Below are 57,671 nucleotides of genomic sequence, written 5' to 3' on the forward strand. Positions count from 1 at the left end.
CGTCCTGCATCATCAGGCCATGGCTGACGTCAATGCCTTCCTGCTGCAGACGATACAGACCACGTCCGGCCACCTGCGGATTCGGGTCCTGCATCGATGCAACCACGCGCGACACCCCCGCGGCAATCAGCGCGTCGCAGCACGGTGGCGTACGCCCGTGATGGCTGCAGGGCTCCAGCGTAACGTAGGCCGTCGCACCGCGCGCCTTCTCGCCGGCCATGCGCAGCGCATGAACCTCAGCATGCGGTTCGCCTGCGCGATAGTGAAAGCCCTCCCCCACGATCTCGCCATCTTTAACGATAACGCACCCGACGTTCGGGTTGGGATGGGTCGTAAAACGACCGCGCTGCGCCAGCTTCATGGCTCGCGCCATGTACATCTCATCTTGCATGAGCTTAATCCTGTAAGCGGGCGATCTCTTCGCCAAACTCTTTGATGTCTTCGAAACTGCGGTAGACCGAGGCAAAGCGGATATAGGCGACCTTATCGAGCTTTTTCAGCTGCTCCATTACCAGGTTGCCGATCATCTTGCTGGGCACTTCACGCTCACCCAAACCACGAAGGTAAGATTTTATGTGGTTTAGCGCCATCTCCACGTCGTCCGCGCTGACGGGACGTTTTTCAAGGGCTTTCAGCATTCCGCTGCGCAGTTTCTCTTCGTTAAACGGCTCACGCACGTCGTTACTTTTAACCACGCGCGGCATGACCAGCTCTGCCACCTCAAAGGTCGTGAAACGCTCGTTACACACCAGACACTGCCGACGACGGCGCACTGAAGACCCTTCGCCCACAAGGCGAGAGTCGATGACTTTGGTATCCACAGCGGAGCAGAATGGGCAATGCATACGGTATCCCTGTTATCTGGTTAACTGATTTTCATTTTACCCTGAACTGGCCTGACAACAAAGGAAGAGCTTTTTGAGAAAAAGGATCTATGTCTGACACAATGATGCTGGCTACCATTAGGACGATCCGTTATTTCAAGGAAATAAACGCAATGACAAGACGTTACCTGAAAATATTGCTGGTGGGGAGCCTCTTCACCCTTAGCGCCTGTGCACAGCAAACCGAAGTCCGTCAGATGAAACAGAGCGTCAATACGCTCAATACGGCGATGGACAAGCTAAACAAAGAAACGGTGAAGATCACCCAGCAAAACGCGCTGAACGCGAAATCTACCAGCGGGGTGTACCTGCTGCCGGGGGCGAATACGCCTGCCCTGCTGAACAGCCAGATTGGCACGCTAAAAATGTCTCTGGTGAATGTGGCGGCGAATGCCGATGGTACTCGCGCAACATTACGCATCAAGGGAGAGTCCAACGATCCGCTTTCGGCCTTCAGCGGCACCGTCGAGTGGGGCCAGATCCAGGGCACCACGGAGAACTACCAGGAGGTGAACGTGAAGAATCAGCTCTTCACCGCCCCGGCCAGTGTTTTAGCACCCAGTGATGTGGATATTCCGCTTCAGTTAAGCGGCCTTACGCCGGAACAGTTAGGCTTTATCCGCATTCACGACATTCAACCCGCCGCGCAGTAATCCTCTCTTTTTTAGCGGAGTGAAATGTCACTCCGCTAACATTTACATTTCGTATGGATTGGCAACATAAATGATTGCCGCTACAATCCCGGCCGTTTAAAGTACGCAAACGTGAACGCAATCGATTACGCGCATGAGAGATATGTGAAACAACACATATTTTTGTGAGCAGGGATTCCTATAATAGGCACCGCAGAAACACGAAATATTTAGAAACGCAATTCGCGCATTTTTCACTCCCGGAAGGGAATTTCAATCAGTGGCATGATTATGAAAAAAACATTACTCGCAGCTGGCGCCGTGCTGGCACTGTCCTCTTCTTTCACTGTTAACGCAGCGGAAAACGACAAACCAGAATACCTCTCCGACTGGTGGCACCAGAGCGTTAACGTGGTCGGCAGCTACCACACGCGTTTCGGACCTCAGATTCGTAACGATACCTACCTGGAATATGAAGCGTTCGCCAAGAAAGACTGGTTTGATTTCTACGGCTACATGGATGCACCGGTCTTCTTCGGTGGTAACTCTCAGGCTAAAGGTATCTGGAACCACGGCTCCCCTCTGTTCATGGAAATCGAACCACGCTTCTCCATCGACAAGCTGACCGGCACCGATCTGAGCTTCGGCCCGTTCAAAGAGTGGTACTTCGCGAACAACTACATTTACGACATGGGCCGCAACGAGTCCGGTCGTCAGAGCACCTGGTATATGGGTCTGGGTACGGACATCGACACCGGCCTGCCAATGAGCCTGTCTCTGAACGTCTATGCCAAATATCAGTGGCAGAACTATGGCGCTGAAAACCAGAACGAATGGGATGGCTATCGTTTCAAAGTGAAATACTTTGTGCCAATCACCCAGCTGTGGGGCGGTAATCTGAGCTATATCGGCTTCACCAACTTCGACTGGGGTTCAGATCTGGGCGATAAGAGCGGTTACGCAGAGAACGGTATTAAGCAGCGTACCAATGACTCCATCGCCTCCAGCCACATCCTGGCGCTGAACTACGATCACTGGCATTACTCTGTTGTGGCACGTTACTGGCACAACGGCGGCCAGTGGAACGACGACGCTAAACTGGTATGGATGAACGAACACGTCCGTTCTACCGGTTGGGGTGGTTACCTGGTTGTAGGTTACAACTTCTAATCAGTGCGGGTTTCGCCCGGTCGCGCTACGCTTACCGGGCCTACGACCCAAATGTAGGCCGGGTAAGGCGTAGCCGCCACCCGGCTTTTTACTGCCTCACCTTGCGCAAAAAATCCGCCAAAGACCTGTCCGCACTTTCGCTAAACCGCCTTTCCGTAGCCACAATATTGAGGCATCTGTCGAGCCGGAAACAGCGATAGTCATCGCGCCGTTCACACCACGCGGCCAGCAGCCAGCGCTCTCCCCAGAAGAACAGCCCCAGCGGCTGAACCTCACGTTTAGACAGCTGTCCTGCTTCATCACGGTAATGCAGCGCCAGCACCTGCTGGGCGGAAATTGCCTGATGGATCCTGTCAAAATCGCTGCGGGAGTGGCTTTGCATGCAAAAATCCGGGGCGTAGATCCGCGTCTGCTCCGCCTTTCGACGGCTCTCCTCAGGCAGAATCGCCAGCACCTTTTCCTGAGCCGACTCCAGCTCGCGCGACAACGATTCTCCGCCCCAGGTTTTGAGCAGGCGAATCGCGACGATCAGCGCCTCGGACTCCTTATTTGTCAGCATCAGCGGCGGCAGGTCAAAGCCCGACATGAGCCGATATCCGCTCCCCGCCTCACCTTCCACCGGCACGCCGGAAAGCGACAGGTCGCGGATATCGCGGTAGACCGTGCGCTCGGACACGCCAAGCCGGTCCGCCAGATGCGCTGCCGTTGTCAGACGCCTGCCCCGCAGGATCTGCACAATCTGAAACAAACGGTCAGCGCGTCGGGTCATTTCTTAGTTCGCTCTCAGGCAGGTTGATGGAGGCCGACGCGGTTACCCTCGCTGTCGGTAAACAAGGCGATAGTGCCAATGCCATGCGGCAGTTCCAGCGGGCCAAACACGCACTCGCCGCCCGCAGAGGCGATGCGATCGAGCGTTGCCGCCAGATTGTCAGTATGCAGGTAAATAATAGCGCCCTGCAAAGACGGTGTAACGCCGTCAAATTTTGCCAGTGCGCCTCCGGTGGCGGGATCCTCATGCGGGAAAACCGCCAGCTCCGCACAGTCCATTTTCTCGCGACGCAGCGCAAGCTGCATCACCGGCTCATAAAATTTGATGGCGCGATCCATATCCGAGACCGGAATTTCAAACCAGTTAATGACGCTTTTCATACATCCTCCTGCCTGTTGTTTGGGTTCAGAAGGAGTCTACGACAGGGCTCCTGACAGCATACTGTCAGGAGTGTTTGTCAGGAGCAGATAAAAAAAATCCCGGTCAACCGACCGGGATTTTGATACGCAGTAAACGTCGCCTTACGGCAGAATGGACGGCTGATCCGCGCCTTCTTTTTCGACTTTCTGCTGGAGCAGGTGCTCACGCTTCATGCCGAGTTTCAGCGCCAGGGCGGACGCAACGTAGATAGACGACGCCGTACCGATGGTGACACCAATCAACATGGTCAAGGAGAAGCCTTCCAGAACCGGGCCACCGAACAGGAACAGCATCAGGATCACCATCAGGGTGGTACCGGATGTGATCAAGGTACGGTGCAGCGTCTGGGTCAACGACACGTTAAAGATTTCGTACGGCGTACCGCGACGGATCTTACGGAAGTTTTCACGGATACGGTCAGATACCACGATACTGTCGTTCAGTGAGTAACCGATGACGGACATCAGGGATGCCACAATCGTCAGGTCAATCTCAATGTGGAACAGCGACAGTATGCCCATGGTGATCACCACGTCGTGCGCCAGAGCGATAACCACACCGGCCGCCAGTCGCCACTCAAAGCGGAAACCGACGTACACCAGGATGGAGATCAGCGCCACCAGCAGCGCCATCGCACCGGTCTGCGCCAGGTCAGCACCCACGCTTGGGCCGACGAACTCAATACGCTTAACCGCCGCGTTCTGGCTGGTTGTTTCGTTAATCACGCTAACAACCTTACTGCCCAGCTCCTGGCTGCCGTTGGCATCGTGCACCGGCGGCATACGCACCATGATGTCGCGGCTGCTGCCGAAGTTCTGCAGCAGCGGCTCTTCAAAGCCCGCTTTCTGCAGCGATTCGCGCATCTGGTCCATATCGACCGGTTTTTCCAGGGAGATTTCAATTACCGTACCACCGGTAAAATCGAGACCCCAGTTAAAGCCTTTCACGCCCATAATGACGATGGACAGAATCAGCAGGAAACCTGAAATGCCGAAGGCCCAGTAGTCCCAGCGCATAAAGTCCCAGACTTTACGGCCGTGGTTCAATTGTTCAACAGTATATTCCTGTGCCACAACGCACTCCTCAGATAGACAGCTTTTTGACGCGCTTGCCGCCGTACAGCAGGTTCACGATGGCACGGGTGCCGACAATAGCGGTAAACATTGACGTTGCGACACCGATACCGGTTGTAATCGCAAAGCCTTTGATCGCGCCAGTACCCACTGCATACAGGATAAGAACCTTAATCAGTGTTGTTACGTTCGCATCGAAGATAGAGCTGAACGCGCCTTTATAACCTTCATCAATCGCCTGCTGAACAGAGCGACCGTTGCTCAACTCTTCTTTGATACGTTCGTTAATCAGTACGTTGGCGTCGACCGCCACCGCAAGGGTCAGAACGATACCCGCAATCCCCGGCATGGTCAGCGTCGCTCCCGGCAGCAGGGACATGATGCCGATAATCAGCACCAGGTTCGCGATCAGCGCGGAGGTCGCAATCAGACCAAACTTCTTATAGAAGAAGATCATGAACAGGATAGAGACCACCAGACCGGCCAGACACGCTTCCAGGCCCTGCTGGATGTTTTGCATACCCAGAGTTGGACCAATGGTACGTTCTTCAACAATCTGAATTGGCGCTATCAGCGCACCGGCACGCAGCAGCAGGGAGAGCTGACGCGCTTCGTTCGGGTTGTTAATACCGGTAATACGGAAGCTGTTACCCAGACGAGACTGGATATTGGCGATGTTAATCACCTCTTCCTCTTTCACCAGCACAGCACGGCCGTTTGCATCTTTCTTACCGCTGTCTTTGTACTCCACGAACAGGGTCGCCATCGGTTTACCGATGTTGTCCTTGGTGAAGTTAGACATGATGTTACCACCCGCGCTATCCAGCGAGATGTTAACCTGCGGCTGGTTGTATTCATCCTGGCTCGACGTGGAGTCGGTGATGTGGTCACCGGTCAGAATCACACGTTTGTACAGCACAACCGGCTGACCTTCGCGGGTCTGTTTCACTTCGGAGTCACCCGGAATACGGCCAGAAGCGGCAGCAGACTGGTCAACGTTGGTATTCACCAGACGGAATTCCAGCGTTGCGGTCGCACCGAGAATCTCTTTCGCACGCGCGGTGTCCTGGATACCCGGCAGTTCAACCACGATACGGTCAGCACCCTGACGCTGTACCAGCGGCTCGGCCACGCCCAGTTGGTTTACACGGTTACGCAGAATGTTGATGTTCTGCTGAACGGCATATTCACGCGCTTCTTTCAGGCGCGCATCGGTCATCACCGCGCGCAGCTGGTTGCTGCCCTGCGAGGAGATCACCAGGTCACGATGACGTTGGGTCAGGTAATCTACAGCCTGATCGCGCGCCGCGCTGTCGCGGAACGTGATGCTCATGCCGTAGTTATCTTCTTTACGCACGGTGGTGTAAGCGATGCCTTTATCACGCAGATCGCTGCGCAGGCTGTCGATATTCTGTTCCTGCAGCTTGCCGAGCGCGGTATCCATATCCACTTCCATCAGGAAGTGAACGCCACCACGCAGGTCAAGACCGAGTTTCATTGGCTCTGCATTCATTGCAGCCAGCCAACGCGGGGTTGCAGGGGCAAGGTTAAGCGCCACGACGTATTTATCACCCAGCACGCCCATCAGCGCTTCACGTGCGCGGAGCTGCGTGTCGGTGGTGTCGAAGCGAGCAAGAATTGCGCCCTCTTCCAGTGCCACAGACTTAGCGGTAATTTTTTCTTCTTGTAACGTTTTCTGGACCTGGATCAGCGTTTGCTCACTGGCGGCGACACCGCGCGCGCCAGTGATTTGAACAGCCGGATCCTCACCATACAGGTTGGGAAGCGCGTACAGCAGGCCGACGAGAATCACGACGACCAGCATGATGTACTTCCACAAAGGATAACGGTTTAACACGGCAGTTCCCTTTGGGAAAAGTTGGGATTACAGCGCCTTCATGGTGCCTTTCGGCAGAACGGCAGCTACGAAGTCACGTTTGATGACCACTTCAGTGGTGTCGTTCAGGGCGATTGCAATGTAGCCACTTTCAGCCACTTTGGTTACGCGACCGACCAGACCACCGTTGGTCAGCACTTCATCGCCTTTCGCGATGGAGTCCATCAGCTTTTTGTGCTCTTTGGTGCGCTTCTGCTGTGGGCGCAGGATCATGAAATAGAAGATCAGACCGAACACAACCAGCATCAGAATCAGAGACATTGGGCTGCCCTGCGCTGGAGCGCCTGTTGCTGCTACCGCATCAGAAATAAAAAAGCTCATTCAAATTCCCTCATTATTAAAATTAATCAACGTTCAACGGTGGAACATCCCGCCCCTGACGTTGGTAGAAATCGGTCACGAAGCTCTCTAATTTACCCTCTTCGATAGCCTTACGTAAACCAGCCATTAAGCGCTGATAATAACGAAGATTATGAATGGTATTGAGACGCGCGCCCAAAATCTCGTTGCAGCGATCGAGATGATGCAGGTACGCGCGAGAATAATTGCGACAGGTATAGCAATCGCACTCGGAATCGAGCGGGCTGGTGTCACTCTTATGCTTCGCGTTACGGATTTTCACCACGCCATCGGTAACGAACAGATGGCCGTTACGCGCGTTGCGGGTTGGCATGACGCAGTCGAACATATCAATGCCGCGGCGTACGCCTTCAACCAGATCTTCCGGTTTGCCCACGCCCATCAGGTATCGTGGTTTATCCGCCGGGATTTGCGGGCAGACGTGCTCCAGAATGCGGTGCATGTCTTCCTTCGGCTCACCCACAGCCAAACCGCCGACAGCGTAGCCATCAAAACCTATCTCTACCAGACCTTTAACAGAGATATCGCGTAAATCTTCGTAAACGCTGCCCTGGATAATGCCGAACAGCGCATTTTTGTTCTGCAGGGAGTCAAAACGGTCACGGCTACGCTTCGCCCAGCGCAGAGACATCTCCATGGAACGCTTGGCGTAGTCCCAGTCGGCCGGATACGGCGTGCATTCGTCGAAGATCATCACGATGTCAGAACCGAGATCGTACTGAATCTCCATTGATTTTTCGGGATCGAGGAAAATCGGATCGCCGTTGATCGGGTTACGGAAGTGAACGCCCTGCTCGGTGATCTTGCGGATATCGCCCAGGCTGAAGACCTGGAAACCGCCGGAGTCGGTCAGGATAGGGCCTTTCCACTGCATGAAGTCGTGCAGGTCGCCGTGGAGCTTCATGATCTCCTGACCCGGACGCAGCCACAGGTGGAAGGTATTGCCGAGGATAATCTGCGCGCCAGTGGCTTCAACTTCTTCCGGCGTCATCCCTTTTACGGTGCCGTAAGTGCCCACAGGCATAAACGCGGGGGTTTCCACCACACCGCGATCAAACACCAGGCGACCGCGGCGCGCGCGACCGTCGGTGGTATCGAGTTCAAATTTCATTTTTTCTCCGACGTCAGAAAAACAGTCCAACGTTGTAAAACGGTGCCGCGGACTTATTCCCCGACACGCTCATTCAAAGCCTGCGGATTGTACGTGATAAACATCGCGTCCCCGTAGCTAAAAAAGCGATATTTTTGTTCTACCGCAGACTTGTAGGCATTCATCGTATGCTGATACCCCGCGAACGCGGAGACCAGCATAATCAGCGTCGATTCAGGCAGATGGAAGTTGGTCACCAGCGCGTCAATCACTTTGTACTGGTAACCCGGGTAGATAAAGATCTGCGTATCGCCAAAGAACGGCTCAATCAACTCGCTTTTCGCGGCCTGCGCGGCGCTCTCCAGCGAGCGCACAGACGTCGTACCGACCGCCACGACGCGGCTACCGCGCGCTTTCGCCGCCAGCACCGCGTCCACGACATCCTGCGGCACTTCAGCATACTCAGAGTGCATGATGTGGTCTTCAATGCTGTCCACGCGCACCGGCTGGAAGGTTCCCGCCCCGACGTGCAGCGTTACAAACGCCATCTCAATGCCTTTCGCGCGCAGTTTTTCCAGCAGCGGTTCATCAAAGTGCAGGCCTGCCGTCGGGGCCGCGACCGCGCCAGGCTTCTGGCTGTAGACGGTCTGGTACAGCTCGCGGTCAGCCTCTTCGTCAGGACGCTCAATGTACGGCGGCAGCGGCATGTGGCCGATGGCGTTCAGAATATCGAGCACCGTGCGCTCGTCGTTGAACTCCACCTCGAACAGCGCGTCGTGGCGCGCGGTCATGGTCGCCTTGATGCTCTCGTCATCGCCCAGCAGCAGCTCCGCGCCCGGCTTTGGCGCTTTGGATGCGCGAATATGTGCCAGAATACGTTTATCATCGAGCATACGTTCGACCAGCACTTCAATCTTGCCGCCGCTGGCCTTACGGCCGAACAGGCGCGCCGGGATCACGCGGGTATTGTTAAAGACCAGCAGATCGCCAGGGTTGAGCTTGTCGAGCAAATCGGTGAAAGTACCGTGCGTCAGCTCGCCCGTTGGCCCATCCAGTGACAGTAAACGACAGCTGCTGCGCTCAGGCATGGGATAGTGAGCAATCAGGGATTCAGGTAGTTCAAAGGAGAAATCGGCGACGCGCATGACGTATACTCGTGACTTAAAAACAGGCGGCATAGTCTAGTGCTCACACCCTTTTGCTGCAACAACTAGCCGCCCCCGGACAAATAAAACGCATGAATTTTCTCGCTCACCTGCATCTCGCTCACCTCGCTGACAGCTCCCTGTCCGGCAATTTGCTGGCCGATTTCGTACGCGGCAACCCCGCGGAAGCGTACGCCCCTGAGGTTGTCGACGGGATTTTTATGCACCGCCGCATCGACGTGCTAACGGATAAGCTGCCGGAAGTGACGGAAGCCAAAGCGTGGTTTCGGCCGGAAACGCGCCGCGTCGCACCGATCACGCTTGATGTGATGTGGGACCATTTCCTGTCGCGCCACTGGGCACAGCTCTCGCCGGAGCTACCCCTGCCGGAATTTGTGCGTTATGCCCATCAGCAGGTGTCGATCATTCTGCCCGACTCGCCGCCGCGCTTTGTGAATCTGAATAACTACCTGTGGTCAGAGCGCTGGCTGGAGCGCTATCGCGAGATGGATTTCATTCAGAACGTGCTGAATGGGATGGCGAGCCGTCGCCCGCGCCTGGATGCGCTGCGGGATTCCTGGTATGACCTGGATGAACATTACGATGCGCTGGAGACCCGCTTCTGGCAGTTTTACCCGCGCATGATGGCGCAGGCGAAAAACAAACAGCTCTGACAGAATTCGTATTGATAGGTAAAAGCTGGCGGAACGATTGTCACCACCTCTTTGTCTTATCCATGAACACTCTCTATACTGGCTCGCGTTGCGTTCCAAATAACCTTAGTATCTACAGGAGAATCATATGGTTCTGGTAACTCGTCCGGCTCCGGATTTTACAGCTGCAGCAGTTCTGGGCAACGGTGAAATCGTTGAAAACTTCAACTTCAAACAGCACACCAACGGTAAAGCGACCGTTCTGTTCTTCTGGCCAATGGACTTCACTTTCGTTTGCCCGTCTGAGCTGATCGCGTTCGACAAACGTTATGAAGAATTCCAGAAGCGTGGCGTGGAAGTGGTTGGCGTCTCCTTCGACTCTGAGTTTGTACACAACGCATGGCGTAACACCCCTGTCGACAAAGGCGGCATCGGTGCGGTGAAATACGCAATGGTTGCGGACATCAAACGCGAAATCCAGCAGGCTTACGGTATCGAACATCCGGACGCTGGCGTTGCGCTGCGTGGTTCCTTCCTGATCGACGCGAACGGCATCGTTCGTCACCAGGTTGTGAACGATCTGCCGCTGGGTCGTAACATCGACGAAATGCTGCGCATGGTTGACGCGCTGCAGTTCCACGAAGAGCACGGCGAAGTGTGCCCGGCTCAGTGGGAAAAAGGTAAAGAAGGTATGGCGGCTTCCCCAGACGGCGTAGCTAAATACCTGTCTGAGAACGTATCCAGCCTGTAATCGGCACGGTTTACGAGAAAGGCCCGCTTATGCGGGCCTTTTTTTATGCCTTGCGCTGCGTTTCCCGCCAGATGCGCCAGGCCATGCCCGCCAGCAGGAGCACGCCCGCGATCAGCACGCCCCACACCAGCAGGGCGTTCATCCAGTTCGCCCGCTCGCCTGCAGAGGTGGCGTTTAGCCGCCCCTCACCGCCCAACGCGACATCATCCAGAATATCGGCCTGCGGCAGGTTCGCCATATCATAGGTCTTGCGCAGATCGGCTGGGATCAGCATGTCAGGTTCCACCTGTGCAGGCTTTGCGGCGCCGTTGCCCCAGGCGAGCACGTACGGCGCTTTACCCTGCGCGTTGAACACCAGGTCATAGCGGTCGCGATGCCCCGTGACGCTCGGCAGGTATTCTGGCAGACGCGCATTCAGCGTCGTGATTTTCACTGCCTGCACCAGGTCCCCGTTAAGCGAAACCGGTCCGGATGTTTTCCCCTCCAGGCGGTAAATCACCTCTTTTTTCAGGGGATGCCATGTGTCTTTTTCCGTACGCCGCCAGGCGATCTCCACGGGAAGGACGCCATCGCCGTTCAGCGAGATGCTGACAGCACTCAGCGGCTGCGGACGCGTCCAACGCCACTGCGCTTCGGTTGTCGATAGCTGCTCCCCTTCCCCCTCAAGATTGATCTCTTCCGGGGCCGCCTGCGCAGGTGCGCTGATTGCGTTTACGCCGGTCAACGTTACCCCCTGGCTCTGCGTATTCAGCACCACCATGAGATAGCGATTCGCCTCGGGAGATAAAACCGTATCGGTATCGATCCGATCGAGCTTAAGGCGATCCTGGCCGCTGGCGACGTCCAGCAGCGGCATATCTTCGCGCAGGGTATACCAGCGCTTAAGATCCTCGCTGTAATAGACCGACGCCGTTCCCTGCCACGGCGTCTGCGGGGTATTCCAGAGCAGCTGCAGCTGGGATATGGCCAGCTCACCCGTCGTCTGCTCCGGCAAGCTCAGCAGGTAATGTTGCCCGGCTGCGGCGGCTTTTTGCCCCTCCAGCACAATCTCAACGCCGTTTCGGGAACGGAGCCGGATCTTATCGCTGTCACCGGCATCTGAGGCAGCCGCGAGCGGCGAGGCATCCAGCGGAAAGAGGCGCAGCGCCGTGGACTGCGCTGTGGCCTGCGGGCGCGTCGCGGCCATCAGGCTAAAGGGAACCGGCTCACCCGACTGGTTAAAGACGCGAACATCATGCAGATCCGCGGATGTGCTCTGCTCATAGACGGCAAGCGGCAGCATCACTCGATACCACCGGGAAGGAACGGACGTGTCGAGTGAACGACCAAAGGCGTAGTCCCGTGGCGATTCCGTTGGTACTTCGTCGCAGAACGCCGGGCCGGAAAGCGCCAGCAGCGCGGTACACGCTACCGCTTTCATCCATTTCATTTTTCATCTCCTGTTTTTGGCGGTAGCGGCGAGAAATAGCCCACTATCAGCACCAGTATCGCCACGCCGATAAACGCCACCGCGCGCGCCAGACCGCCTCCGCCCGCGCTGTCCACCAGCATCAGCTTAACCATCACCACACCCAGCAGCGCGGCCCCGCAGAGCCACTCCTGCCGGGAAGCCCGACGGGTGGCATGGATCATGACCACCAGCGCACTCAGCATCCAGAACAGGGCAAAGCTGGTCTGGATAAGCCGCGAATCCCACAGCGATGCCATATTCCAGGCCACGTCGCCGTACCAGGCCAGGGCGCGCATCAGCGCACCGTTCAGCCACCAGAAGCCAAACGCCATGAGCGCGACGGCAGGCCACGGACGCGCTTGCGCAAGCAATGCCGGGTAGTAGCGATCCACCGCCCGATAAAATACCACCAGCCCCAGCAACGCGAACGCTGCGCCTTCCTCAAGCGGGTTTACCAGCGGGAGCCAGGTTTGACGATAGACCACGCCGTCCTGGAAATTGGTCACCACCAGCAGTACCAGCAGCGCCACGACGGCAGGGATCGGTGCCAGACACGCATAGAGCGCAGGCCATTCCCGGAACGGCCACGCGCGACGCCGTACCGCAGCAGAGAGCGCCATAATCACCCCGCCGCCTGCGGCCATCGCTAATCCGCTGCCCCAGGCCGCCATGCCCCACGGCAGAGACCGGGCAAACCAGTAAAGCTCGGCGGCCAGCGCCAGTAAAATCATCCAGCACAGCGACAGGTGTAGCCCCATCGCGATACGCGGCAGAACCCTTTCACCATCGCGCCGCAGCAGCATCAGCGCGGCAGGAAGCGAAATGCACCAGGCCAGGTTTGACCAGCCGGCGGCAACGATCTGCTGATGCCAGATCTGATATCCCACCATCAGCAGCATTACCGGCCACAGCAGCCATTTGCTGGCGTCCAGCTCTCGCCACGCCAGACGAGCGGCCACCTGCCGCCAGCCCCAGGCTGACGCCGCCGTCAGCGCCAGCACGCCCGCCAGAACCGGTAATTCTTTCGTGAGTACAAGCTGCGACGCACCCAGCTGCGCTACCAGCCAGAACAGCAGCCCGCCAGCCAGCAGCGCCCAGCTGACCGGCAGAAAAAGAGTCCGCCACAGCCAGGCCGCAGCCAGCCAGCAAAGGCTGAGGATGGCGAAGATAAGGAGCAGGCTCAGCGACGTAACGCCGTCCGTTTGCGCCCACAGCGCGCTGCCGAGGGCCAGCACCAGCAGCGCCGTCCCGCTATAGCTCATACGCCGCTGGTGCTGCTGCACGCCCAGCCAGAGAATACCCAGCCCCTCCAGCGCCCAGGCCATTGCCGTCCAGCGCGCCGACAGCGCCAGCGGAATGGCGAGCGTGGCGAACCCGCCGCCGATCGCCAGCGCTGCCATGACAAGCGGCCGTCCGAGGGAGGGATAGCGCCGCAGCGCGAGGTACGCGAGGGTGAGATAAAATGCGCCGTATCCCAGCGCGCTCAGCGCCGGACCATAGTCCCAGTGCTGCGTCATACCGTACTGCATCCCAAAACCGATCAGCGGCGGGGCAAACAGCAGCACACCGTCAACGATCTGCTTCCCTTTTTCCTGCGCCCGCAGCGACAGCGCCACGCTCAGCACGCCGAAAATCAGCGTATTGGCAATCAGGAACAGCTGGCAGATCCAATAGTCTTCAGGCTGGTAGTCATTCAGCCCCCACAGGCCGCCCACGCCGAACGTGAACAGCAGCCCGAGCAGGTTCAGCTCGCGCCAGTGCTGCCAGATGCTGATAGCAAGAATGCCGATGGACAGCAGGAGATAGAAAGAGAACAGCGCGACAAAGCTGCCGCCCCCGGTAGACAACAGCAGTGGCGCAAGATACCCGCCGAGGCTCGCCAGCATGGCCAGGCTCAGGGCCTTCTGCAGCACCGCCAGCCCGACGCTCGCCGCGCAGATCACCACCAGCAGCGCAAAAGCCAGCGTCATCGGCAGCATTTGCCAGAGCCGGAAGGCACCAAACACCGTCAGGTAGAGCACGCCGGTCGCCCCGCCCTGGAGGATCAGCGCATAGACCCGCTGCCTGTGCCGCAGTCGCCACCCAATCGCCAGCAGAACAACGGCAAACAGCGCCGCTGCCACGAGGCGCAGCTCAAGCGGGAACAGGGAATGTTCGACGGTATAGCGCAGCAGGAAAGAGAGGCCGAGGAAGAGCAGCAAAATGCCCAGCTTCGCCAGTGGATTCCCCTGCATGAACCAGCGCGCCAGCGACGTCAGGATGCCGCCAAAGGCTGAAGGCTGTTTTGCCGCAGGGGTCGGGGCCTGGGAAGAAGCGGGTTCTGCCACCGCTGCGGGAATATCGGGTCGCCAGGGGTCGACAGGCGCGAGAGCGTCCTCCACCACTGGCGCGGTAATTGCCTCCGGCGCGGCGGTCTGCACCGGTTCCGACGCGTTCTCAGGCACGCCGCGCTGCTCAAGCGCCTCTATGCGCTGGCGTAGCCGGGCGATCTCCTGCTGCGCCGCCGTACTGCGATTAAACCCGATAACCGCAAGCACGGGCGCAACCAGCAGCGCAAAAACCAGGAATAAACAGCCAAGGATGTAAAGCTCGTCCATGTTTCCACCTTCACCGTAAACGATCTGTTAAGATTGACACAAATCGTTGCATTTGCGCCATCTTAAAAGGTGGAAACAATAGCGTATTAGCTGCCGAACCAGATCGTCGCGGATATTGCAGGCAGCGCCAGCACGCCGTCCTGTATTGTCGCCTTGCCCTCTTTGCTCTTCCACGCAGCGACATTCAGCAGCGGTGAATCATCCAGCACCACTTCGCAGGCCTCGCCCCGGTTGATCGCCACCAGCACGCGCTGCTGGTTATAAACGCGGGCAAAGACCACGACGTTATCATGAGCGTATACCGCCTGGCAGCCGCCGTAGCGCAGGGCAAGACTCTGCTTACGCAGCTTCGCCAGCCGCTGATACAGGCTGAACAGCACTTTGTCCTGTTTCTCTGGTGCCCACGGAAAGGTTTTGCGGCAGAACGGATCGTTGTTGCCGTCCAGCCCCACCTCGTCTCCGTAGTAGATGCACGGCACGCCCGGCCAGGTGAAGAGCCAGGTCACCGCCAGCGGCAGACGCGCGACGTCCTTGCCCAGCAGGGATTTAAAACGCGCGGTATCGTGGCTATCGAGCTGGTTAAACATCCGCAGCTGCTGCTGATGCGACAGCCCGGCGCGGTAGTTCTCCATCCACGCCATGCAGGTTTCCGCGTCGATATGATTTGGATCGTAGGAGATATCGGTGTTGGCGAGGAATCCCCACAGCGGGAAGGTAAAGCCGCGATAGTTCATCGCCGCATCTTCCGCATCATTCTGCAGCCACTGGCGCGCGTCACCAAAGTGCTCGCCAAAAACGAACGCTTCCGGCTGTGCGGCTTTTGCCGAGCGCGTTATGCCGGCGACGTGCTGAAGATTGTTCCGCGCCCCGCCCGCTTCGCCGAGCATATGCACCACGTCCAGACGCCAGCCGTCCATATTCCACGGCGCCTTCAGCCAGTGTCGGACGATGCTGTCTTCGCCGCCGTAGATTTCATTAACGAGCGTTGGCGACTGGAAATCCAGCTTCGGCAGGCTCGGGTAGCCCAGCCAGTCCAGCGCGCGGCCCTCCTCGTTAAAGCTGTACCAGTCGCGCTGAGGCGAATCCGGGTTATGACATGCCCCGCCCATCGACTGGTTATGCCGATCAAACCACGCATGCGAATCGCCGCTGTGGTTGAACACGCCGTCCAGGATCAGGCGCATCCCCTCTTTTTGCGTATTCTTACGCAAGCGCAGCAGCGCCTCGTCGCCGCCAAACTGCTCATCAACGTGGCGATAATCTTCGGTATCGTATTTGTGTACGCTCGGGGCTTTAAACACCGGGTTGAGGTACAGCGCCGTCACGCCCAGTTTTTTCAGGTACGGCAGCTTTTCGCTGATACCGTCGAGATCGCCGCCGTAGAAGGTCGAGCCGCCCGCCTGCGCGGTTAACGGCTCATCCCACGCATTCAGGATAATGTCGTGGCCCGCTGCATGGTGGTAATAGATCTTATCCTGGTCGGCAGTGCGCTTTTCGCTGCGCGCAAAACGGTCCGGGAAAATCTGGTAAAAGACCTGATCGTTAACCCACTGCGGGCCGTTATCCGGATAATCGACCGCAAACTGCTCCAGCCGTGCAGGCGGGAAACGGCTAAACCCCTGCGGGGTAAACCACAGCTGACGGTTGTTCCACAAAAGCTTAAAGCTGTAGCGGCGGCGCGGCTGTCCGCTGTTCAGATCGATATTCGCCCGCCAGGCGGTAATACCCGGCTGCGGCTGGCTGCGCAGCTTGTGCATTTTCAACCCGGTCTCTTCGTTATCGATTTCGGCGCGGAGCGTCACGCGATCGGGCTGGTTTTCCCCCGCCAGCCAGAGCGTAATCACAAGGTTGTCTTTGTTTTGCTTAACAAATGGGGCAACCGGAAGGTGCCAGGCGTTTAACATCACGAATCCCCTCTGATGAAATTGACGTCACCTTGCCACAGGGTGGTTAAGGATAGCTCACCATGATGGGATTTATTGGGGGAGGAGGACGGGGGAGGAGTTTTTTGGGGGGTAAAAGGGAGTGTAGGCCGGGTAAGCGCAGCGCCACCCGGCATTTTTACCTTACTGCGCTTCCGCCAGCTGACGGTCGCGGCGGCATTTAAACACCCAGCCCACCAGCAGCAGCACGATCCACGCGCAGCCCACGTAGAGCGAAATGCGGGTGTCCGGATGGTAGCCAATCAGGCCAATGATAAACACCAGGAAGATCAGCCCGACGATGGTCGTCGCAACGCCGCCCGGTACTTTGAACTTCAGCGCTTTCGCCTCATCCGGCGACAGGCGACGGCGGAAGGCAATCTGCGACAGCAGGATCATGATCCACACCCACACCGTCGCGAAGGTCGCCAGAGATGCAATCACCAGGAAGACGTTCTCCGGCATGATGTAGTTCAGATAAACCGAGAACAGCAGCGCCACGGTCATCACCACAACGGTCACCCACGGCGTGCCGCGGCGCGAGGTTTTGGCGAACACCTTCGGCGCGCTGCCCTGCTCTGCCATGCCGTGCAGCATACGCCCCACGCCAAAGACGTCACTGTTGATCGCCGAAAGCGACGCGGTCAGCACCACAAAGTTGAGAATGCTGGCGGCAAACGCAATACCCATATGCTGGAAAGTCAGGACAAACGGGCTACCGTTGGTACCCACCTGATTCCACGGGTAGATGGACATGATCACAAACAGCGTACCCACATAAAACACCAGAATACGCATCGGCACCGAGTTGATGGCGCGCGGAATGGATTTCTCCGGGTCTTTCGCTTCCCCGGCAGTAATACCGATAATCTCGATACCGCCGTAGGCGAACATCACCATCTGCAGCGACATCACCATGCCGAGCCAGCCGTTGCTGAAGAAGCCACCGTTGCTCCAGAGGTTATGGATCCCGGTCGGCTGCCCGCCGTTGCCAATCCCCCAGATGATGATCCCGAAACCGGCCACAATCATGATGATAATGGTGGCGACCTTGAAGAAGGAGAACCAGAACTCCAGCTCGCCGAACACCTTCACGCTCATCAGGTTGACGGCGCAAATGATCAGCACCACGCTCAGCACCCAAATCCAGTGCGGCACCGCCGGGAACCAGACGCCCATATAGATGCCAAACGCCGTCACGTCGGCTATTGCCACGATCAGGATTTCGAAGCAGTAGGTCCAGCCGGTGATAAACCCGGCCAGCGGGCCGAGGTTTTCCTGCGCGTAGCGCGAGAAGGAGCTGGCGGAGGGGTTATGAACCGACATTTCGCCGAGGGCGCGCATGATGATATACGCCGCCACGCCGCCGATGATGTACGCCAGCAGCACGCTTGGACCGGCCATTTTGATGGCATCTGCCGAGCCATAAAAAAGACCGGTGCCAATAGCAGAGCCCAGCGCCATAAAGCGGATGTGGCGCGTGCTCAATCCACGTTTAAGTTTGTTAGTGCTTTCCATTTAAATCTTGCCATTCAACACGAAAAAAACAAAAAACCACGGGGCCTTAAGCCCCGTGGTTAAACAGTTTGTTGCCGTTGATTAATGGGCGTTCGATGCGACCTGACGCCCTGCAGCACGGTCCCAGATAACCGCCAGAACCAGTGCAACAACGGTAGGCATCAGCCAGGCCAGGCCCTGCTCGGACAGCGGCAGACGCTGTGTCCAGGCTGGCAGAATTTCAGCGAACGCTGATGCTTTAATCCCGTCAAGGATACCAAAAATCAGGCTGATAAACATGGCTGGCGCAATAATTCGTGAGGAGTTGTTCCACCACGGGCGGGTGAAGCTCAGCACCACCAGCACGATGCACGGCGGATAGATCGCCGTCAGTACCGGAATAGAGACCTGAATCAGGTGGCTCAGACCGAGGTTGGATACCGCCATGGAGAAGATACCAAGGATAAACACCAGGGTGCGGTAAGAGAGCGGCAGGTACTGCGCAAAGAACTCAGCACAGGCGCAGGTCAGGCCAACCGCGGTAACCAGGCAGGCCAGGAAGATGAGCGCCGCCAGCAGCATACTGCCTGCACCACCGAAGGTGTGCTGGACATAGGCGTGCAGGATAGCCGCACCATTCGCGTTTTGATCGACCAGCATCGCGCTATCGGAGCCCAGGCGGAACAGCGCCAGATACAGCAGCGTCAGGCCTACACCGGCCATCAGGCCAGCCCAGATGGTGTAGCGGGTCAGCAGACGCGCTTCGGTCACACCGCGGGAACGCGCGGCGTTAACGATAACGATACCAAACACCATCGCGCCCAGCGTATCCATCGTCAGGTAGCCGTTCACAAAGCCGTTAGAGAACGCGGCGTTTTTATAGGCGTCCATCGCGTCGCTAATCGGGCCTGCAGGCCAGACGATAGCCGCCACCGCCAGGACAATCAGCGCCACAATTTTCAGCGGAGCCAGGAAGTTACCCACGGTATCCAGCAGCTTGCCCGGATAGAGGGAAACCAGAATCACGATAGCGAAGTAGATCAGGCTGTAGATGAACAGCGGCATCGCGCCGTCACCGGTCAGCGGAGCAATACCCACTTCGAAGGAAACGGTCGCGGTACGCGGGGTGGCAAACAGCGGACCCACGGCCAGATAGCAGACGGTAGCCAGCAGAACGCCCGCCACTTTGCCAATCGGGGTGCTGAGGCTATCCACACCGCCGCCGACTTTCGCCAGCGCGATGACGGTCAGCACCGGCAGACCCACGGCAGTAATCAGGAAACCAAACGCGGCGGTCCAGACGTGTTCACCCGCCTGTAAGCCAACCATTGGAGGGAAAATGATGTTGCCTGCGCCAACGAACAGCGCAAATGTCATAAAGCCCAGCGCGATGATGTCACGCGATTTTAAGTGATGGGTCATAAAACCTTACTGCCTGTGGATGTGGTGTTGAAAACATTGAGATTTTCGCTGCCCCTGACGGGACGATACAGCCGAAAATTTGCTCAATTTTAGCGGGATATGCTCCCGTCCTGGCGTGGAGAAGAATAGTTTTTCGATTTACCACGCAAATACAGTCGGTCTGACAGTATCTGGGGGGCAATTTAAACGCTTATAACGTTTAAAGGCAAGGTGGGATCGTAAAACCAGAACAATATGCCAGCATGAAAATACACTCCAGCACAATACGCTAATTATAAGAAAAACCCATGGCTAATCATGCGAACAAAAAACAGCCAGCCGTATAAAATTCACACGCGTTTCGCTTGACTGCAAAGCAAACGGGCCAGCGATGGCTGACCCGTGGAAAGGTAAAATGACACACCTGCCGTCAGGCGATCTTTTTGGCAATTAATCGTTCCGGGATCACGAAGCTGAAGCGGGTTCCTTTACCCAGGGTACTCTGAATATCGAGACGGCTTTCATGGTGATTCACCGCGTGTTTCACAATCGCCAGCCCCAGGCCGCTTCCACCCGTCTGCCGCGATCGCGCTTTATCCACGCGATAGAAGCGCTCGGTCAGACGCGGAATATGCTCCGGCGCGATCCCCGGCCCGTTGTCCTCCACGCTAAACTCGGCCCCCGTTGGGGTATGCTGCCAGCGCACCACGATCTCCGTCCCTTCCGGCGTATGGTTTACCGCGTTATACACCAGGTTGGAGATAGCGCTGCGCAGCTCATCTTCACTGCCCAGCACCTTTAGCGTGTTGTCGACCTCAAAGGTCAGGTGATGCTTTTTGTGGCTTAACGTCTGCGCTTCACGCTCCACGACCCGCAGCATCATCGGCACATCAATAGTGTCATTCAGCGCGAGCGTGGGTGCTGCTTCAATCTTAGAGAGCGTCAGCAGCTGCTTCACCAGGCCTTCCATCCGGTGCGTTTGCTCGCGCATGGTGTGCAGCGCTTTTTCACGCGGCGCACCTTCCAGCGTTTGCTCCTGCATCATCTCCAGGTAGCCCTGCAGCACGGTCAGCGGGGTACGCAATTCGTGACTGACGTTGGCGAAGAAGTTGCGGCGCGCCCCTTCCAGCTGGTGCATCTGGGTGACATCGCGCGCCACCATCAGCCACTGCTTATCGCTGTAGGGCATCACGCGGATCTCCAGATGGCGACCGTTATTGAGCTTGAGATTGTGCGGACGGGTAAAATCACGCTTTTTCAGGTACAGCGTAAACTCGGGATAACGCAGAAGGTTGAGGATATTCTGGCCATTATCGTCCGGCCAGCGCAGGCCCAACAGCTGCTGCGCCAGGCCGTTACACCAGAAGATCGTCCCTTCTTCGGTGGTCAGAATGACCGCATCCGGTAGCGACTCCGCACCGCTGCGAAAACGCTTAATCAGGCTTCCCAGCTCGCGGCGGCGCTTTTTATTTCGCATCTGCATCTGGTGCAGACCGTACAGCAGCGGCTCCCAGCTGCCGCTTCCGGGCGGCGGCGTCATGCTTCGGTCAACCCACAGCCACCAGGAGAGGCGCAGCAGGTTCCAGAAATGCCAGATCAGCAGCCCGGTGACCGACGCCAGCAGAAACCACGGCAGATGTCCAAGAAAGGCCCCCAGAATGAAGGCCGGAATACAGCATAAGATCAGTTCAAAGACGAGCCTTTTCCATGACAGACGTTCCAGCACGCGTCACACTCCTGTCATTGTTCAGAAACGGGTAGAAAAACGATAACCCGTGCCGCGGACCGTCTGCACCATGCGATCGTGGCCGCTCAGTTCCAGCGCTTTTCGCAGGCGGCGGATATGTACGTCAACCGTCCGGTCTTCGACATACACGTTAGTTCCCCAGACGTTATTCAGCAACTGCTCGCGGCTGTACACGCGTTCCGGGTGGGTCATAAAGAAGTGCAGAAGTTTAAATTCGGTAGGCCCCATGTCGAGGGGATTTTCACCGGTCATCACGCGGTGAGACGTCGGATCAAGGCTCAGCCCCTGCATCTCAATCACCTCTTCCACCGCCATCGGCGAAATACGGCGCATCACGGCTTTAATGCGGGCCACCAGCTCTTTGGGGGAGAACGGTTTGGTAATGTAATCGTCCGCGCCGGTCTCCAGACCGCGCACACGATCCTCTTCTTCTCCGCGCGCCGTAAGCATTACAACCGGGATGTCGCGGGTCAGCGCTTCACGCTTCAGGTGTTTGATAAACTGCAGTCCGGAGCCGCCGGGCAGCATCCAGTCCAGCAGAATCAGATCGGGCCAGGGTTCATTCAGCTGGTTCACTGCGCTGTCATAATCTTCCGCTTCAACCGGCTGGAAGCCGTTTTGCTCGAGCACGAAGCACACCATTTCACGAATTGGAGCTTCATCTTCTACGACCAGAATACGTCTCGCCATACTTTGCCCTGTCTTATCTTATTTACGTTACAAGTTTGTAATTCGGCGCCATTATGCGTCAGATTTATGACAGATTTATGAAAAACAGTACCACTATAAATGGCAAACTGTTGTTTTATTACAGCGGTTATTTTCCCTTCTCTGAACGTTTATAATCCTGCTTTCTCTTTTTTGCCACGGATCAGCTATGCGCATACTTCACACCTCGGACTGGCATCTGGGTCAAAATTTTTACAGCAAAAGCCGTGCGGCTGAACATGAAGCGTTCCTGAACTGGCTGCTGGAAACGGCCCGGACGCATGAGGTGGACGCGATTATCGTGGCGGGAGATATTTTTGATACCGGCTCGCCGCCGAGCTATGCGCGTGAGCTGTACAACCGCTTCGTGGTGAATCTGCAGCAAACCGGCTGTCATCTGGTGATTGTCGCCGGCAACCATGATTCCGTCGCGACGCTTAACGAATCCCGCGACATCCTGGCGTTTCTCAATACCACCGTCGTCGCCAGCGCCGGGCACGCCCCGCAGATCCTGAAAAAGCGCGACGGGTCGCCCGGGGCGGTACTGTGTCCGATTCCCTTTTTGCGTCCGCGCGACATCGTGCAAAGCCAGGCGGGGCTGTCGGGCGCGGAAAAGCAGCAGCATTTGTTACAGGCGATCGCCGACTATTACCGCCAGCAGCACGCCGAAGCCTGTGCCCTGCGCGGTGACCAGCCGATTCCGGTGATTGCGACCGGGCACCTCACCACCGTCGGGGCCAGTAAAAGTGACGCCGTGCGTGACATCTATATCGGCACGCTGGATGCCTTTCCGGCGCAGCACTTCCCGCCAGCCGACTACATTGCGCTCGGACACATCCACCGGGCGCAGATCGTCGGCGGCTGCGAGCACATCCGCTACTGCGGCTCGCCCCTTTCGCTCAGCTTTGACGAAACGGGCAAAGCCAAATCCGTGCATCTGGTGAGCTTTCGCGAGGGCAAACTCAGCGCCGTCGACACGCTGGAGGTGCCCGTAACTCAACCGCTGGCGGTGCTGAAAGGCGATCTCGATGCCATCACCGCCCAGCTGGAGCAGTGGCGCGGCGTCGAGCAAGATCCCCCCATCTGGCTGGACATCGAAATCACCACCGACGGCTACCTGCACGATATGCAGCGGAAAATCCAGGCGCTGACCGAAGACCTGCCGGTAGAGGTCTTGCTGGTGCGCCGCAGCCGCGAGCAGCGCGAGAAAATTCTGCTAAGCGCTCAACGCGAAACGCTCAGTGAACTGGGGGTCGAAGAGGTATTTGAACGCAGGCTCTCACAGGAGGAGATTGACGATGCGAAGCGCGCAAGACTCAGCGAACTGTTCAGCCATACCCTGCATGCGCTCAATGACGAGGAAGAAAACGCATGAAAATTCTGAGCCTGCGCCTGAAAAATCTCAACTCCCTCAAGGGCGAGTGGAAAATTGACTTTACCGCTGAGCCGTTTGCCAGCAACGGGCTGTTTGCCATCACCGGCGCGACCGGGGCAGGTAAAACCACCCTGCTCGACGCCATCTGTCTGGCGCTTTATCACGAAACGCCGCGACTGCAGAAGGTCTCCCAGGCGCAAAACGACCTGATGACGCGCGACACCGCCGAGTGTCTGGCGGAAGTGGAGTTCGAGGTAAAAGGCACCGCCTATCGCGCCTTCTGGAGCCAGAACCGGGCGCGCAACCAGCCGGACGGTAACCTGCAGGTGCCGCGCGTGGAGCTGGCGCGCTGCGAAGATGGCAAAATCCTGGCCGACAAAGTGACGGATAAGCTGGAGCAAACCGCCGCGCTCACCGGGCTGGACTACGGGCGCTTTACCCGCTCGATGCTGCTCTCTCAGGGGCAGTTTGCCGCCTTCCTTAATGCCAAGCCGAGCGATCGCGCCGAGCTGCTGGAAGAGCTGACCGGCACCGAAATCTACGGTCAGATTTCCGCCATGGTGTTTGAGAAACACAAAGCGGCCCGCAGCGTGCTTGAAAAGTGCGAGGCGCAGGCGGCGGGCGTCGTGCTGTTGAGCGAAGAACAACAGCAGCAGTTACAGCAAAGTTTGCAGGCACTTACTGACGCAGAGAAAACCCTGCTGGAACAGCAGCAAAACCAACAGAAACATTTTCAGTGGCTTACGCGCCATGATGAGCTCGTGCGCGAGCAACAGCGCGTCACCGCGATGCAGCAGCAGGCGCAACAGGCGCTGACGGACGCTGCGCCTGAGCTGGCAAAACTGCAGCTTGCTCTGCCCGCCGCCCAGCTGCGACCGCTCTGGGAACATCAGCAGGAGCAAACCGCGCGTCTGGCACAAACGCAGAAGCGAATTATCGAAGTAAATACTCGCTTACAAGCCAGAACCGCGCTGCGTTCACGTATTCGCAATACCGCCCTGCGTAACCACGAGCAGCTTCAGACCGAACTGACGGCGCTGGCGCAGTGGCTGGCGGAGCACGAGCGCTATCGTCTGTTAGGCCAGGAGATTGCAGGCTGGCGCGCCCAGTTCTCGCAGCTTAACCGCGATAAAACGCAGTTAGCCTCGCTTGCTGCGCGGATAGGTGAATTACGCAACAGGCTGGCTGCGATGCCGGAAAACGCGCTGACGCTGACGGCGGATGAGGTCAGCGCGGCCATGGAGCAGCAGTCCAGGTCCCGCACGCTGCGCCAGCAGCTGACGTCGCTGCATGCCCGCTATCAGCCGCTGCAAAAGCGCCTGCGCCAGAGCAGTGAAAGCGTGCAGAAGGCCCAGGCCGAACAAAATAAACTCAATGAAACGCTGACGCTGCGCCGCCAGCAGTACAAAGAGAAAAACCAGCACTATCTCGATCTAAAAGCCCTGTGCGAAACCGAAGCAACAATTAAGAAGCTGGAGCATTACCGCTCCCGGCTTGAGGCGGGCAAACCCTGTCCGCTGTGCGGTTCCTGCGAACATCCCGCCGTTGAGCAATATCAGTCGCTTGAGCTGACGGATAACCAGCGCCGCCGTGATGCCCTGGAAAAAGAGGTCGTCGCCCTTAAAGAGGAAGGCCTGCTGGTGCTGGGACAGGTCAATGCCCTGACTCAGCAGATCCAGCGCGAGACAGACGACGCGAAGACGCTTTCTCAGGAAGAGCAAGCGCTCACTAAAGAGTGGGTGGCAGCCTGCACGTCCCTGAACATTACCTTGAATATTCAGGACGATATCGCGCCATGGCTGAACGAACAGGAACATTACGAGCGCCAGCTTTATCAGCTCAGTCAGCGTCTCACCCTGCAGAACCAGCTCAACGAACAGGACGCGCAGGAGCGGCAGTATCAGCAGCAGCTGGCGGCCACGCGGCAGGCGCTGGAACATGCCCTGCTCGCGCTCTCGCTTAACGCACCTGAAGAAGGTCAGGAAGCCGCCTGGCTTCAGGCCCGTGAAGCTGAATTCGCGCAGTGGCAGGAGAAGCAAACGCAGCACGGCGTGCTTCAGGAACGCATAAACGCCCTGAAGCCGCTGCTCGACGCGCTTCCGGCAGCGAACAGCGAAGACGCCGAACCGGTTATTCCTGATAACTGGCGCGCCATCCACGACGAGTGCGTGTCGCTGCAAAGCCAGCTGACCGCGCAACAGCAGCAGGAAGCGCTGGAGCGAGAGCGCCTGCAGCAGTCGCAGACGCAGTTCACCGCGGCGCGCTCGGCGAGCTGCTTTGCCGACCAGGACGCGTTTCTTGCCGCGCTGCTGGATGACGACGCTATTCGCCACCTTGAGCAGCTGAAACAGTCGCTGGAAAACCAGATACAGCAGGCCGCGGCGCTGTCCGGGCAAGCGAACCAGCAGCTGCAGTCTCATCTGGCACTGCGGCCGGAAGGGCTCGATGCCGATGCCGCCACGCTGCAAATCCAGCTGCAGCAGCTGGCGCAACAGCTGCGCGAGAACACCACGCATCAGGGCGAGATCCGTCAGCAGCTTAAGCAGGACAGCGATAACCGGCAGCACCAGCTGGCGTTGATGCAGCAAATTGAAGAGGCCGCGCGCCAGGCGGATGACTGGGGTTATCTGAACGCGCTGATCGGCTCCAGCACCGGCGACAAGTTCCGTAAGTTCGCCCAGGGGCTGACGCTGGACAATCTCGTCTGGCTGGCTAACCAGCAGCTTAACCGTCTGCACGGACGTTACTTATTGCAGCGTAAGGCCAGCGACGCGCTGGAGCTGGAAGTGGTGGATACGTGGCAGGCGGATGCGGTCCGCGATACCCGCACCCTCTCCGGCGGCGAGAGCTTCCTGGTCAGCCTGGCGCTGGCGCTGGCGCTTTCCGATCTGGTGAGTCATAAAACGCGGATCGATTCCCTGTTCCTGGATGAAGGGTTCGGCACGCTCGACAGTGAGACGCTGGATACGGCGCTGGATGCGCTCGACGCGCTGAACGCCACCGGGAAAACCATCGGCGTGATCAGCCACGTTGAGGCGATGAAAGAGCGTATTCCGGTGCAGATCAAAGTGAAGAAGATTAACGGGCTGGGGTACAGCAAGCTGGATAAAGAATTTGCCGTGCAGTAAAGGTCCACTCCACATGTAGGCCGGGTAAGGCGTAGCCGCCCCCCGGCTTTTTTATTGTGGCTGCCTGAATTCGCCCGGTGGCGCTTCGCTTACCGGGCTTACAGAGCCGTTTATTCTGGCCACAGCCACGCCGCGCCGCGCACGCCGCTGGAGTCCCCGTGGACGGCTTTGCGGATCGGCGTTTCACACTCGCCGCCGAAGACCCACTGCTTCACCAGGTTCGGCACCGTGGCGTACAGCCGGTCGACGTTGCTCATGCCGCCGCCCAGCACAATTACGTCTGGGTCGAGAATATTCACCACGTGGGCCAGGGATTTCGCCAGCCGCATTTCATAGCGGCTCAGGGCCAGCTCCGCCACCGGATCCTGCGCTTCGACCAGACGCATGATCTCATTTCCCTTGAGCGGCTGGCCGCTCAGGCGGTGGTAATCGGTCGCAAAACCGGTGCCGGAGATAAAGGTCTCAATACAGCCCTGTTTTCCGCAGTAGCACGGCACTTCGGTGCGGTATTTGAGTTCGTCTTCATCCATCCACGGCAGCGGGTTGTGCCCCCACTCGCCCGCGGTGCCGTTACCGCCGATATGGGCGCGCCCGCCGAACGCTACGCCCGCACCGCAGCCGGTGCCGATGATCACGGCAAACACGGTCTGGGCACCGGCCGCCGCGCCGTCGATGGCCTCAGAGACCGCCAGGCAGTTGGCGTCGTTGGCCAGACGCACTTCCCGCTTCAGGCGCGCGCTTAAATCTTTATCAAACGGCTGACCGTTGAGCCAGGTGGAGTTGGCATTTTTAACCACGCCGGTATACGGCGAGATCGACCCCGGTATCCCCATCCCGACGCTGCCGGTTTGCCCTGTCGCCTGCTCGGCCATCTCGACCAGCCTGGCAATCGTCTCGATAGTCTGGTGATAATCATCGCGCGGCGTTGGCAGACGATGGCGGAACAGCTGCTCCCCCTGCTCGCTCAGTGCGATGACTTCTGTTTTGGTGCCGCCCAAATCGATCCCAATACGCACAAGACTCTCCTCATTATTTTGATTATCAACAGAGTAGAAGCACGCTTCCCGATTAGCAATGCAAGCGATGCGACAATTCGTTATCATGCCCGCTGATTTAACGACAAGGCCGTGGAAATTATCATGCTGTGGTTCAAAAATTTGATGGTTTACCGTCTCAGCCGCGACGTTTCGCTGCGTGCAGAAGAGATGGAAAAACAGTTAGCCGCTTATACCTTTTCCCCTTGCGGTAGCCAGGATATGGCGAAAACCGGTTGGGTTCCGCCAATGGGTTCACAAAGCGATGCACTGACCCACGCCAGCAGCACGGGTCAAATCATCGTCTGCGCCCGTAAAGAAGAGAAAATACTGCCGACGCCGGTGGTTAAGCAGGCACTCGAAGCGAAAATTCTCAAGCTGGAAGCCGAACAGGGCCGCAAGCTGAAAAAGACCGAAAAAGATTCGCTGAAAGATGAAGTACTGCACTCCCTGCTGCCGCGCGCCTTCAGCCGCTTAAGCCAGACCATGATGTGGATCGACACCGTTAACGGGCTGATCATGGTGGACTGCGCCAGCGCCAAGAAAGCAGAAGATACGCTGGCCCTGCTGCGTAAAAGCATCGGCTCGTTACCGGTCGTTCCGCTGGCGCTGGAAACGCCGATCGAGCTGACGCTGACCGAATGGGTACGCAGCGGTGCTGCGGCTCAGGGTTTCCAGATCCTTGATGAAGCCGAGCTGAAAGCCCTGCTGGAAGATGGCGGCGTGATCCGCGCGAAGAAGCAGGATCTGGTGAGCGACGAGATCGCCGTCCACATCGAAGCGGGCAAAGTGGTCACCAAGCTGGCGCTCGACTGGCAGCAGCGTATTCAGTTCGTGATGTGCGACGACGGCTCCGTGAAGCGTCTGAAGTTCTGCGACGAGCTGCGCGATCAGAACGAAGATATCGACAGGGAAGATTACGCCCAGCGTTTCGACGCGGACTTCATCCTGATGACCGGCGAGCTGGCGGCGTTGATTCAGAATCTGGTGGAAGGTCTCGGCGGCGAAGCGCAGAGATAACGGGCAAACCGTAGGCCGGGTAAGCGTTAGCGCCACCCGGCTAATTTTTTATTTCAGGTAGCGGCACAGATAAGAGGTAGGTTCAGCCACCTGCAGATGGAACTCACTGTGGCCAGGGACGTTGAAAACCTGTCCGGCTGCGTAAACTTTCCATTCCGTTTCACCCGGCAGTAAGACGTTCAGCGCCCCGCTGACGACCGTCATCTCTTCCGCTTCCGCCGTGCCGAAGGTGTATTCCCCTTCCGCCATGACGCCAACGCTGGCGCGGCCAGTGCTGCTGCTGGTAAAACCAATGGATTTCACTTTACCGGAAAAGTATTCGTTACTCTGAAGCATGAACTGGCCCTTATATTTTTAGATAAAAATTCACTATAGGGGCCATGCTCATCACCTGTCACGCAAAATCATTACATGAGCAGTTCCGAGGCCAGGCGAGCCATCAGAACGTTGGATAACAGCACCGGCACATCCAGCGCTTTTTGCAGTAAATCACGATGATGCTGGTGGAACCCCAGGCAGTCCAGAATCAGGACATCGGCCCCTCTTTCCAGCAGTTCCTTCCCGGCCGCAATGAGTTTGGCCTCGCTGTCCCAGAACGGATTCGCCAGCGCGTACAAGGGCACTTTTTCCAGCACGTGCCATTTTGCCTCCTGGTTATCCATGAGCTCCTCGATGGGGACAATCACCCCCACCTGATGACCATCCACGATGGAGGCCACCAGCGGCGGAATGATGCGCATCGGTTCCAGCAAAATCGCATTGCGCGCCGTAAGTCCCTTTATGGGGGCGGTGCTCATCAGCAAAATAACGTCATAGCCCTGATTATCGAGCACTTCTATTACGCCCTGTAGCGAGCGCTCGATCTTCTGGCGGGAAACATGCGCCAGTTTACCGTCACTTAATAACGTCGCCAGGGGATCCTCCCCCGCCTCGACAGCGTAGTCTTCCATGACCTCTTCCCGACTCATCTTGCCCAGCAGGCTGAGATGCGTAATCTGTTGTTCAGATACATGCTCGGTTAAGAGCGGTAACACTTCGCTTACAGGGACCACACCAATGGTGAGGATCGCCAACGTTGCCTTCATCTTTATCGCCTTCCATTACTCCAACATCGTGCACACAGGTACAGACTCACTACGCTGCACAGTTCGTTTTTTCAACAAAACAGCACCAAGCGTAGCAGGTGATCCCGACACCGAAATGTAAAGATCGCCTGCCGATACCAGAGTTACTTGTATTAACTAAATATTAACTCCTGCTTAACTTTTACGATGAGTAAAAAGTGTGATTCAGGCACGATCCTGGAGCGTTTAGGAAACCGCTCAGGTTATGTCGGGATCTTCATAGCGCCGCTTCGCATCCAGCGCTTCCTGTTCCGTCTCGTGTTCACTGATCAGCGAGTCGGGTTTGGGGTGATCGGCACGCAGTTGATACCAGGTCACAGTGTGACCTGTCTGGCCTTTTTCAACGGTCACAATGCGCGCTTCACGCGGATAGGGAGGTCTTGTTGGCATAGCTCATCCTTTTTTTATGTCTGAGCTATAAGTATAGACGCCGCTTAGCTGGCACACGCCAAACGCAGGGCGGTAATAATCTGAATCACAACGTCTTCGGGAGAGGCGGACGCATCCACCACGTGGTGAGCCGCTTCGCGGTATAACGCATCGCGTTCGGCCAGCACTTCACTCACCTCTTCGTTCAGCGGCCTGGAGGTCAGCGCAGGGCGTTGCCCCTCTTCCGGAAAGGCTTCCAGACGCCCAACCAGGGCCGACACCGGCGCGCTGAGGTAAATCACAATCCCCTTTTCGCGCATAAAGTGACGATTACACTCCGCCAGAACAATGCCACCGCCGGTGGCGATCACCGCGGACGGGGTCGTGACCGCTTTCAGCGCGGCCGTTTCGCGTGCGCGAAAGCTCTCCCAGCCTTCCTGCTCAACAATGTCGGCGATGGTTTTTCCGGCCTCGGTTTGCAGCCAGTGGTCGGTATCCACAAACTGGCGATGACACACGCGTGCCAGCTCCAGGCCAACGGTGGTTTTCCCACAGCCGCGGGGGCCAACTAAAAAGATGGGTTGGGTCATAGCCAGGTGTTCCCCTTGATGCCGGAAGGCTGAAGAGTGTAAAGAAATAATTGCAGAAGATGTTGCGATTACTTTACTGCAAAGCGGTACGGGATGACAACCCTGTGGAGGCCACACTGTACCACACATTGACAATAATTATCATTTCGCTGTACGGCGCTTCACTTCCAGCAGCCATTTATCCAGCTCGGCAGCAAACTGCTGGCGATCGCGCTGTGAGAGGCTGTCCGGCCCACCGGTCTGCACGCCGCTGGCCCGCATGGTATCCATAAAATCGCGCATCGTAAGTTTCTCGCGGATGGTCGACGGCGAGTATCGCTCACCGCGCGGATTGAGCGCTGCCGCCCCTTTATCCAGCACGTCGGCCGCCAGCGGAATGTCCGCCGTGATCACCAGATCTTCCGCGCTGCACAGGCGGACAATTTCGTTGTCCGCCACGTCAAACCCGGCAGGCACGCGCAAAGAACGAATGAAGCGCGAAGGCGGCACGCGAATATTCTGGTTCGCCACCAGCGTCAGCGGCATCTGAACGCGCTCGGCGGCGCGAAATAAAATCTCTTTAATCACGTTCGGACACGCGTCCGCATCAACCCAAATCGCCATATTGTCTCCCCATAATGACTCTGCCGACTATTGTCGCCTGCATTTCGTTGTTAAGCTATCAATCAGAGAAAACAACGCATAATGACGGAGGATCGTGATGGACAAGAAAATCGGGTTTATCGGCTGCGGTAACATGGGCAAAGCCATTCTGGGCGGCCTGATCGCCAGCGGGCAGGTGCTGCCGGGTCAGATTTGGGTCTATACCCCGTCACCGGACAAGGTCGCCGCGCTGCGCGATCAATACGGGATTAACGCTGCCGAAAGCGCGCAGGAAGTGGCCCAGGTCGCCGATATCGTCTTTGGCGCCGTCAAGCCGAACATCATGATCAAAGTGCTGAGCGACATCACCTCCAGCCTGAATAAAGAGACGCTGGTGGTGTCGATTGCCGCGGGCGTGACGCTTGACCAGCTGGCGCGCGCGCTGGGCCATGACCGCAAAATTGTTCGCGCAATGCCCAATACCCCCTCGCTGGTTAACGCCGGCATGACCTCCGTCACGCCTAACGCGCTGGTGACCCCGGAAGACGTAGCCGATGTGCTGAACATTTTCCGCTGCTTCGGCGAAGCGGAAGTGATTGCCGAATCGATGATCCATCCGGTGGTGGGCGTGAGTGGTTCTGCGCCTGCGTATGTCTTCATGTTCCTGGAAGCGATGGCCGATGCCGCCGTGCTTGGCGGAATGCCGCGCGCCCAGGCGTATAAGTTCGCCGCGCAGGCCGTCATGGGCTCCGCCAAAATGGTGCTGGAAACCGGCAAACACCCGGGTGAACTGAAAGATATGGTTTGCTCCCCAGGCGGTACCACCATCGAAGCGGTGCGGGTGCTGGAGGAGCGCGGTTTCCGCTCGGCCGTCATTGAGGCAATGGCAAAATGCATGGAAAAATCAGAGAAGCTGAGTAAATCCTGATCGTTTCAGTCGGGCGTCAGGCGGCCACTTCGGTGCGGCTGCGCCCGGCATTTTTCGCCCTGTACAGCGCCACGTCAGCCGCCTTTAGCCATTCCCGATAATGTGCAAACTGCGGCCCCCAGGGGGCAACGCCCACGCTGATGCGCAGCGCCTCTTTTGGCGCGCACGGTAGCGACAGCTTTTCCAGCCGCTCATGCACCCGGGACATGACGGCGATGGCGCTTTCCGCTGCGGTCTGCGACATAATCACCGCAAACTCATCCCCGCCAAACCGGCCGATGGCATCACCTGACCGCACCGACATCTGAAGCTGGCGCGTGATGGCAATGATCGCCTCATCCCCCACGGCGTGCCCCCAGGTATCGTTGATATTTTTAAAGTGGTCGATATCAATCAGTAAAATCGTGGCGGTGCAGCGATCGCGGCGGCAATGCTCAAATTCATTTCGCAGCAGCATTTCCCAGTGTCGGCGATTATAGACCCCGGTCATGCCGTCGCGGGTGCTCATCATTTCCAGCCGCTGCTTGTGCTCAGCAAGCCTGACGGCGGTGCGGTGGCTGAGCCAGGCAAACAGCATGGGATAAAGCACCAGTACGGGAAGCGTTAAGCTCCACTCCACGAGGTCGGGGTTGAAGACGGCCACGCGCCCAACAATCGGCAGCGTCACCAGCGCGGAGAGCAGAGTCAGCAGGATCCCCGGGATAAACAGACGACAGCCCCCGGAGCCCATCATATTCATTCCGACCATCATCACCAGCGCTGCCGAGGGTAACGCGCTCATCCCCATCACGCCGATCCAGAGCCCGGCAATGATGGCATCGATCTTAAGATTGAACTCTTCCTGCTGATGAGGTGACGCGGCCCGACAGGATAACTGCCAGGCGAAATGGGGCCAGACGAACGCCCAACCGACCAGTAAAAGCCACCAGCCGCCGGGTAAAAAATGGGTGACCAGCATTCCTGCAATCGGGAAAAATATCGCTGCCAGCCCCACGGCGCGCGCCAGCCGAACCCGCCGGGCAAACTGAATGCCGGCGCGGTGAGGGTCATCCTGAGAAAGGGTTAAATTCCACTCTTCCCGAATGCGCTTTGTGTTGTAATACGTTTCATCATTCATCATTTTTGGGAATATTCTGAAACATTTTCCCAAATTATAGAGAGGGGGTCTGCGGGGAAAGTATGAAATTTCGGGTGAGCCGCCGGAGCCGCTCACCCGTTCGAACTACACTTTTTTCTTCAGGCAGGCACTCATGAACTTGCTGCGGTCATCCCCTTTCAGGGACTGCTCGGTTGCCTTGGCATTACACTCGCGCATCTTTTGCTGCTGAGGCGTCAGGCTTTTTTCAGCTGGCTTTGAAGCGCCGTTTTTGAGGCAGTCGCTCATGTAGGTCTTGCGGGCATCGCCCTTCAGACTCTGAGACGTCGCCTGTTGATTACAGGTGGTCATACGCTGCTGCTGCGGCGTTAACGTTTTCTCTTCCGCGTTCGCCGAGGCGACCAGGAACAGGCCGGAGAGCATAGTAACCAGTAATGTTGTTTTCATTGCACCATCCTTTTGTGAACATTCCCTGTAAGTCTGGTTCGTGACAGGAAAAAAACCACCCGGCAGATGTGATTTCCGCCGGGAATTTATCATTTCAGACCCAGCGCCGCCTTCATGGTGTAGAACAGATCCGTTTGATCCGTCAGGCCTACCACGTTGGCCGCGTGCGGGCCGTAGGCGGCAATGCGCAGCTGGGTGCCGGTGTGCTCCATGGACTCTTCTTCAGAGTTGCCGTAGCTCATCACCATGACGGCGCCATCTTTGGTGTTGAGCGCCTGCGTCAGGCCAGGGGCTTTGGTATCTGGCGGAACGATCTGGCTGGCGTGCGCGTGATCCGCGGTGACGATCACCAGGGTGTTACCGTCTTTTTTCGCGAACGCGAGCGCCTTCTGCACCGCTTCGTCCAGATCGACGGTTTCGCCAATCTGACCGCACGGATTTGCCGCATGATCCTGCTTATCGATTGACGCCCCCTCAACCTGCAGGAAGAACCCTTTTTCGCTCTTGCTCAGCAGATCGATCGCTTTATCGGTCATCGCCGCCAGCGTCGGTACGCTGTCCGTGCGTTTAGGGTTAGGCGTACAGGTCACTGCTGGCTTATCGATATTGCCGTGATATGAGGCTTTTGGACCTTCCCAGCGCACGGGCATGTTGCCGTCAGAGAACAGCCCCAGCAGCGGCTTGTCCTGGTTAGCCTCGGTTATCGCCGCCAGCGAATTTGCGTCACTCACCAGCTGATAGCCGCGCGCCTGCGCCTGCTCGCGCAGCGTTTTGCCCTGCCACTCGCCCGCCGTCGCGGTTTCCGCGAAGGTTTTCGCGCCGCCGCCCAGCGTCACGTCAGGACGCGCATTCAGCAGCTGTTCCGTAATCGAGCCTTTGCCACCTTTTTCCAGCGCGTTCGTTGGGCATTTTTCGCTGGTCACTGACGGGCCGTAGCATTTACGCGAGGTCACGTGTGCCACCAGCGCCGCAGGCGTCGCATCCTGAAGTTCAGCGGTGGAGACGTTACCGGTCGCCAGGCCCGCCGCTTTTGCCATCTCCAGAAGGGTTTGACGATCTTTTTCGTGAATATCCACGCCCAGCGCGCCATTATAGGTTTTCACGCCGGTGGACCACGCCGTGGCCGAGGCCGCAGAGTCCGTTACGTAATCCGGTTTACCGGTTTTTTTATCCAGCGCGTAGTGGGTATATTGTCCGGTCAGCGGTAATGCGTCGATACCTTTAAAAAAGCCGCCCGCCCCCTCGGCATAATTTCGCGCCGCCGTGATTTCGGAATCACCCATTCCATCGCCAATCAGCAGAATAATATTTTTCGCCGGTTTTTCATTAAGCGAAGCGCGAATGGCGGCGGTTTGATCTTCCGACAATCGGCGCGCGCCGCCGGGCTGGGTGATATCCCCTTTTGCCGCACGATTATCCAGGACGCTGGTTTGCGTCGTGTCAGCATAAATGGCAGGGGTAATTAACAGAGGAAGTAATGCGATGAAAATTGCGCTCTGTTTCAATTTATTTTCTCCATGTAAAAATACATAAAAATAAAAAACAGAGCGACTATAGGCATCCTGCATGACAATTCTATGACACGTCGTTACGTCCTGTGACGGTTTAGCTGCGCGGATGCCTTAACAGCTTCTTTACGTACTGGTGGAGCATCTCAGCATCTTCAACCGGTACCTGCGATTCAGGCCTGACGCTCTCCAGCGCGCCTTCCACGCTCTCAATCAACGCCTGCTGATCGGTTTTCGCCATTTGTCGCAGCAGCGCGGTGACCACAATTTCAAGCGCTTCGACCTGGGCCACCAGCTCTTTTGACTCTTCTTCCTTTTGTGCCAGCTTGACCAGCAATTCAGCAATGAGGTTTTTCATCGTGCCAGTTCCTTTTCAGTTTTATCTGACGTTATCACTCTGAATCCATAATGCAAAGAGAAGAAATTAATTATGGTATGCAAAAGTGATACAGAAACGGAAATAAAGAGACCTCGCCGTGAGCGAAACGTTTTTCTATAAAAAGACGCCGCATTTTGTTATATAAAAATGCGGCTACCATAAGAATATATAATACATCTGCGAAAGCGTTATCTCGCCGATTTCGCCTCCGCCATTTGTCTGCGGCGTCGCAGCGCAATAGCCAGCTGGATAATATTGATTAAAACGACAATCGCCGTCGCCGCAAAAACCCAACGAAAACCGGCCATCGCGGAAACGGAGGCGCCAATAAGCGGACCGGCAACATTGCCCAGATACATAAATGACTGGTTATATCCAAAAATACGCCCCGTCACCTGGTCGCTGGAATATTTGACCAGCAGGGTCTGTACCGCAGGCAACATGGCGCCATCGGCAAACCCGAGCAGAAATCGCAGTACGCCAAGCTGAAGCGGAGAGGTGACGAACGACATCGCAAAGAAGAGCACCACCGCAAAGATCAGCGTCGCCATCAGGATGCGCGCCGTACCGATCCTGTCACCCAGTTTTCCGAGACGCGGCGCGGAAATCAGGGCGGATACGCCCGGCACGGCGGCAATCATGCCGCTCAAAAAAGCGATGTTCGTGCTCTCCGGCTCCATTGACTTGATAAACAGCGCCAGTATCGGCCCCACGGAACCGTTACAGAGCTGGATCACCATGGTGGTGACAAAAAGGCTGATCATCAGCCCCGGATAAGGCAGCGAGGCGAAAACGGCCTTGCCGCTCAGGCGTTCAGATTTACTGATAACCGGGCGGCCTCCCTCTTTAATCAGAAAGAGCGTGACCAGAAAACTGACCACCAGCAGAACCGCAGTGATAATAAATACCGCGCGCAGTCCGACGTGGTCCGCCAGAAAGCCCCCCAGCAGCGGGCCACCGATGACGCCGCTGATCTGCGCCGTGGAGAGCGTGCTCAGCGCCCAGCCGCTCCGCTCGCGCGGCACCTGAGAGGCGACCAGCGCCATGGCGTTTGGAATATACCCGGACGTCAGCCCCATCACCGCCCGCAGGAAGAACAGCTGCCAGACGTTGGTGGCGAAGGCCTGCAGCAGAATGGCTATTGCCATCCCGAGCGAGGCGCGCAGCAGCATCAGTTTTCTGCCTTTTCGATCGGCCAGGCTGCCCCACATGGGTGACACAATCGCGGAAACCAGAAAGGTGACGCTGAACGTCAGGCCGGACCACATGGAGAGCGCTTCGTGCGAGGTGACCCCCAGCTGCGAGACGTACAGCGGCAAGAACGGCAAAATCTGGCTGATGGCCAGCCCGGTGAAGAAGCAACCGAACCAGACCGAGATGAGATTAACTTTCCAGGATTCCATACAGAATAGTCTTCATTTTTAGGCGAATTCGCCGTCAGATTAGCAAGTTACGCGTGTTAACGTCGCACCAGAGATGCGGCCTGACCGACTTTGGTGTTTTATCTTCCCAGTCATCATATTTGTGAAATAAGTCACAATTCATCCATTTTCTGGCGGAATATTATGCTTCACCGGCACAGGCCAAAACCGCGCATTCCGAGATGAAAATGGTTGGCATGCGCCGCGTTATACTCTGGCCCCAGACCGTTCCCGTAGTACCCGCAGCTTGCCGCCAGCATCGCCTTCAGCCAGGGCTGCGTCGTGGCCGCCTTCCAGCCGTTCAGCACCGTGACGCGTTCGCCGTTCGCCAGACGAAAAGCGGCAATATCCAGCGCCTCCGCCGTGGCATGTTCACTGCGGCGCGCGTCAGGGCGGTGATAAATATTGCGGCAGGCAAAGCTACCGAGGTGATCGATACGCGCGAGGTCGCTACCCGTATAGCGTTTTGTCAGCGGCCGGGCCTGCTGGCTGATAAAGAGGGCTGAACTGAGCGCCAGCGGACAGCTGGCAAGAAAGCTGCCGTTCAGGCCGACCGGGCCGAAGTCTCGCACGCGCACGACGTCGCTCAGCGGGCATTCCCCGGCGCTGTCAGCGACCGGCTGGGTGCGGATGAGATCGCGTTGATTAGCCTGCGCAAGCAGGCTTGCGCAGGCCTCGGGCGTTAAGCGCCGAAGCTTATACTGGGTGATTCGGCCTGGCGGATCGTCAAGCGTCAGCGGTATGAAAGGGTTGTAGTAAGGCGGCAACCAGCGGTAACCCACCGTTGCGACGGCGATAAGAATCAAAACGGTCAGCAGCGTTTTTCCTTTCACTCGCCCCCCTGAACATTCCCCCAAACATTATGGCAGAAGGTCGCGAAACCCGCCGGGCATCGTGGTATGTTATTGGCTTTTCGTCAGACTGGAAGAGAGTGAGATGGCTAAGCAGCGCGTAGGTATTGTCTTTGGGGGAAAATCAGCGGAACACGAAGTGTCATTGCAATCGGCTAAAAATATCGTTGATGCGATCGATAAAAGCCGTTTCGACGTGGTGCTGCTGGGCATTGATAAACAGGGCCAGTGGCACGTTAACGATGCCAGCCAGTATCTGCTGAATGCTCACGATCCGGCCCATATCGCCCTGAATCCTTCAGAAATTAGCGTCGCCACCGTACCCGGCGTCGCGAAGGGGCAGCTTATCGATGCAGGCAATGCACAGGCTCTCGCCCAGATCGACGTGGTCTTCCCTATCGTGCACGGCACGCTGGGGGAAGATGGTTCCCTGCAGGGGATGCTGCGCATGGCCAACCTGCCGTTCGTCGGCTCGGACGTACTCGGCTCCGCCGCGTGCATGGACAAAGACGTCACCAAACGCCTGCTGCGCGACGCCGGGCTGAATATCGCGCCGTTTGTGACGCTCACCCGCGCCAACCGCGACAAGCACAGCTTCGCGCAGATTAGCGCTGAATTGGGTCTGCCGCTGTTTGTGAAGCCAGCAAACCAGGGCTCCTCCGTGGGCGTCAGCAAAGTGACCAGCGAAGCTGAGTTCACCCAGGCCGTCCGCCTGGCGTTTGAGTTCGACCATAAAGTGGTGGTTGAGCAGGGCATCAAAGGCCGTGAAATTGAGTGCGCCGTGCTGGGCAACGATTTTCCACAGGCGAGCACCTGCGGCGAAGTGGTCTTAAACAGCGACTTCTACTCGTACGACACCAAATACATTGATGATAAAGGCGCGCAGGTTGTCGTGCCTGCGGATCTCGATCCGGCGGTTAATGATAAGATCCGGGCGATCGCCATTCGCGCTTATCAGACGCTCGGCTGCTGCGGCATGGCGCGCGTGGATGTGTTCCTGACGGCGGAAAACGAGGTGGTGATCAATGAAATCAACACGCTGCCGGGGTTCACTAACATCAGCATGTATCCGAAGCTGTGGCAGGCGAGCGGCCTCAGCTATCCGGAACTGATCACCCGCCTGATCGAACTGGCGCTGGAGCGTCACGCCGCCGACAGCGCGCTTAAAAGTTCCGTAAACGGTTAATCGGCGCGCTTCGCCGACGCTGCCTCATCCGCTGTCGTCTCTTCAGGACGGCGGCGGATAATCAACCCCGCCAGCCAGAAACTGATAACCCAGGTCACCAGCCCAACGGCATAGGTTTGCCAGCCTTTTGCCTCAAACCCCAACAGGCCCACGACACCGTTAAGAATAAAGATCAGCCCGATAGCGAAGGCGTAGTAGTGCCAGTCACGGCGTAGTTTGGACGTGAGCTTCATAACAACTCCGGCAGGAAAAAAAGACATCCTCTCACAGTTTTACGGCCAGGTCTGTGGCAGATACGGAAATTCTGAAACGCGACGCAATTTCACTTAAGTTAATAAATTGTGACGTGCTGCAGAAATCAACAATCCAGGAGGATTCCGGCGCGTAAATTACCACGATTCTGATATTGACAAATGCGATGACCTGTCAAACTCACCCTGTACGAAGCGTATTAACAGAGCGATTTATCCGGAGGTCATCATGGCTGACTTTACATTGTCGAAACCGATTTTTGGCGGAAAACCAAAAACCTCCACGGCGGGTAATATCGCGTATGCCCTGTTTGTTCTGTTCTGCTTCTGGGCTGGCTCGCAGCTGCTCAATATGCTGGTCCATGCGCCTGGCGTTTATGAACATCTCATGCAGGTACAGGATAACGGACGCCCGCGAGTTGAGATTGGCTTTGGCGTCAGCACCCTGTTCGGCCTGATCCCCTTCCTCGCGGGATGTATGATTCTGGGCGTTGTGGCATTAGTGCTGCGCTTTCGCCGCCGCCGTTAAAGCCCCATACAGCGAGCCCGGCGATCGTCCACGCGTTTCGCGAACCACGCGGTGGTCAGGTTACGCGTGATCTTCGGGCTTTCCAGCTGGATCCCCGGCAGGATAGCCCTCGGTAACGTTTTCCCGCTTTTCTTATCGGCAAGCGCAAACACTTTCTTGTAGAGATCCGTTTTCTCAAAGGCCAGGCTGTCGCCTTTCTCAAGCTGACGGCGAATGTCGCTGTTGCTCATATCAAGCGTTGTCGATAATTTCCGGATCGCCCGCTCGGTGCTTCCCGCCTCGCTGCTGCCGTAGGCGATAAGATCGCCGTCCAGCGCCAGCTTAACGCCGCTTGCGCGGCTGACCGCACTCTGGAATGCCGCATTACGGCTGGCATACCAGCCGGCGTTAAAGTCGGCAAAGCGGTACAGCGGCTCATCGTAGTTCGCCGGGTAGTTCAGCAGGTGATACGTGCCGAACCACAGTCCGCCGCGCAGGGAGAAGACCTCCTGGCGCACCGTACCGTCGATTTTCCACGGATAGCCGTCGGTGTGTTTCTCCGCGAACGCGATGCTTACCTGCATTGGGCCACCGGTGTGGACCGGGTTCAGTGAGCCAAACAGCTTCTGACCCATCGGCACCATGTTGATGAAATCATCGAAAATAGCGCTAAGCTGTTTTTCGGTTTTCACCGTATCCAGCCGTTCGCTGTAGCTTTTGCCGTTCGGCGAGGTGATTTTAAGCGCGGTATGCACGAGGAACACCGGGATATGCATGGACTCCGCGCGGCGGTCGATCTCTTTCCAGGCGATTTTATTCAGCCCCGGCACAGCCGGGTCTGACTGATACATCGACTCCTGCTGTGCCACCGCCAGCACCGAACAGATGTTTTCCTCGGTCGGCGCAATCTTTTGGCTCTCAAAGGTTTTTGCCAGCGCGTCTGCCCACGCATTGCGATCTTTCACGCTGGCGGGCATTTTCTGCCGCACAACGCTCGCCACATCAACGGGCTTCTCGCCCTTTTTGAGCGGAGCGGCCCCCTTTTCGGCACAGCCTGCCAGCACAAAAGCGGCCAGTATGGTCAACGGTAACGCGCGCGGTACGGCAAAAGGCATAGCAACGTCCTGTATTAGCTAAATGTGTTGGTGACTTCCTGCAGGTCACGATCGTCCAGCTCGCGTTCAAAGCTGCGCAGACGTTTGTAGATGGACATCAGTTCCACCAGCGTGGTCCAGGAGCTGATCAGGTACTGGAACGACCCACGAACCTGACCGAAAACGTTGGTGATCTGCGTCATCAGACCGAGCGTAATCGTACCCGCAACAATGGACGGAAACAGCAGGAACAAACCGAAAACGTTATCCACCTGCAGATACAAAATACGCGCAATGTTGAAATACATATAGTGGAAGTAGAGACGGAAATAGTTACGACGCACGGCGCCAAACAGCTCGCGGACGGTCGGCGGCGAGGCGCGGTTGGCATCGTCTTCACCGTACACCAGCTCTTTACGGTATGCGGCTTCGACGCGTTGATTTTTAAACTCCAGACCCGGCAGTTTAATCCCAACTACCGCCAGCAGGCCCGTGCCCATCAGCGACCAGACAATCGCGGCAATCACCAGACCATACGGAATGTGGCCGACAATCGGCAGATCCGGCACGTGCGCCGAGAGCGTCACCAGCACCGGCAGGAAGGCAATCAGCGTCATGATGGCGTTGATAAAGCTGACGCCCATGTCTTCAAGCGTGGAGGCAAAACGCATGGTGTCTTCCTGCACACGCTGTGCGGCGCCTTCGATATGGCGCAGGTGCTGCCAGTGCGCCATATAATGTTCGTTCATCGCGGTACGCCAGCGGAAAACGTAGTGGCTAACGAAGAAGTTGTTCATCACGCCGATGATCACCGCAATCAGGGCGATGCCGAGGAAGACGCCGACCTCATGGTAGAACTGATTGATGGTCACCTTATGCGGCGAGCTCAGCGCGGTCTGGATCAGATCGTAGAACGGCGCATACCAGGCGTTAACCGCTACGCCCACTTCCACCAGGAACCAGGTCACAAAGATAATCAGCGATGTGCCAAGGATCGACCAGTACTGCCAGCGGTGGGGTGAATAGACAAACCAGAACAGGGCAAACAGCCCTACGCACACCATGTAGTAGGCGTAAAACAGCAGGTAGCTCAGCGACCAGAAGCGCGCCGCGCTAATCGGCACCTCACCTGTCGCCCCCGTGATGCGCGTCAGCCATGCGCCGCCGCCCGCCTGCCAGAAAATGACAGCGATCAGTGCCCAAATAAATGCCGACAGGAAAAAAGGCCCCGGCTTTGGGAAAAAAGACTTAAACATAATGCTTCCTTCTTGTTGTTATGGCTGTTGCTGTGTACAACACGTCACCACACGAAAACCTGCCCGCGCCAGACTCCCGGCCCGGGCAAAAAGGTCAGACCCATGGGTTGATTATTAGTTCGCTTTCCAGTTTTCGAGAATTGTTTCGGTGCGTTTCACCGCGAGAGGATTCGCTGGCGCAATGAAGTTACGCCAGACGTCGTTGTGATGGTTAATCAGGATCTGTGCGTCAGCAGCCGGACGGTTGGCGGTGGTATGGGCATCTTCGGCAACGGTGATGTGATAGCCCCGGCTAACGCCGTTCTTGATCGTCGCATCGACGCAGTAATCGGTGGCGCAGCCGCAGATGACAAACTCACGAATGCCCTGCTCCCGCAGCAGCGCCTCAAGCCCGGTGTTGTAGAAGGCATCGCAGGCCGTTTTGGTCACGTAAAGCGCACCAGCAGGCTGATGGAGTTCAGGCAGTAGCGCAAACCCTTCGCTTCCCTCTTCCAGCCCCCCGGCCTCGGTATGCTGTATAAAAATCACCGTATCGGCTGCCTGGGTAAGCTGGTTGATCAGAGAGACACACTTTTCGCGCTGATGACGAGGGGTTTCAAACACCCCGTTCTGCATATCGACAACCATAACCACACGCTTCTCAGACATACCGTTCTCCGTAAGATTGAGTGACACTGGTGCCTATCATAAGCCCGATGTCACAAAATGGGAGATGGCTTGCAAGTAAATTGTTCATATTTACCCATGGTTACGTTTTTCTCGCTATCGTTATGCAATTCGGGGCATTGCACGGTACCGATTAGTAGTATAAATACCCATTACTTTCCTCATTCACTTCATGGATGCTTTTCGTTGAAACGTTGTCTGCTCTCTTTTGCCGCGCTGTGTGCGGTGAGCTTCTCTACCGCCCAGGCAGCCCAACCGCTGACGGCTCCCGTTTTAGCTTCAGATATTGCCGATCGCTACGCGAACCTTATCTATTACGGCAGCGGCGCGACCGGTATGGCGATGGTCGTTATCGACGGAAACCAGCGTGTATTTCGCAGCTTTGGCGAAACGCGCCCGGGCAATAACGTTCACCCGCAGCTGGATTCCGTTATCCGCATCGCATCCTTAACCAAGCTGATGACCAGCGAAATGCTGGTAAAACTGCTCGACCAGGGCGTGGTGAAGCTCGACGATCCACTCAGCAAATACGCGCCGCCAGGCGCCCGGGTCCCCACGTATCAGGGTACGCCGATCCGGCTTGTGAACCTTGCTACCCACACCAGCGCCCTGCCGCGTGAACAGCCAGGCGGCGCGGCGCATCGTGACGTATTCGTCTGGCCAACGCGCGACCAGCGCTGGAGCTACCTGAGTACCGCCACGCTGAAGGCGGCGCCGGGCTCTCAGGCCTCATATTCAAACCTGGCGTTTGACCTGCTGGCGGATGCCCTCTCAACGGCGGCTGGCAAACCCTACACCCAGCTGTTTGAAGAGCAGATCACCCGTCCGCTGGGCATGAAAGACACCACGTTTACCCCGTCCCCAGACCAGTGCCGTCGCCTGATGGTGGCGGAGAAAGGCGCCAGCCCCTGTAATAACACGCTGGCGGCCGTGGGCAGCGGCGGGGTTTACTCCACGCCTGGCGACATGATGCGTTGGATGCAGCAGTTCCTTTCCTCGGATTTCTACTCTCGCAGCAGCCAGGCCGATCGTATGCAGACCCTGATTTATCAGCGTACTCAGCTGCATCGGGTCATCGGGATGGACGTGCCGGGTAAAGCCGATGCGCTCGGCATGGGCTGGGTCTATATGGCACCGAAAAATGGCCGGCCGGGGATTATTCAGAAAACCGGCGGCGGCGGCGGATTCATCACCTATATGGCTATGATTCCGCAGTCGAACGTGGGCGCGTTTGTGGTGGTCACTCGCTCCCCACATACGCGTTTCGTCAATATGAGTGACGGTGTTAATAACCTGGTGGCGGAATTGAGTGCCAATAAAGCCCAGGTGCTTACCGCATCCAACTGAGATTAATATTCCGTGGGCAAGCGGTTGATGCTGACCAGCTTGCCCCGGCTCATATTGATATAATTTCCCTGCCGCAGGGCGGCCAGAACCTCAGCAACAACAGAACGTGAAATGCGTGTGCTTTGCTGAATATGATTCATCACACCGATTTTTGAACGCAGCGTTTCATCCCACTCGGCCATATTAAGCAGCATCGCGCGGATCTGGTGATAGGAGTTATTGCCAACCAGCTGCTTATCGCGCTTCTCAAGAATGTAATTTATCCAGGATAACCAGCTGAAGGCCTCTTTCCACAGTGAAAATTGCTGGATTTGTTGTCGGGTAGTTTCTGTGGATAAATAAAAACCAGTACAGGCCGTTTTAGCAATCACTCTGTATTCTTGTGAATGATTAATCATCACCGTAGCCAGACCAAAAATAAAGGGGGCAGTCGCAATCCCCACCAGAAGTTCATCAGAAGGGCGATAGATCTCAATAACGCCGGTTTGTAATACGATCGTGCGAGGCTCATTCGATTCGCCCGACGTAATTAATTGTTGGGGTGCACATGTAAAAGGGGTACTGGCTGCTATTAACCCCTGTTCGAGCCGGCGTAATTCAGAAAGTGGTTTCGCATTAACGTTCATGCAGACCTCAAGTCATCCGTATTTGTCGGTTCAATATTATTTTTATTGCTTCGCTAAAAAGCGGAGGAGATACCCCCTCCCCCGCTTTATTCATTACCAGGTATATTTCACACCCAGGTTTGCGCCCCAGTTCTGGTCAACGTCGCCGCCGCCAAGATATGTGGCATCCGTGTAAGCGCTGAAGTTCTTCGTGAAGCTGAACTGGGTGCCCAGCCCAACACGAACAGCTGAACCTTTCACGCCGTTATCAATGCTGTCACCGTTAATATCGGCATTATTATCGGCGTCGTCATAAACCCAGGCCAGTTTGAAGTAAGGGGTCAGAGCCTGATCGCCGCCGTAGTTGAAGGTGTAACCCGTATCAACACCGAGTTCATAACGCAGGCTATCGTATGATTGTCCATCCATGCGCATGTCATTGCTGAGGCGATAATCATCGCCTGACTGGAACAGACCCGATACGGCTGCGTATGGCGTTACGTAGCCAGAGAGGTTTGGCTTCCAGTCATAGCCCAGCTTCAGACCAAAGCCAACAGCGTCACTGGTGGTATTGCCGTCAACATACTGACCGTTGCTCATGTTAGCGGAGAGATCGTTGTTGAAGCGGGTGTAGCTCAGGGAGCTGTCGAGGAAAAGATCGTTCATGAACTTCGCTGACGCGTAGATCATCGCCGTCTGGCTATCCTGATCGACCTGACCGGTACGATCGCTGATATCGCCCTTCGCGAAACCTGCCGCACCACCGACGATCCACTTCGCGTTATTACCGTCAATCTGGGTATCCAGACCCACCATAATACCGCTCACGTCCTGATCGTAGCTGATAACGCCGTTGTCACCGTCGAAGTTGCCGCCGAAGTAGCTCACCCACGCCCCGCCGTTATCCGCCAGGCCGTGACGGCTGTTGGTCAGACGCGCACCTACGGCATCCTGCTGCAGATTCCAGATATTGGTATTAGCAGAAGGGATGCTCAGCGCCATATTGGCATAGTCGGTCAGTTCTTTCTGCTGCAGAACGACGGTGTCACCCTGCTGCTGCGCCTGGTAGGTATAAGCACCTAAATCGGCTTTGTTTGCGGCAGTAAAGCTGGCCGCCGTATCCGCGTTATTGTCATAGACACGGACAATCTCTTTATTTTTGTAATCAGCGACGGAACCTGCTCCGGTCGCGTCGTCGATACGGACTTTATAGTTGCCTGCGACGTCACCGTTCACCGCCAGATGGCCGTCAGAGTGAATGGCCACTACGCCGTAGTCATAATCGGCGCTGCGCTTGTCGTTAGTGATATAGCGTGCGTTGTTCAGATCGCTGTTCAGCACGTAATCGCGGCTCGCAACATTCAGCACGCCGCCATCGGTCAGAACCATAGTGTGCGTATCAACCTGGCCCAGACCCAGCGCCAGCTCTGCACCGTTATCCACGGTGATGGTGTTGGCATACAGCTCGGCCGTTTCTTCCGTCAGTGCCGCACGGCTATCGCTGTCCAGATACAGATGGTCGGTGGCCACGCCGCCGTTGTCGCCAATGTTCAATGAGGAAGCATTGGTCAGAGTGATGGTATCCGCCAGCAGGCCTGAGTTTTCAACATTGACCTGAGACTGGTTGTTTACCGTCAGCGTGTCGATGTTAGACATCTTGCGGGTATCCCACTCGGAGCCGTTATCCAGCGCAATGTTAAACAGACCGCTCTGATACACCGCTTCACCCGCAACATGTGCGTTGCTGTCATAGGTGGAATCCGGCCAAATGCTGTTCGGGGACAGCGTGCGCCAGTCTACGTTGCTGTAGCCCTGGCCATACATCTGCGTCGTGCCGATAGCCTCAACGCTGGACTGCGCAGCACCGACCCATTTGCTGCCGTTGGTCAGGGTGACATCCAGCTTATCGGTGCCGTCCCAGCCGTTGGTGGTAGGGTTATAGACGCCGTCTTCGGTGGTATCGGTTGCCGGATCGCCGTTCGGGTAGAAGTTGTTGTCGAAGGTGCTGGAGAACAGGATGTCGCCCGTAACGGTGGAGTGATCGAACGTGGCAGCGGTCTGCATCGCGTTATCAGACGCGCTGGCGGTAACAATCAGCGCGGCATCATCTGCCCCTGTCGCGTCGGTTTCACTATAGTCGCTCGGCTTCGCAGTCTGGCCGTAGAATCCGCTGGTACCTAAATCGCGGTACGCACCGGAAGTCAGTACCGAATCTTTTACCAGTAGCGTGTCGGTAAAGACCTTGCTGCTGTTGGCTACGCCTTCAACGCCGTCGTACGGGGTATTATCCCGTTCCTGATACCCCTGCGTCAGGGTAATCCCCGCGACGTGAGAATTATTCTGGATAACAATATCTGATTCCACATCCAGGGTAATCGCATTACCCATATCATAGGTATCCAGATAGTGTCTTTCCGTATTTTCCCCATTCACAACATCATACGCATAATGTTCATACGTATCGTTAATGGTGGAATTATCAACGGTCAGGCTAAAACGATCGTATTGAGCATGTTGGGTGCCGTCGGCATCCAGACCATCAGCACAGGTGGCGGTCATACACTGAGAGGTAATCATGCCATTAATGGTGCTGTTGGAAATACTCAACGCATTCGCCCGACCATTGATGCCATCATCGAGATAGTACGTTGAAATAACACCATTCACGGTGGTTTTATTAATCACCGGGTAAATATCACCATCGTGGATGGCATCTGAGAAATCCCAGTCGGCATAGCCATAATACCAGGGAGTGGTCGCTGTATTATCGTATCCGAAGGTATTATATGTCGTACCGGAAATATCCTTCGCATTGGCCTGAGAAGCGATAGCCAGGGTGCAGGCTAATGCAAGTTGAGATACAACGAGTTTCTTTTTCCATGTTTGCATTGGGTCATCCCTCCTCAGGGACGTAAGCAAGTTTGTCCATCAATGAATTTGCAATATTTAATTGCGGAGGGAATTATGCAGTTTCATTTCGAAAAGGTTCAATGAATGTTTCCATTAAGTCCGCATTCAGACAAAAAACAGATTCAGACCACAACGCACAGGGTGTCATAAAATAAATATTATAAAAACAAAATGTTAATTCACGGGCAAAGCAATCAGGGAAATATCATAAAAAATAATAAATCATTTTTAATGATACATTCATTTCCATATAGAAATAACACAAATATCTCATTCTTCTCTCAGCGTTATACTGTCCTGCATTATATATTATTGGTAACAGGCAAACTCATCTGCCGCATTTCGCAAAAGCAAAATGCCCACTTTAGTAAAACACCCGTCGCCACTTTGAGGTACACTAGCCCTCTTTGTTCCACAAACATCAGGCATACCATGACCGATTTAATTGCACGTCCCCGCCGTCTGCGTAAGTCACCTGCACTGCGCGCTATGTTTGAAGAGACAACCCTGACCTTAAACGATCTGGTGTTGCCGATTTTTGTTGAAGAAGAGATCGATGACTACAAAGCCATCGAGGCCATGCCGGGCGTCATGCGCATTCCGGAGAAATATCTGGCGCGTGAGATCGAACGTATCGCCAACGCGGGGATCCGCTCGGTGATGACCTTCGGCATCTCCCATCATACCGACGCCACCGGCAGCGACGCCTGGAAAGAAGATGGCCTCGTCGCCCGCATGTCCCGCATCTGCAAAGAGACGGTGCCGGAAATGGTGGTGATGTCCGACACCTGTTTCTGTGAATATACCTCTCACGGCCACTGCGGCGTGCTGTGCGATCACGGCGTGGATAACGATGCTACCCTGCTGAACCTCGGCAAGCAGGCGGTCGTCGCGGCCGCTGCGGGTGCGGACTTCATCGCACCGTCTGCGGCGATGGACGGACAGGTTCAGGCGATTCGTCAGGCGCTGGACGCGGCCGGTTTCACCGACACCGCCATCATGTCCTACTCCACCAAATTTGCCTCCTCCTTCTACGGCCCGTTCCGTGAAGCAGCCGGCACGGCGCTGAAGGGCGATCGTAAAACCTATCAGATGAACCCGCTGAACCGCCGCGAAGCGATTCGTGAATCCCTGCTCGATGAAGCCCAGGGCGCAGACTGCCTGATGGTAAAACCGGCTGGCGCATATCTTGATATCCTGCGCGACATCCGCGAACGCACCGAGCTGCCGCTGGGCGCTTACCAGGTGAGCGGCGAGTACGCAATGATCAAGTTCGCCGCGCTGGCAGGGGCGATCGACGAAGAGAAAGTGATCCTTGAAAGCCTGGGCGCGATCAAACGCGCGGGCGCGGATCTGATCTTCAGCTACTTCGCCCTGGATCTGGCCGAGAAGAAAATTCTGCGTTAATCCGCTTTAGCGCCGGGTGGCGGCTTCGCCTTACCCGGCCTGCTCTCTGCTCAAATCTTCACCCAACTGCAATACAACCGACATCTGCGCCTTCTACTGTCTTCGCAAGACGGCAGGAGGAGTGACCATGTTTAGCCTCGATAGCGTTCTCGACGATCTTTGGCCTCAGGCGAGGCCCGCACCCTGGCAAAAAAGTCTGTTAAAAAGACTGTTCTACGAAGACGAGTTTCAGCAGTTTGCCGCCGCCCACCGCCATCTGAAAGGACTGGATATGGTGGAGCAGGTTCTGGAACACCTGGATATTCTCTGCACCGTTTCCGCCCGCGATCTCGAACAAATCCCCGAACATGGCCCGCTGGTCATCATTGCCAACCACCCGACGGGTACGCTGGACGGTCTGGCGTTGCTGTACGCCGTCTCCCGCGTGCGGCGCGACGTTAAAGTCGTGACCAACCGGATGCTGACCCACCTTGAGCCCCTCAGCTCGCTGTTTATTCCGGTGGACAATATGGGCGGCAGGACGGCGAAGTCGTCGCTGGTGCAGATGGAACAGCACCTGCAAAACGCGGGCGTACTGATCTTCTTCCCGGCAGGCGAAGTTTCCCGCCCCACGCGCAAAGGCATTCGCGATAAGAAATGGCACTCTGGCTTTATCAAACTCGCCGGCAAGCTGCGCGTCCCGCTGCTGCCGGTGCATATTCAGGCGCACAACAGCCTGCTCTTTTACGCCAGCACGCTGGTCTCTCCGACGCTGTCGATGCTGCTGCTGATGCAGCAGATGTTCCGCCGCCGCCACAGCCAGCTGCCGATTAAAATCGGCCAGCAGATTGCGTGGCATCACTGGCACAGCGCCACCCTTTCGTCGCGTGAGATGGCCGAGCAGTGCCGTCAGCACGTGATGCGTCTTGGCAAGGGAGTGCCCGGCGTCTTTAAAACCCAGTGCGCGATTGCCCGTCCGGAAGACCGGGCCACTTTGAAGCGCGCGCTGGCGCAGGCCGAATCTCTGGGCAAAACCAGCGACGGGAAAACCATCTATCTTTGGCAGCGCAACGGCCAGGAAGACGCCCCGCTGCTGCGGGAGCTGGGCCGCCTGCGCGAGATTGCCTTTCGCGCGGTGGAGGAAGGGAGCGGCAAACGCCGGGACACCGACAGCTACGACGATGATTATCTGCACCTGATCCTGTGGGATGAGGACGATCTGGAGATCGTCGGCGCGTATCGCTTTATGCCGACGGCCATGCAGATCGAAAAGCGCGGCGTTGAGGGGTTGTACAGCTATAGCCTGTTCCACTACGACGACAAAATGCAGGACGTGCTGGCACACGGCATTGAGCTGGGGCGCAGCTTTATTCAGCCGCGCTACTGGGGGCGCCGCGGCCTGGACTATTTATGGTCCGGCATTGGCGCTTATCTGGCGCGTTATCCGCACTACCGCTACCTGTTTGGCCCGGTCTCGATTTCCGGCGGCTTACCGCCTGCCGCGCGGGATCTGCTGGTCGCCTTTTACCGCCTGTGGTTCCCGGCGACGCATCCGCTCGCCGCCTCGCGCCAGCCCTATCCCGCATCCCTGCCGGACGTGCTGGCGCAGTTTGGCGGCGTGGATTACGTAGACGATCTGACGAAGCTGAAATCCCTGCTCGGCAATCTTGGCTGCGGCATTCCGCCGCTCTACAAGCAATATTCCGAGCTGTGCGAGCCCGGCGGCGTGCAGTTTATTGATTTTGGCAGCGACCCGGCGTTCAACAACTGCGTTGACGGGCTGGTGCTGGTGGATTTGTGTTACCTGAAGGCGAACCGCTATCAGCGGTATATTGAGGCGCACCTTTAAATGTGCGGTATTTTGTAGGCCGGGTAAGGCGTAGCCGCCACCCGGCAATTGTGCACCGTTTTCGCCGGGTGGCGCTGCGCTTACCCGGCCTACAGGTACTACAGGATCAGGGGCGGTAAAACGGCTTATCGCCCAAAATTGTCGCCCGCTGCATAATCCGGCGCTGCGGCAGATAGTCCGCATTGGCATAATGCTGCGTCACGCGGTTATCCCAGATCGCCAGATCGTTCTCCTGCCAGCGCCAGCGCACCTGGAACTCCGGCTTGGTAATATGCGCGAACAGGAAACTGAGCAGCGCCTCACTCTCTTTTTCCGTCACGTCCACGATGCGCGTGGTGAACCCTTCGTTGACGAACAGCGCCTGCTTGCCCGTCACCGGATGGGTCCGCACCACCGGGTGCAGCAGCGGAGGATGTTTCGCCACCGCCTCCTGCCAGCGCTGATGCTCCTCTTCCGTTTTACGGTACTTGTACTCCTGGAACGATTTTTTGAAATCGTGCTCCGCCCGCAGCCCGCTCAGCAGCGTCCGGAACGGCTCGGAGAGCGCCTCATACGCCGCAATGCCGCTGGTCCACAGCGTATCGCCCCCCGTCTCCGGCAGCAGCTTCGCCGCCAGAATCGCCCCGGCGGGCGGCGTCTCGATAAAGGTCACATCGGTGTGCCAGTTATCGTTATCCGGCGGGTTATCGTTGTGGGTGTCGAGGACGATAATCTCCTCCACCCCTTCCGCATGCGGATAGACCGGGTGGATATGCAGATCGCCAAACCGCAGGGCCAGCGCGCGCTGCTGCTGCGGGGTGATCGCCTGTTCGCGCAGGAACACCACCTGATGACGCAGCACCGCGTGGTACAGCTGCTCGAACTGGTTATCGCTCAGCGGACGGGTCACATCCAGGCCCGATACCTGTGCGCCAATGTACGGCCCCAGCGGGGTAATGCTCAGACGTTCACTCATTGTATTTCTCCATGCCAGGGCGTCAGGCGGCGCTGTAACGCGCGCAGCCCCAGTTCTAATCCGAAGGCAATCGCGGCGATCACCGCGATCCCTGCCAGCACCACGTCAGTCGCCAGGAACTCACCCGCCGACTGCACCATAAACCCTAACCCTCGCGTGGCGGCAATCAGCTCAGCCGCCACCAGCGTGGACCAGCCCACGCCGAGGCCGATGCGCAGCCCGGTTAAAATCTCCGGCAGTGCGCCCGGTAAAATCACGAACAGCAGCACCTGCGTCCGGCTGGCTCCCAGCGACTGCGCCGCGCGGATCCGCACCTGCTGGGCGCTCTTCACGCCCGCCAGCGCCGACATGGCCACCGGGGCGAAAATCGCCAGATAGATCAGCAGGATTTTTGAGGTTTCACCGATGCCGAACCAGATCACCATCAGCGGCAGATAGGCCAGCGGCGGGACCGGACGATAAAGCTCAATCAGCGGGTCGAGGATGCCGCGCACCGTCGGGCTCAGCCCCATCGCAATCCCCACGGGAATGCCGATAATCACCGCCGCCAGCAGCGCCACCAGAATGCGCGCCAGGCTGGCGCCTAAGTGCTGCCAGAGCGTGGCATCCATAAAGCCCTGCGGCCCGGCGATGGTAATAAGTTTGCTCAGCACCTGTCCCGGCGGCGGCAGAAACAGCGGGCTGACCCACTGCTGGGCAGCAACTGCCCACCACACCGCCAGCAGCACCAGCAGCGTACCGACGCTCAAGGTAATTTGGCGCGAGAAAGGCCAGCGCAGCGCCAGACGCGTGCGGCGCGTTTTTTCACTGAAGACGATACTCATGAGAAAGCCTCCCGCTGTTCAAACACGCGGCTTAAAACGTACTCACGCTGTTCGATAAACAGCGGATCGGATTTGATGCTGCGCACGGGTTCCCCCGCGACGTAGCGGCGGGCGAATTCCAGCGGCAAGCGCTCCAGCACGCGGCCCGGCCCCGGCGAGAGCAGCACCAGCTCGGTGGCCATAAACACCGCCTCTTCGATATCGTGGGTAATCAACAACACCTGCTTGCCCGTCTCATGCCAAAGGCGCAACAGCAGGGTTTGCATCTGCTCGCGGGTGAAGGCGTCGAGCGCCCCGAACGGCTCGTCCAGCAGCAACAGCTGCGGATTCGCGGCCAGCGCGCGGGCAATCCCGACGCGCTGCCGTTGGCCGCCGGAAAGCTGCCAGATATAGCGTTTTTCCGCCCCTTCCAGCCCCACTTTTTTCAGCATCGCCCGCGCGGTTTCCAGCCGCTGTTCACGATGGATGCCCGCAAGCTGCAGCCCAAACGCCACGTTTTCCTGCACGTTGCGCCAGGGGAGCAGGCCTTCATTCTGGAAGACCACGCCGCGCTCGGCGCCGGGGCCCTCCACCTTTTTGCCTTCCAGTTGAATGGTGCCATGCTGATAAGGGACAAACCCGGCGATGAGATTCAGCAGGGTGGTTTTTCCGCACCCGGACGGGCCCAGCACCACCAGCAGCTCACCGCTGTCCAGCGTCAGGTTGATGTCCTGTAAGGCGGGTTTACCACCGTAATCGGCAGACAGATTTGTAATATTCAGCATGGCGAACTCCTTATTTCACAAAACGATCGGTCACGTACTGGCTGTAATCCGCCGCTACTGCGGGCACTTTACCCTGCTCCTTCAGGAAGGTGGCGGTATCCACAATCGCTTTGTTAACCGGCCCGGTCAGCTGCTGCACCTGCTGCGCGGGGGTCAGATAGGTATTGCCCTTCACCAGCCCCGGCACGTCCGCTTCCGGCACGCCGCTCAGGCGGGAGAGTTTCTCCAGGTTGGCGGGCTGCTTCAGCCATTCATCCGGGTTACTGATGTACGGCTGCTGGGCGTCAATCGCGCTTTTCGCGAAGGCTTTCACCACCTCAGGATGTTTCTCGGCGAAGTCTTTGCGCACGACCCACACGTCGAGGGTTGGCGCGCCCCACTGGCCCACTTTTTCGGAGTCGGTCAGCACGGTGCCGTCTTTTTCCAGCTCGTTCACCGCAGGCGCCCACACATAGGCCCCGTCAATGTCGCCGCGCTGCCAGGCCGCGATAATCGCCGGCGGCTGCAGGTTGATGATTTGAACCTGACCCGGCTTGATGCCCCAGTGTTTCAGCGCCGCCAGCAGGCTGTAGTGGGTGGTGGAGATAAACGGCACGGCGATGCGTTTGCCGATCAGGTCTTCCGGTTTGGTGATGTTTTTCTTCACCACCAGCGCTTCAGAGTTACCGAGCTGCGAGGCGAGCAGGAACACCTCAATCGGCACCTGCTGGCTGGCCGCAACCGCCAGCGGGCTGGAGCCGATATTGCCGATCTGCACGTCGCCGGAGGCTAACGCACGCACTACGGACGCGCCGCTGTCGAACTTGCGCCATTCAACTTTCGCGCCGCTCTCTTTGGCAAAGGTGTTATCCGCCTGCGCGACTTTCGCCGGTTCCGCAGAAGTTTGATACGCGACGGTGACGTCCACCGCCTGCGCCTGAAATGCCCACAGCGCCAGTGCGCCGAGTAGTGTGATTCGCGATGAAATTGCCATAGTGCCTGCTCCCCTCGTTGTTATGAGGGCAGTATTTCCAACGCGGGAATTTTGATAAAGGAATAAAAATGAATCGCTCATAACGATTCGTTTTTAGATAAAAAATGGGAAAGGATAGTTGGTTTTGTGCGGTTGTTTTATGCCGGGTGGCGCTGCGCTTACCCGGCCTACACATTGTGCGATCCGTAGGCCGGGTAAGGCGCAGCCGCCACCCGGCAAAAAACTCAGCGCTTCGCGTTAAGCTCAGCAATATCCTTCGGCGTGGTGCGACAGCAGCCACCAATCAGCTTCGCTCCGGCGTCCAGCCACTGGGGCAGATACCCCGCCAGCGTCTCACACGCTTCGCCGTGGTGGTGCCAGGTTTTGGTCACCGCATCATAATGCTCGCCTGAGTTCGGGTAGACCACCAGCGGCAGCGACGTCAGGCTCTGTAGGTGCTTCAGCGCCGCCGTGGTATTTTCCAGCGCGATGCAGTTAATGCCCAGCGCGACGACATGCGGAGAGTCGGCCAGCACGCTGACCACGTCACGCAGCGGCGTGCCGTCGCTCAGGTGCTCGCTGTCCCGCAGGGTAAAGGAGAACCACGCCCGGGCGCGGGGATACCCGGCCAGAAGGGCCGCCAGCGCCTTAATCTCGGCAAAAGACGGCAGCGTTTCGCAGGCCAGCAGGTCAGCGCCCGCGTCCAGCAGCGCTTCCACGCGCGGGCGGTGGAAGGCCGTAAACGCCTCAGCGCTGCGCACGTAGTCACCGCGATACTCTGAGCCATCCGCCAGATAGGCACCATACGGCCCAACGGAGCCCGCCACAAGCAGCGTGCCCGCATGCGGATTTTCAGCCAGATACGCTTCACGCGCCTTACGCGCCAGCTCCACGCTTCTGCCAATCAGCGTTCGGGACTGCGCCTCGTCCAGGCCGCGGGCCGCAAAGCCCGCAGGCGTGGCCTGGTAACTGGCGGTGATCGCCACCTGTGCCCCCGCGCGGTAGTAATCAAGGTGCACTTCCCGGATAAGCTCAGGGTTTTCCATCAGCACTTTGGCAGACCAGAGGCTGTCTGCCAGGTTACAGCCGCGCGCTTCCAGCTCCGTCGCCATCGCGCCATCCAGCACCACAAACGGCTGCTTTTCAAGGAGGGCGGTAAGCGGATTATTCTGCGACATGTTCAGGCTCCTGCGATGTCATATTTCGGGTCAAGTAGTAGGCACCATAACACAGGGCGACAAACGGGATCCCGCAATAAAGGGCAATGCGCTGGCTTGGGTCAAACCACAGGCCGACACAGGCCACCACGCAGAGGATAAAACCGAGCACCGGCACCAGCGGATACCACGGCGCGCGGTACTGCAGCGCAGAGAGCGGCTGGCCGGACTGCAGATGGCGACGACGGAAGACGAAGTGCGACGAACAGATGCTGATCCAGACGGCCACCACCGCAAAGCCAGAAATCGCCGAGAGCGCGACAAACACCGTGTCAGGCGCCACGACGCTTGAGAACAGCGCCAGCACGCCGCCGAGCATAGAAACCGACAGCGCCGTCAGCGGCACGCCGTTTTTGTTCACGCGGGCAAAGCAGCGCGGGAGCGTTTTCTCATTAGAGAGCGACCACAGCATGCGCCCGGAGGCGTACAGCCCGGAGTTCGCCGCCGAAAGGATCGCCGTCAGGATCACGAAGTTAAAAATATCCGCCGCGTAAGGAATACCGACCTTTTCAAACACCAGCACGAACGGGCTCTTTTCCACGCCCGCCTGCTGCATCGGGATCAGCGCCGCCAGCACAAACACGGTGCCGATAAAGAAGATGATCAGGCGCGCAATGGTGGTGCGGATCGCCACCGGGATGACCTTGTGAGGGTTTTCCGTTTCCCCTGCGGCGATACCGATGAGTTCGGTCCCGGAGAAGGCAAAGTTCACCGCCACCATGGTCATCAGGATCGGCAGGCCGCCGTGCGGGAACCAGCCCTCGGCGGTGATGTTGCTTAAGCCCGGCGCGGGGGAACCGTCCTGCATCGGGATAAAGCCAAAGACCGCCGCGCCGCCAAGAATAATAAAGGCGATGATGGTGATGACCTTCACCAGGGAGAACCAGAACTCACCTTCCGCAAAGAAGCGCGTGGAAATGACGTTCAGGCCAAAAATCACCACGCAGAAGACCACGCACCACGCCCAGACGGGCACCTGCGGGAACCAGTACTGCATGCAGAAGCCCGCGGCGGTAAAGCTCGAACCGAGCGCCACCGTCCAGGTGAGCCAGTAGAGCCACGCCACGGTGTAGCCCGTCGCCGGGCCAAGATAACGCGCGGCATAGACGTGGAACGCGCCGGTTTCCGGCATCGCCACGGAGAGTTCGCCCAGACACTGCATCACCAGCCAGACCACCAGCGCACCTATGAGGTACGCCAGCAGCGTGCCCGCCGCCCCGGTCGTGGAAATGATGTAGCCGGTATTGAAGAATAACCCTGTCCCAATCACGCCACCCAGCGAGAGCATGATCAGGTGGCGTGTTTTCATGGTGCGCTTAAGCTGCCCATTTTCTTGTTGTGTTTGCATATTACCTTCTATACGTATGGACATCTAAACATCCAAAGAAGGTGTGTTATACCGCGATTGTTAATAAAAAGCTAGATGACCAGACGCAAACGGGCGCGCCGCGCGCTGAGTCTGGGGTGGGTTGTGAGGATGACATAGAGAATCGGACGCCAGGCCATAAGCACCTCCGCAAGCAGATACTTACAGCATGGTGCGGGAAAAGGCGATCTTCGGTCAGTCGAAAGTGGTATCCGTAAAGCGCGAAGTCATACCGTAACACTGCCCGCAGGACGGGTAAGGCGCAGCCGCCACCCGGTGCAAGGTTGGTAATTCTCACAATCGGTTCTATAGTCGTCACAGTTTCTTAGTAACCAGGACTGACTGATGCGCTTTAACGGACTGACTAAAGGTTTCTTTATTTTCATTCTCGCCCTTGTGACCTGGGCCTTCTTCGACGTGCTGTCGCCCTACTTCTCCGCGATACTGTGGGCCGCCATTCTGACCGTTATCTTCAATCCGGTAAAAAACAAGCTTCGCGCCGCGCTGGGGGATCGCA

Annotated in this window: 54 protein-coding genes (2 of these 54 running past the window's edge); 14 read left to right on the forward strand and 40 right to left on the reverse strand. The window is 57.3% G+C overall.

Going from position 1 to position 57,671, the window contains the following annotated elements:
* Positions 1-391 carry the start of a bifunctional diaminohydroxyphosphoribosylaminopyrimidine deaminase/5-amino-6-(5-phosphoribosylamino)uracil reductase RibD gene (gene ribD, locus LLF79_RS10200; protein ID WP_227879457.1) on the reverse strand. Its footprint begins 713 nt before the window's first position, so the window shows 391 of its 1,104 coding nt (coding positions 1-391); it begins with the start codon at positions 389-391; its stop codon lies off the left edge, out of view.
* A gap of 4 nt (positions 392-395) precedes the next feature.
* The gene (nrdR, locus tag LLF79_RS10205; protein WP_008503337.1) at positions 396-845 is read right to left on the reverse strand and encodes a transcriptional regulator NrdR; all 450 of its coding nucleotides are present in this window, start codon (positions 843-845) and stop codon (positions 396-398) included.
* 152 nt (positions 846-997) lie between these two features.
* Here nrdR and LLF79_RS10210 point away from each other — a divergent pair, with 152 nt between their 5' ends.
* Positions 998-1,537, forward strand: coding sequence for a DUF3251 domain-containing protein (locus LLF79_RS10210; protein ID WP_227879458.1), 540 nt, complete (start codon positions 998-1,000; stop codon positions 1,535-1,537).
* Between the two features lie 270 nt (positions 1,538-1,807).
* On the forward strand, positions 1,808-2,686 hold the full coding sequence (locus LLF79_RS10215; protein ID WP_227879459.1) for a nucleoside-specific channel-forming protein Tsx: 879 nt from the start codon (positions 1,808-1,810) through the stop codon (positions 2,684-2,686).
* Between the two features lie 88 nt (positions 2,687-2,774).
* Here LLF79_RS10215 and LLF79_RS10220 read toward each other — a convergent pair whose 3' ends face one another.
* The 7 genes from LLF79_RS10220 to queA form a co-directional block, all read right to left on the reverse strand.
* Complete coding sequence (locus LLF79_RS10220) at positions 2,775-3,455, reverse strand: YafY family protein (RefSeq protein ID WP_008503340.1); 681 nt, start codon at positions 3,453-3,455, stop codon at positions 2,775-2,777.
* Positions 3,456-3,469: 14 nt separating this feature from the next.
* Entirely contained in the window at positions 3,470-3,835 is a 366-nt protein-coding gene (locus LLF79_RS10225) for a VOC family protein (RefSeq protein ID WP_008503341.1), read from the reverse strand.
* A 141-nt stretch (positions 3,836-3,976) separates the two neighbouring features.
* On the reverse strand, positions 3,977-4,948 hold the full coding sequence (secF, locus tag LLF79_RS10230; protein WP_008503342.1) for a protein translocase subunit SecF: 972 nt from the start codon (positions 4,946-4,948) through the stop codon (positions 3,977-3,979).
* A gap of 10 nt (positions 4,949-4,958) precedes the next feature.
* Entirely contained in the window at positions 4,959-6,806 is a 1,848-nt protein-coding gene (secD, locus tag LLF79_RS10235; RefSeq protein WP_021241665.1) for a protein translocase subunit SecD, read from the reverse strand.
* Positions 6,807-6,833: 27 nt separating this feature from the next.
* The gene (gene yajC, locus LLF79_RS10240; RefSeq protein WP_000007630.1) at positions 6,834-7,166 is read right to left on the reverse strand and encodes a preprotein translocase subunit YajC; all 333 of its coding nucleotides are present in this window, start codon (positions 7,164-7,166) and stop codon (positions 6,834-6,836) included.
* A 22-nt stretch (positions 7,167-7,188) separates the two neighbouring features.
* Positions 7,189-8,316: a tRNA guanosine(34) transglycosylase Tgt gene (gene tgt, locus LLF79_RS10245; protein WP_003859110.1), complete on the reverse strand. Its 1,128-nt coding sequence runs from the start codon at positions 8,314-8,316 to the stop codon at positions 7,189-7,191.
* Positions 8,317-8,369: 53 nt separating this feature from the next.
* Positions 8,370-9,440 (reverse strand): tRNA preQ1(34) S-adenosylmethionine ribosyltransferase-isomerase QueA, encoded by a 1,071-nt coding sequence (gene queA, locus LLF79_RS10250; protein ID WP_008503345.1) that lies wholly within the window; start codon positions 9,438-9,440, stop codon positions 8,370-8,372.
* Between the two features lie 92 nt (positions 9,441-9,532).
* Here queA and acpH point away from each other — a divergent pair, with 92 nt between their 5' ends.
* Both acpH and LLF79_RS10260 read left to right on the forward strand, forming a co-directional pair.
* Positions 9,533-10,114, forward strand: a complete 582-nt coding sequence (acpH, locus tag LLF79_RS10255) for an ACP phosphodiesterase (RefSeq protein WP_021241667.1) — start codon at positions 9,533-9,535, stop codon at positions 10,112-10,114.
* Between the two features lie 127 nt (positions 10,115-10,241).
* Positions 10,242-10,844: a peroxiredoxin gene (locus tag LLF79_RS10260; protein WP_008503347.1), complete on the forward strand. Its 603-nt coding sequence runs from the start codon at positions 10,242-10,244 to the stop codon at positions 10,842-10,844.
* 43 nt (positions 10,845-10,887) lie between these two features.
* Here the strand turns inward: LLF79_RS10260 and LLF79_RS10265 are convergent, their stop codons facing one another.
* From LLF79_RS10265 to phoB, 7 genes are all read right to left on the reverse strand, one after another.
* On the reverse strand, positions 10,888-12,273 hold the full coding sequence (locus tag LLF79_RS10265; protein WP_227879460.1) for a DUF3999 domain-containing protein: 1,386 nt from the start codon (positions 12,271-12,273) through the stop codon (positions 10,888-10,890).
* The gene (locus tag LLF79_RS10270) at positions 12,270-14,891 is read right to left on the reverse strand and encodes a DUF2339 domain-containing protein (protein ID WP_227879461.1); all 2,622 of its coding nucleotides are present in this window, start codon (positions 14,889-14,891) and stop codon (positions 12,270-12,272) included. Before LLF79_RS10270 ends, LLF79_RS10265 begins: the two co-directional genes overlap by 4 nt.
* Positions 14,892-14,977: 86 nt before the next feature.
* Positions 14,978-16,795, reverse strand: coding sequence for a maltodextrin glucosidase (gene malZ, locus LLF79_RS10275; RefSeq protein WP_032674249.1), 1,818 nt, complete (start codon positions 16,793-16,795; stop codon positions 14,978-14,980).
* A gap of 162 nt (positions 16,796-16,957) precedes the next feature.
* Complete coding sequence (gene proY / locus LLF79_RS10280) at positions 16,958-18,331, reverse strand: proline-specific permease ProY (protein WP_032674248.1); 1,374 nt, start codon at positions 18,329-18,331, stop codon at positions 16,958-16,960.
* A gap of 81 nt (positions 18,332-18,412) precedes the next feature.
* Entirely contained in the window at positions 18,413-19,732 is a 1,320-nt protein-coding gene (brnQ, locus tag LLF79_RS10285) for a branched-chain amino acid transporter carrier protein BrnQ (RefSeq protein ID WP_008503262.1), read from the reverse strand.
* Positions 19,733-20,141: 409 nt separating this feature from the next.
* On the reverse strand, positions 20,142-21,437 hold the full coding sequence (phoR, locus tag LLF79_RS10290; protein ID WP_008503264.1) for a phosphate regulon sensor histidine kinase PhoR: 1,296 nt from the start codon (positions 21,435-21,437) through the stop codon (positions 20,142-20,144).
* A 21-nt stretch (positions 21,438-21,458) separates the two neighbouring features.
* Positions 21,459-22,148 carry a phosphate response regulator transcription factor PhoB gene (gene phoB, locus LLF79_RS10295; RefSeq protein ID WP_008503265.1) on the reverse strand — a complete coding sequence of 230 codons (690 nt, stop codon included), beginning with the start codon at positions 22,146-22,148 and terminating at the stop codon, positions 21,459-21,461.
* Between the two features lie 187 nt (positions 22,149-22,335).
* On the opposite strand from phoB, the gene sbcD reads away from it, so the two are divergent.
* Positions 22,336-23,541 (forward strand): exonuclease subunit SbcD, encoded by a 1,206-nt coding sequence (gene sbcD, locus LLF79_RS10300; RefSeq protein ID WP_032674246.1) that lies wholly within the window; start codon positions 22,336-22,338, stop codon positions 23,539-23,541.
* Positions 23,538-26,669, forward strand: a complete 3,132-nt coding sequence (gene sbcC, locus LLF79_RS10305) for an exonuclease subunit SbcC (RefSeq protein ID WP_206805158.1) — start codon at positions 23,538-23,540, stop codon at positions 26,667-26,669. The genes sbcD and sbcC overlap by 4 nt, the downstream gene beginning before the upstream one ends.
* 110 nt (positions 26,670-26,779) lie before the next feature.
* Here the strand turns inward: sbcC and mak are convergent, their stop codons facing one another.
* Complete coding sequence (gene mak, locus LLF79_RS10310) at positions 26,780-27,685, reverse strand: fructokinase (protein WP_021241673.1); 906 nt, start codon at positions 27,683-27,685, stop codon at positions 26,780-26,782.
* Between the two features lie 123 nt (positions 27,686-27,808).
* On the opposite strand from mak, the gene rdgC reads away from it, so the two are divergent.
* Complete coding sequence (gene rdgC, locus LLF79_RS10315; protein WP_227879462.1) at positions 27,809-28,723, forward strand: recombination-associated protein RdgC; 915 nt, start codon at positions 27,809-27,811, stop codon at positions 28,721-28,723.
* A gap of 48 nt (positions 28,724-28,771) precedes the next feature.
* Here the strand turns inward: rdgC and ppnP are convergent, their stop codons facing one another.
* The 5 genes from ppnP to LLF79_RS10340 form a co-directional block, all read right to left on the reverse strand.
* On the reverse strand, positions 28,772-29,059 hold the full coding sequence (ppnP, locus tag LLF79_RS10320; protein ID WP_008503270.1) for a pyrimidine/purine nucleoside phosphorylase: 288 nt from the start codon (positions 29,057-29,059) through the stop codon (positions 28,772-28,774).
* A 71-nt stretch (positions 29,060-29,130) separates the two neighbouring features.
* Entirely contained in the window at positions 29,131-29,808 is a 678-nt protein-coding gene (locus LLF79_RS10325) for an AroM family protein (RefSeq protein WP_008503271.1), read from the reverse strand.
* Positions 29,809-30,045: 237 nt separating this feature from the next.
* Complete coding sequence (gene yaiA / locus LLF79_RS10330; protein ID WP_008503272.1) at positions 30,046-30,237, reverse strand: protein YaiA; 192 nt, start codon at positions 30,235-30,237, stop codon at positions 30,046-30,048.
* Between the two features lie 44 nt (positions 30,238-30,281).
* On the reverse strand, positions 30,282-30,806 hold the full coding sequence (aroL, locus tag LLF79_RS10335) for a shikimate kinase AroL (RefSeq protein WP_008503273.1): 525 nt from the start codon (positions 30,804-30,806) through the stop codon (positions 30,282-30,284).
* 141 nt (positions 30,807-30,947) lie between these two features.
* Entirely contained in the window at positions 30,948-31,409 is a 462-nt protein-coding gene (locus LLF79_RS10340; protein ID WP_227879463.1) for a YaiI/YqxD family protein, read from the reverse strand.
* Between the two features lie 97 nt (positions 31,410-31,506).
* On the opposite strand from LLF79_RS10340, the gene proC reads away from it, so the two are divergent.
* Positions 31,507-32,316, forward strand: a complete 810-nt coding sequence (gene proC / locus LLF79_RS10345; protein WP_021241675.1) for a pyrroline-5-carboxylate reductase — start codon at positions 31,507-31,509, stop codon at positions 32,314-32,316.
* Positions 32,317-32,332: 16 nt separating this feature from the next.
* Here the strand turns inward: proC and adrA are convergent, their stop codons facing one another.
* The 6 genes from adrA to LLF79_RS10375 form a co-directional block, all read right to left on the reverse strand.
* Positions 32,333-33,436, reverse strand: coding sequence for a diguanylate cyclase AdrA (gene adrA / locus LLF79_RS10350; RefSeq protein WP_227879464.1), 1,104 nt, complete (start codon positions 33,434-33,436; stop codon positions 32,333-32,335).
* Between the two features lie 102 nt (positions 33,437-33,538).
* Complete coding sequence (gene psiF, locus LLF79_RS10355; RefSeq protein WP_150146431.1) at positions 33,539-33,859, reverse strand: phosphate starvation-inducible protein PsiF; 321 nt, start codon at positions 33,857-33,859, stop codon at positions 33,539-33,541.
* An 89-nt stretch (positions 33,860-33,948) separates the two neighbouring features.
* Positions 33,949-35,364 (reverse strand): alkaline phosphatase, encoded by a 1,416-nt coding sequence (gene phoA / locus LLF79_RS10360; RefSeq protein ID WP_227879465.1) that lies wholly within the window; start codon positions 35,362-35,364, stop codon positions 33,949-33,951.
* Between the two features lie 100 nt (positions 35,365-35,464).
* Complete coding sequence (iraP, locus tag LLF79_RS10365) at positions 35,465-35,725, reverse strand: anti-adapter protein IraP (protein WP_023293178.1); 261 nt, start codon at positions 35,723-35,725, stop codon at positions 35,465-35,467.
* A gap of 209 nt (positions 35,726-35,934) precedes the next feature.
* A complete protein-coding gene (locus LLF79_RS10370; RefSeq protein WP_008503282.1) occupies positions 35,935-37,149 on the reverse strand; it encodes a multidrug efflux MFS transporter in 1,215 nt (404 codons plus the stop codon).
* A 167-nt stretch (positions 37,150-37,316) separates the two neighbouring features.
* Positions 37,317-38,000, reverse strand: a complete 684-nt coding sequence (locus LLF79_RS10375) for an extensin family protein (RefSeq protein WP_206805162.1) — start codon at positions 37,998-38,000, stop codon at positions 37,317-37,319.
* Positions 38,001-38,103: 103 nt separating this feature from the next.
* Between LLF79_RS10375 and ddlA the strand changes: the two genes are divergently transcribed.
* The gene (ddlA, locus tag LLF79_RS10380) at positions 38,104-39,204 is read left to right on the forward strand and encodes a D-alanine--D-alanine ligase (RefSeq protein ID WP_021241680.1); all 1,101 of its coding nucleotides are present in this window, start codon (positions 38,104-38,106) and stop codon (positions 39,202-39,204) included.
* On the opposite strand, the gene LLF79_RS10385 is transcribed toward ddlA, so the two are convergent.
* Entirely contained in the window at positions 39,201-39,437 is a 237-nt protein-coding gene (locus LLF79_RS10385; protein WP_008503286.1) for a DUF2754 domain-containing protein, read from the reverse strand. The genes ddlA and LLF79_RS10385 overlap by 4 nt on opposite strands.
* 247 nt (positions 39,438-39,684) lie before the next feature.
* Here LLF79_RS10385 and LLF79_RS10390 point away from each other — a divergent pair, with 247 nt between their 5' ends.
* A complete protein-coding gene (locus LLF79_RS10390; protein ID WP_008503287.1) occupies positions 39,685-39,984 on the forward strand; it encodes a DUF2755 family protein in 300 nt (99 codons plus the stop codon).
* Here LLF79_RS10390 and LLF79_RS10395 read toward each other — a convergent pair.
* The 3 genes from LLF79_RS10395 to LLF79_RS10405 all read right to left on the reverse strand — a co-directional run bounded on the left by LLF79_RS10395 (position 39,981) and on the right by LLF79_RS10405 (position 42,961).
* On the reverse strand, positions 39,981-41,078 hold the full coding sequence (locus tag LLF79_RS10395; RefSeq protein WP_023293181.1) for a DUF1615 domain-containing protein: 1,098 nt from the start codon (positions 41,076-41,078) through the stop codon (positions 39,981-39,983). The genes LLF79_RS10390 and LLF79_RS10395 overlap by 4 nt on opposite strands.
* A gap of 14 nt (positions 41,079-41,092) precedes the next feature.
* Positions 41,093-42,313, reverse strand: coding sequence for a peptide antibiotic transporter SbmA (gene sbmA / locus LLF79_RS10400; RefSeq protein ID WP_008503289.1), 1,221 nt, complete (start codon positions 42,311-42,313; stop codon positions 41,093-41,095).
* 114 nt (positions 42,314-42,427) lie between these two features.
* Positions 42,428-42,961 (reverse strand): isochorismatase family protein, encoded by a 534-nt coding sequence (locus LLF79_RS10405; protein WP_023343468.1) that lies wholly within the window; start codon positions 42,959-42,961, stop codon positions 42,428-42,430.
* A 204-nt stretch (positions 42,962-43,165) separates the two neighbouring features.
* On the opposite strand from LLF79_RS10405, the gene ampH reads away from it, so the two are divergent.
* Entirely contained in the window at positions 43,166-44,326 is a 1,161-nt protein-coding gene (ampH, locus tag LLF79_RS10410; RefSeq protein ID WP_008503291.1) for a D-alanyl-D-alanine-carboxypeptidase/endopeptidase AmpH, read from the forward strand.
* Positions 44,327-44,328: 2 nt separating this feature from the next.
* Here the strand turns inward: ampH and LLF79_RS10415 are convergent, their stop codons facing one another.
* Positions 44,329-44,952: a helix-turn-helix domain-containing protein gene (locus LLF79_RS10415; protein WP_008503292.1), complete on the reverse strand. Its 624-nt coding sequence runs from the start codon at positions 44,950-44,952 to the stop codon at positions 44,329-44,331.
* A gap of 93 nt (positions 44,953-45,045) precedes the next feature.
* On the reverse strand, positions 45,046-47,820 hold the full coding sequence (locus LLF79_RS10420) for an autotransporter outer membrane beta-barrel domain-containing protein (RefSeq protein ID WP_084833135.1): 2,775 nt from the start codon (positions 47,818-47,820) through the stop codon (positions 45,046-45,048).
* Positions 47,821-48,273: 453 nt separating this feature from the next.
* Between LLF79_RS10420 and hemB the strand changes: the two genes are divergently transcribed.
* A complete protein-coding gene (gene hemB, locus LLF79_RS10425) occupies positions 48,274-49,248 on the forward strand; it encodes a porphobilinogen synthase (protein WP_021241687.1) in 975 nt (324 codons plus the stop codon).
* Positions 49,249-49,375: 127 nt separating this feature from the next.
* Positions 49,376-51,076 carry a lysophospholipid acyltransferase family protein gene (locus LLF79_RS10430; protein ID WP_045335379.1) on the forward strand — a complete coding sequence of 567 codons (1,701 nt, stop codon included), beginning with the start codon at positions 49,376-49,378 and terminating at the stop codon, positions 51,074-51,076.
* Positions 51,077-51,182: 106 nt separating this feature from the next.
* On the opposite strand, the gene tauD is transcribed toward LLF79_RS10430, so the two are convergent.
* The 6 genes from tauD to mmuP all read right to left on the reverse strand — a co-directional run bounded on the left by tauD (position 51,183) and on the right by mmuP (position 57,136).
* Positions 51,183-52,031, reverse strand: a complete 849-nt coding sequence (gene tauD, locus LLF79_RS10435) for a taurine dioxygenase (RefSeq protein ID WP_219290564.1) — start codon at positions 52,029-52,031, stop codon at positions 51,183-51,185.
* Positions 52,028-52,855, reverse strand: a complete 828-nt coding sequence (gene tauC / locus LLF79_RS10440; RefSeq protein WP_032656513.1) for a taurine ABC transporter permease TauC — start codon at positions 52,853-52,855, stop codon at positions 52,028-52,030. The genes tauD and tauC overlap by 4 nt, the downstream gene beginning before the upstream one ends.
* Positions 52,852-53,619: a taurine ABC transporter ATP-binding subunit gene (gene tauB / locus LLF79_RS10445; RefSeq protein WP_023293187.1), complete on the reverse strand. Its 768-nt coding sequence runs from the start codon at positions 53,617-53,619 to the stop codon at positions 52,852-52,854. The genes tauC and tauB overlap by 4 nt, the downstream gene beginning before the upstream one ends.
* A 10-nt stretch (positions 53,620-53,629) precedes the next feature.
* On the reverse strand, positions 53,630-54,592 hold the full coding sequence (gene tauA, locus LLF79_RS10450; protein ID WP_021241692.1) for a taurine ABC transporter substrate-binding protein: 963 nt from the start codon (positions 54,590-54,592) through the stop codon (positions 53,630-53,632).
* Between the two features lie 224 nt (positions 54,593-54,816).
* Positions 54,817-55,749: a homocysteine S-methyltransferase gene (gene mmuM / locus LLF79_RS10455; RefSeq protein WP_025912604.1), complete on the reverse strand. Its 933-nt coding sequence runs from the start codon at positions 55,747-55,749 to the stop codon at positions 54,817-54,819.
* Complete coding sequence (mmuP, locus tag LLF79_RS10460) at positions 55,736-57,136, reverse strand: S-methylmethionine permease (protein ID WP_227879466.1); 1,401 nt, start codon at positions 57,134-57,136, stop codon at positions 55,736-55,738. The genes mmuM and mmuP overlap by 14 nt, the downstream gene beginning before the upstream one ends.
* Positions 57,137-57,499: 363 nt before the next feature.
* Between mmuP and LLF79_RS10465 the strand changes: the two genes are divergently transcribed.
* Positions 57,500-57,671: the 5' portion of an AI-2E family transporter gene (locus tag LLF79_RS10465; RefSeq protein ID WP_008503245.1), read on the forward strand. It continues 938 nt past the right edge of the window; 172 of the gene's 1,110 nt are visible here — the first part of the coding sequence; it begins with the start codon at positions 57,500-57,502; its stop codon lies off the right edge, out of view.

This window comes from Enterobacter cloacae complex sp. 2021EL-01169, from assembly GCF_020733125.1.
In the GTDB taxonomy this organism is placed as follows: Bacteria; Pseudomonadota; Gammaproteobacteria; order Enterobacterales; family Enterobacteriaceae; genus Enterobacter; species Enterobacter roggenkampii.

What these genes read in the sequence shown, in the direction of transcription:
- nrdR (WP_008503337.1), bottom strand. Translation starts at nt 845, where the DNA reads ATGCATTGCCCATTCTGCTCCGCTGTGGATACCAAAGTCATCGACTCT.
- LLF79_RS10210 (WP_227879458.1), top strand. Translation starts at nt 998, where the DNA reads ATGACAAGACGTTACCTGAAAATATTGCTGGTGGGGAGCCTCTTCACC.
- LLF79_RS10215 (WP_227879459.1), top strand. Translation starts at nt 1,808, where the DNA reads ATGAAAAAAACATTACTCGCAGCTGGCGCCGTGCTGGCACTGTCCTCT.
- LLF79_RS10220 (WP_008503340.1), bottom strand. Translation starts at nt 3,455, where the DNA reads ATGACCCGACGCGCTGACCGTTTGTTTCAGATTGTGCAGATCCTGCGG.
- LLF79_RS10225 (WP_008503341.1), bottom strand. Translation starts at nt 3,835, where the DNA reads ATGAAAAGCGTCATTAACTGGTTTGAAATTCCGGTCTCGGATATGGAT.
- yajC (WP_000007630.1), bottom strand. Translation starts at nt 7,166, where the DNA reads ATGAGCTTTTTTATTTCTGATGCGGTAGCAGCAACAGGCGCTCCAGCG.
- tgt (WP_003859110.1), bottom strand. Translation starts at nt 8,316, where the DNA reads ATGAAATTTGAACTCGATACCACCGACGGTCGCGCGCGCCGCGGTCGC.
- queA (WP_008503345.1), bottom strand. Translation starts at nt 9,440, where the DNA reads ATGCGCGTCGCCGATTTCTCCTTTGAACTACCTGAATCCCTGATTGCT.
- acpH (WP_021241667.1), top strand. Translation starts at nt 9,533, where the DNA reads ATGAATTTTCTCGCTCACCTGCATCTCGCTCACCTCGCTGACAGCTCC.
- LLF79_RS10260 (WP_008503347.1), top strand. Translation starts at nt 10,242, where the DNA reads ATGGTTCTGGTAACTCGTCCGGCTCCGGATTTTACAGCTGCAGCAGTT.
- LLF79_RS10265 (WP_227879460.1), bottom strand. Translation starts at nt 12,273, where the DNA reads ATGAAATGGATGAAAGCGGTAGCGTGTACCGCGCTGCTGGCGCTTTCC.
- LLF79_RS10270 (WP_227879461.1), bottom strand. Translation starts at nt 14,891, where the DNA reads ATGGACGAGCTTTACATCCTTGGCTGTTTATTCCTGGTTTTTGCGCTG.
- malZ (WP_032674249.1), bottom strand. Translation starts at nt 16,795, where the DNA reads ATGTTAAACGCCTGGCACCTTCCGGTTGCCCCATTTGTTAAGCAAAAC.
- proY (WP_032674248.1), bottom strand. Translation starts at nt 18,331, where the DNA reads ATGGAAAGCACTAACAAACTTAAACGTGGATTGAGCACGCGCCACATC.
- brnQ (WP_008503262.1), bottom strand. Translation starts at nt 19,732, where the DNA reads ATGACCCATCACTTAAAATCGCGTGACATCATCGCGCTGGGCTTTATG.
- phoB (WP_008503265.1), bottom strand. Translation starts at nt 22,148, where the DNA reads ATGGCGAGACGTATTCTGGTCGTAGAAGATGAAGCTCCAATTCGTGAA.
- sbcD (WP_032674246.1), top strand. Translation starts at nt 22,336, where the DNA reads ATGCGCATACTTCACACCTCGGACTGGCATCTGGGTCAAAATTTTTAC.
- sbcC (WP_206805158.1), top strand. Translation starts at nt 23,538, where the DNA reads ATGAAAATTCTGAGCCTGCGCCTGAAAAATCTCAACTCCCTCAAGGGC.
- rdgC (WP_227879462.1), top strand. Translation starts at nt 27,809, where the DNA reads ATGCTGTGGTTCAAAAATTTGATGGTTTACCGTCTCAGCCGCGACGTT.
- ppnP (WP_008503270.1), bottom strand. Translation starts at nt 29,059, where the DNA reads ATGCTTCAGAGTAACGAATACTTTTCCGGTAAAGTGAAATCCATTGGT.
- LLF79_RS10325 (WP_008503271.1), bottom strand. Translation starts at nt 29,808, where the DNA reads ATGAAGGCAACGTTGGCGATCCTCACCATTGGTGTGGTCCCTGTAAGC.
- yaiA (WP_008503272.1), bottom strand. Translation starts at nt 30,237, where the DNA reads ATGCCAACAAGACCTCCCTATCCGCGTGAAGCGCGCATTGTGACCGTT.
- aroL (WP_008503273.1), bottom strand. Translation starts at nt 30,806, where the DNA reads ATGACCCAACCCATCTTTTTAGTTGGCCCCCGCGGCTGTGGGAAAACC.
- LLF79_RS10340 (WP_227879463.1), bottom strand. Translation starts at nt 31,409, where the DNA reads ATGGCGATTTGGGTTGATGCGGACGCGTGTCCGAACGTGATTAAAGAG.
- proC (WP_021241675.1), top strand. Translation starts at nt 31,507, where the DNA reads ATGGACAAGAAAATCGGGTTTATCGGCTGCGGTAACATGGGCAAAGCC.
- adrA (WP_227879464.1), bottom strand. Translation starts at nt 33,436, where the DNA reads ATGATGAATGATGAAACGTATTACAACACAAAGCGCATTCGGGAAGAG.
- psiF (WP_150146431.1), bottom strand. Translation starts at nt 33,859, where the DNA reads ATGAAAACAACATTACTGGTTACTATGCTCTCCGGCCTGTTCCTGGTC.
- iraP (WP_023293178.1), bottom strand. Translation starts at nt 35,725, where the DNA reads ATGAAAAACCTCATTGCTGAATTGCTGGTCAAGCTGGCACAAAAGGAA.
- LLF79_RS10370 (WP_008503282.1), bottom strand. Translation starts at nt 37,149, where the DNA reads ATGGAATCCTGGAAAGTTAATCTCATCTCGGTCTGGTTCGGTTGCTTC.
- ddlA (WP_021241680.1), top strand. Translation starts at nt 38,104, where the DNA reads ATGGCTAAGCAGCGCGTAGGTATTGTCTTTGGGGGAAAATCAGCGGAA.
- LLF79_RS10385 (WP_008503286.1), bottom strand. Translation starts at nt 39,437, where the DNA reads ATGAAGCTCACGTCCAAACTACGCCGTGACTGGCACTACTACGCCTTC.
- LLF79_RS10390 (WP_008503287.1), top strand. Translation starts at nt 39,685, where the DNA reads ATGGCTGACTTTACATTGTCGAAACCGATTTTTGGCGGAAAACCAAAA.
- LLF79_RS10395 (WP_023293181.1), bottom strand. Translation starts at nt 41,078, where the DNA reads ATGCCTTTTGCCGTACCGCGCGCGTTACCGTTGACCATACTGGCCGCT.
- sbmA (WP_008503289.1), bottom strand. Translation starts at nt 42,313, where the DNA reads ATGTTTAAGTCTTTTTTCCCAAAGCCGGGGCCTTTTTTCCTGTCGGCA.
- LLF79_RS10405 (WP_023343468.1), bottom strand. Translation starts at nt 42,961, where the DNA reads ATGTCTGAGAAGCGTGTGGTTATGGTTGTCGATATGCAGAACGGGGTG.
- LLF79_RS10415 (WP_008503292.1), bottom strand. Translation starts at nt 44,952, where the DNA reads ATGAACGTTAATGCGAAACCACTTTCTGAATTACGCCGGCTCGAACAG.
- LLF79_RS10420 (WP_084833135.1), bottom strand. Translation starts at nt 47,820, where the DNA reads ATGCAAACATGGAAAAAGAAACTCGTTGTATCTCAACTTGCATTAGCC.
- hemB (WP_021241687.1), top strand. Translation starts at nt 48,274, where the DNA reads ATGACCGATTTAATTGCACGTCCCCGCCGTCTGCGTAAGTCACCTGCA.
- LLF79_RS10430 (WP_045335379.1), top strand. Translation starts at nt 49,376, where the DNA reads ATGTTTAGCCTCGATAGCGTTCTCGACGATCTTTGGCCTCAGGCGAGG.
- tauD (WP_219290564.1), bottom strand. Translation starts at nt 52,031, where the DNA reads ATGAGTGAACGTCTGAGCATTACCCCGCTGGGGCCGTACATTGGCGCA.
- tauC (WP_032656513.1), bottom strand. Translation starts at nt 52,855, where the DNA reads ATGAGTATCGTCTTCAGTGAAAAAACGCGCCGCACGCGTCTGGCGCTG.
- tauB (WP_023293187.1), bottom strand. Translation starts at nt 53,619, where the DNA reads ATGCTGAATATTACAAATCTGTCTGCCGATTACGGTGGTAAACCCGCC.
- tauA (WP_021241692.1), bottom strand. Translation starts at nt 54,592, where the DNA reads ATGGCAATTTCATCGCGAATCACACTACTCGGCGCACTGGCGCTGTGG.
- mmuM (WP_025912604.1), bottom strand. Translation starts at nt 55,749, where the DNA reads ATGTCGCAGAATAATCCGCTTACCGCCCTCCTTGAAAAGCAGCCGTTT.
- mmuP (WP_227879466.1), bottom strand. Translation starts at nt 57,136, where the DNA reads ATGCAAACACAACAAGAAAATGGGCAGCTTAAGCGCACCATGAAAACA.